Annotated in this window: 56 protein-coding genes and 1 tRNA gene (1 of these 57 running past the window's edge); 27 read left to right on the plus strand and 30 right to left on the minus strand. The window is 59.6% G+C overall.

Annotation, left to right across the window (positions count from 1 at the left end):
- A protein-coding gene (locus tag HDF10_RS07255) for a formate--tetrahydrofolate ligase (protein ID WP_183812009.1) crosses the window boundary here: on the plus strand, positions 1-1,142 show its 3' portion. The gene continues 475 nt to the left of window position 1, outside the view; only the last 1,142 of its 1,617 coding nucleotides appear in the window; its start codon lies beyond the left edge, outside the window; it ends in the stop codon at positions 1,140-1,142.
- A gap of 179 nt (positions 1,143-1,321) precedes the next feature.
- On the opposite strand, the gene HDF10_RS07260 is transcribed toward HDF10_RS07255, so the two are convergent.
- Positions 1,322-1,900 (minus strand): cupin domain-containing protein, encoded by a 579-nt coding sequence (locus tag HDF10_RS07260; protein WP_183812011.1) that lies wholly within the window; start codon positions 1,898-1,900, stop codon positions 1,322-1,324.
- A 43-nt stretch (positions 1,901-1,943) separates the two neighbouring features.
- Entirely contained in the window at positions 1,944-2,900 is a 957-nt protein-coding gene (locus HDF10_RS07265; RefSeq protein ID WP_183812013.1) for an EamA family transporter, read from the minus strand.
- Positions 2,901-2,974: 74 nt separating this feature from the next.
- On the opposite strand from HDF10_RS07265, the gene HDF10_RS07270 reads away from it, so the two are divergent.
- The gene (locus HDF10_RS07270) at positions 2,975-3,685 is read left to right on the plus strand and encodes a hypothetical protein (RefSeq protein WP_183812015.1); all 711 of its coding nucleotides are present in this window, start codon (positions 2,975-2,977) and stop codon (positions 3,683-3,685) included.
- Positions 3,686-3,727: 42 nt separating this feature from the next.
- Here HDF10_RS07270 and HDF10_RS07275 read toward each other — a convergent pair whose 3' ends face one another.
- From HDF10_RS07275 to HDF10_RS07285, 3 genes are all read right to left on the minus strand, one after another.
- Positions 3,728-6,388: an ABC transporter permease gene (locus HDF10_RS07275; RefSeq protein ID WP_183812019.1), complete on the minus strand. Its 2,661-nt coding sequence runs from the start codon at positions 6,386-6,388 to the stop codon at positions 3,728-3,730.
- The gene (locus HDF10_RS07280; RefSeq protein WP_179636585.1) at positions 6,385-6,726 is read right to left on the minus strand and encodes a PadR family transcriptional regulator; all 342 of its coding nucleotides are present in this window, start codon (positions 6,724-6,726) and stop codon (positions 6,385-6,387) included. Before HDF10_RS07280 ends, HDF10_RS07275 begins: the two co-directional genes overlap by 4 nt.
- Before the next feature lie 255 nt (positions 6,727-6,981).
- A complete protein-coding gene (locus HDF10_RS07285) occupies positions 6,982-7,224 on the minus strand; it encodes a hypothetical protein (protein ID WP_183812020.1) in 243 nt (80 codons plus the stop codon).
- A gap of 84 nt (positions 7,225-7,308) precedes the next feature.
- Between HDF10_RS07285 and HDF10_RS07290 the strand changes: the two genes are divergently transcribed.
- Positions 7,309-8,718: an acetyl ornithine aminotransferase family protein gene (locus HDF10_RS07290; RefSeq protein WP_183812022.1), complete on the plus strand. Its 1,410-nt coding sequence runs from the start codon at positions 7,309-7,311 to the stop codon at positions 8,716-8,718.
- 261 nt (positions 8,719-8,979) lie between these two features.
- Here HDF10_RS07290 and HDF10_RS07295 read toward each other — a convergent pair whose 3' ends face one another.
- The 3 genes from HDF10_RS07295 to HDF10_RS07305 form a co-directional block, all read right to left on the minus strand.
- Complete coding sequence (locus HDF10_RS07295; protein ID WP_183812024.1) at positions 8,980-9,804, minus strand: SDR family NAD(P)-dependent oxidoreductase; 825 nt, start codon at positions 9,802-9,804, stop codon at positions 8,980-8,982.
- A 123-nt stretch (positions 9,805-9,927) separates the two neighbouring features.
- Positions 9,928-11,556, minus strand: coding sequence for a tetratricopeptide repeat protein (locus HDF10_RS07300; RefSeq protein WP_183812026.1), 1,629 nt, complete (start codon positions 11,554-11,556; stop codon positions 9,928-9,930).
- Positions 11,557-11,662: 106 nt separating this feature from the next.
- Positions 11,663-12,250 carry a TetR/AcrR family transcriptional regulator gene (locus HDF10_RS07305; protein WP_183812029.1) on the minus strand — a complete coding sequence of 196 codons (588 nt, stop codon included), beginning with the start codon at positions 12,248-12,250 and terminating at the stop codon, positions 11,663-11,665.
- A gap of 213 nt (positions 12,251-12,463) precedes the next feature.
- On the opposite strand from HDF10_RS07305, the gene HDF10_RS07310 reads away from it, so the two are divergent.
- The 3 genes from HDF10_RS07310 (at position 12,464) to HDF10_RS07320 (ending at position 15,776) form a co-directional block, all read left to right on the plus strand.
- On the plus strand, positions 12,464-13,042 hold the full coding sequence (locus HDF10_RS07310; protein ID WP_183812031.1) for a TetR/AcrR family transcriptional regulator: 579 nt from the start codon (positions 12,464-12,466) through the stop codon (positions 13,040-13,042).
- Between the two features lie 349 nt (positions 13,043-13,391).
- Positions 13,392-14,327, plus strand: coding sequence for an alpha/beta fold hydrolase (locus HDF10_RS07315; protein WP_183812034.1), 936 nt, complete (start codon positions 13,392-13,394; stop codon positions 14,325-14,327).
- Positions 14,328-14,714: 387 nt separating this feature from the next.
- Positions 14,715-15,776 (plus strand): hypothetical protein, encoded by a 1,062-nt coding sequence (locus HDF10_RS07320; RefSeq protein ID WP_260177713.1) that lies wholly within the window; start codon positions 14,715-14,717, stop codon positions 15,774-15,776.
- A gap of 42 nt (positions 15,777-15,818) precedes the next feature.
- Here HDF10_RS07320 and HDF10_RS07325 read toward each other — a convergent pair whose 3' ends face one another.
- From HDF10_RS07325 to HDF10_RS07340, 4 genes are all read right to left on the minus strand, one after another.
- A complete protein-coding gene (locus HDF10_RS07325; protein ID WP_183812036.1) occupies positions 15,819-16,904 on the minus strand; it encodes a GGDEF domain-containing protein in 1,086 nt (361 codons plus the stop codon).
- Positions 16,905-17,059: 155 nt separating this feature from the next.
- Positions 17,060-18,142 carry a GTP 3',8-cyclase MoaA gene (gene moaA / locus HDF10_RS07330; protein ID WP_183812614.1) on the minus strand — a complete coding sequence of 361 codons (1,083 nt, stop codon included), beginning with the start codon at positions 18,140-18,142 and terminating at the stop codon, positions 17,060-17,062.
- Between the two features lie 387 nt (positions 18,143-18,529).
- Complete coding sequence (locus HDF10_RS07335) at positions 18,530-18,838, minus strand: hypothetical protein (RefSeq protein ID WP_260177714.1); 309 nt, start codon at positions 18,836-18,838, stop codon at positions 18,530-18,532.
- A gap of 146 nt (positions 18,839-18,984) precedes the next feature.
- Complete coding sequence (locus tag HDF10_RS07340) at positions 18,985-19,257, minus strand: hypothetical protein (RefSeq protein WP_158945784.1); 273 nt, start codon at positions 19,255-19,257, stop codon at positions 18,985-18,987.
- Positions 19,258-19,399: 142 nt separating this feature from the next.
- Between HDF10_RS07340 and HDF10_RS07345 the strand changes: the two genes are divergently transcribed.
- The 6 genes from HDF10_RS07345 to HDF10_RS07370 all read left to right on the plus strand — a co-directional run bounded on the left by HDF10_RS07345 (position 19,400) and on the right by HDF10_RS07370 (position 24,549).
- Positions 19,400-19,582, plus strand: a complete 183-nt coding sequence (locus HDF10_RS07345) for a hypothetical protein (RefSeq protein ID WP_183812038.1) — start codon at positions 19,400-19,402, stop codon at positions 19,580-19,582.
- Positions 19,579-20,319 carry an SIMPL domain-containing protein gene (locus HDF10_RS07350; protein WP_183812040.1) on the plus strand — a complete coding sequence of 247 codons (741 nt, stop codon included), beginning with the start codon at positions 19,579-19,581 and terminating at the stop codon, positions 20,317-20,319. Before HDF10_RS07345 ends, HDF10_RS07350 begins: the two co-directional genes overlap by 4 nt.
- Positions 20,320-20,371: 52 nt before the next feature.
- Positions 20,372-21,184, plus strand: coding sequence for an acyltransferase (locus tag HDF10_RS07355; protein ID WP_183812043.1), 813 nt, complete (start codon positions 20,372-20,374; stop codon positions 21,182-21,184).
- A 138-nt stretch (positions 21,185-21,322) separates the two neighbouring features.
- A complete protein-coding gene (locus HDF10_RS07360; protein WP_183812045.1) occupies positions 21,323-22,024 on the plus strand; it encodes a site-2 protease family protein in 702 nt (233 codons plus the stop codon).
- Positions 22,025-22,366: 342 nt separating this feature from the next.
- A complete protein-coding gene (gene trpS / locus HDF10_RS07365) occupies positions 22,367-23,488 on the plus strand; it encodes a tryptophan--tRNA ligase (RefSeq protein WP_183812047.1) in 1,122 nt (373 codons plus the stop codon).
- A 5-nt stretch (positions 23,489-23,493) separates the two neighbouring features.
- Positions 23,494-24,549: a segregation and condensation protein A gene (locus tag HDF10_RS07370; protein WP_183812050.1), complete on the plus strand. Its 1,056-nt coding sequence runs from the start codon at positions 23,494-23,496 to the stop codon at positions 24,547-24,549.
- Between the two features lie 180 nt (positions 24,550-24,729).
- Here the strand turns inward: HDF10_RS07370 and HDF10_RS07375 are convergent, their stop codons facing one another.
- Positions 24,730-25,350: a PEP-CTERM sorting domain-containing protein gene (locus HDF10_RS07375; RefSeq protein WP_183812053.1), complete on the minus strand. Its 621-nt coding sequence runs from the start codon at positions 25,348-25,350 to the stop codon at positions 24,730-24,732.
- Positions 25,351-25,748: 398 nt separating this feature from the next.
- Between HDF10_RS07375 and HDF10_RS07380 the strand changes: the two genes are divergently transcribed.
- The 4 genes from HDF10_RS07380 (at position 25,749) to HDF10_RS07395 (ending at position 29,760) form a co-directional block, all read left to right on the plus strand.
- The gene (locus HDF10_RS07380; RefSeq protein WP_183812055.1) at positions 25,749-27,353 is read left to right on the plus strand and encodes an inorganic phosphate transporter; all 1,605 of its coding nucleotides are present in this window, start codon (positions 25,749-25,751) and stop codon (positions 27,351-27,353) included.
- Positions 27,354-27,543: 190 nt separating this feature from the next.
- Entirely contained in the window at positions 27,544-28,902 is a 1,359-nt protein-coding gene (gene scpB, locus HDF10_RS07385) for an SMC-Scp complex subunit ScpB (protein ID WP_183812057.1), read from the plus strand.
- A 6-nt stretch (positions 28,903-28,908) separates the two neighbouring features.
- Positions 28,909-29,091, plus strand: a complete 183-nt coding sequence (locus tag HDF10_RS07390; protein ID WP_183812058.1) for a hypothetical protein — start codon at positions 28,909-28,911, stop codon at positions 29,089-29,091.
- A gap of 75 nt (positions 29,092-29,166) precedes the next feature.
- Complete coding sequence (locus HDF10_RS07395) at positions 29,167-29,760, plus strand: hypothetical protein (protein WP_183812059.1); 594 nt, start codon at positions 29,167-29,169, stop codon at positions 29,758-29,760.
- Between the two features lie 10 nt (positions 29,761-29,770).
- On the opposite strand, the gene HDF10_RS07400 is transcribed toward HDF10_RS07395, so the two are convergent.
- On the minus strand, positions 29,771-30,382 hold the full coding sequence (locus HDF10_RS07400) for a PEP-CTERM sorting domain-containing protein (protein ID WP_183812060.1): 612 nt from the start codon (positions 30,380-30,382) through the stop codon (positions 29,771-29,773).
- A gap of 387 nt (positions 30,383-30,769) precedes the next feature.
- On the opposite strand from HDF10_RS07400, the gene HDF10_RS07405 reads away from it, so the two are divergent.
- The 3 genes from HDF10_RS07405 to msrA all read left to right on the plus strand — a co-directional run bounded on the left by HDF10_RS07405 (position 30,770) and on the right by msrA (position 33,716).
- The gene (locus HDF10_RS07405) at positions 30,770-31,903 is read left to right on the plus strand and encodes an acyltransferase family protein (RefSeq protein ID WP_311732708.1); all 1,134 of its coding nucleotides are present in this window, start codon (positions 30,770-30,772) and stop codon (positions 31,901-31,903) included.
- Between the two features lie 163 nt (positions 31,904-32,066).
- Positions 32,067-33,017 carry a pseudouridine synthase gene (locus HDF10_RS07410; RefSeq protein ID WP_183812062.1) on the plus strand — a complete coding sequence of 317 codons (951 nt, stop codon included), beginning with the start codon at positions 32,067-32,069 and terminating at the stop codon, positions 33,015-33,017.
- A 222-nt stretch (positions 33,018-33,239) separates the two neighbouring features.
- Positions 33,240-33,716, plus strand: a complete 477-nt coding sequence (gene msrA, locus HDF10_RS07415; protein ID WP_183812063.1) for a peptide-methionine (S)-S-oxide reductase MsrA — start codon at positions 33,240-33,242, stop codon at positions 33,714-33,716.
- Between the two features lie 85 nt (positions 33,717-33,801).
- Here msrA and HDF10_RS07420 read toward each other — a convergent pair whose 3' ends face one another.
- The 3 genes from HDF10_RS07420 to HDF10_RS07430 form a co-directional block, all read right to left on the minus strand.
- On the minus strand, positions 33,802-36,315 hold the full coding sequence (locus HDF10_RS07420) for an ABC transporter permease (protein ID WP_183812065.1): 2,514 nt from the start codon (positions 36,313-36,315) through the stop codon (positions 33,802-33,804).
- Positions 36,316-36,642: 327 nt separating this feature from the next.
- On the minus strand, positions 36,643-36,897 hold the full coding sequence (locus HDF10_RS07425; protein ID WP_183812067.1) for an energy transducer TonB: 255 nt from the start codon (positions 36,895-36,897) through the stop codon (positions 36,643-36,645).
- A gap of 14 nt (positions 36,898-36,911) precedes the next feature.
- Complete coding sequence (locus HDF10_RS07430; protein ID WP_183812069.1) at positions 36,912-37,817, minus strand: WD40/YVTN/BNR-like repeat-containing protein; 906 nt, start codon at positions 37,815-37,817, stop codon at positions 36,912-36,914.
- A 606-nt stretch (positions 37,818-38,423) separates the two neighbouring features.
- Here HDF10_RS07430 and HDF10_RS07435 point away from each other — a divergent pair.
- The 3 genes from HDF10_RS07435 to HDF10_RS07445 all read left to right on the plus strand — a co-directional run bounded on the left by HDF10_RS07435 (position 38,424) and on the right by HDF10_RS07445 (position 42,565).
- Positions 38,424-39,956, plus strand: coding sequence for a DEAD/DEAH box helicase (locus HDF10_RS07435; RefSeq protein ID WP_183812071.1), 1,533 nt, complete (start codon positions 38,424-38,426; stop codon positions 39,954-39,956).
- Positions 39,957-40,295: 339 nt separating this feature from the next.
- Positions 40,296-41,933, plus strand: coding sequence for an ABC-F family ATP-binding cassette domain-containing protein (locus HDF10_RS07440; RefSeq protein ID WP_183812073.1), 1,638 nt, complete (start codon positions 40,296-40,298; stop codon positions 41,931-41,933).
- Positions 41,934-42,163: 230 nt separating this feature from the next.
- Positions 42,164-42,565: a DUF2237 family protein gene (locus HDF10_RS07445; protein ID WP_183812075.1), complete on the plus strand. Its 402-nt coding sequence runs from the start codon at positions 42,164-42,166 to the stop codon at positions 42,563-42,565.
- 223 nt (positions 42,566-42,788) lie between these two features.
- On the opposite strand, the gene HDF10_RS07450 is transcribed toward HDF10_RS07445, so the two are convergent.
- Positions 42,789-42,865 (minus strand) — tRNA-Arg (locus HDF10_RS07450).
- 123 nt (positions 42,866-42,988) lie between these two features.
- On the opposite strand from HDF10_RS07450, the gene HDF10_RS07455 reads away from it, so the two are divergent.
- On the plus strand, positions 42,989-43,561 hold the full coding sequence (locus HDF10_RS07455; RefSeq protein ID WP_183812077.1) for a DUF2911 domain-containing protein: 573 nt from the start codon (positions 42,989-42,991) through the stop codon (positions 43,559-43,561).
- A 79-nt stretch (positions 43,562-43,640) separates the two neighbouring features.
- Here HDF10_RS07455 and HDF10_RS07460 read toward each other — a convergent pair whose 3' ends face one another.
- The 10 genes from HDF10_RS07460 to HDF10_RS07505 all read right to left on the minus strand — a co-directional run bounded on the left by HDF10_RS07460 (position 43,641) and on the right by HDF10_RS07505 (position 52,861).
- On the minus strand, positions 43,641-43,922 hold the full coding sequence (locus tag HDF10_RS07460) for a hypothetical protein (protein WP_183812079.1): 282 nt from the start codon (positions 43,920-43,922) through the stop codon (positions 43,641-43,643).
- Position 43,923: 1 nt separating this feature from the next.
- Positions 43,924-45,471: an aminomethyl-transferring glycine dehydrogenase subunit GcvPB gene (gcvPB, locus tag HDF10_RS07465; RefSeq protein WP_183812081.1), complete on the minus strand. Its 1,548-nt coding sequence runs from the start codon at positions 45,469-45,471 to the stop codon at positions 43,924-43,926.
- Between the two features lie 357 nt (positions 45,472-45,828).
- Positions 45,829-46,173, minus strand: coding sequence for a hypothetical protein (locus HDF10_RS07470; RefSeq protein ID WP_183812083.1), 345 nt, complete (start codon positions 46,171-46,173; stop codon positions 45,829-45,831).
- Positions 46,174-46,175: 2 nt separating this feature from the next.
- Positions 46,176-47,519 carry an aminomethyl-transferring glycine dehydrogenase subunit GcvPA gene (gcvPA, locus tag HDF10_RS07475; protein ID WP_183812085.1) on the minus strand — a complete coding sequence of 448 codons (1,344 nt, stop codon included), beginning with the start codon at positions 47,517-47,519 and terminating at the stop codon, positions 46,176-46,178.
- A gap of 5 nt (positions 47,520-47,524) precedes the next feature.
- A complete protein-coding gene (gene gcvH, locus HDF10_RS07480; RefSeq protein WP_183812087.1) occupies positions 47,525-47,914 on the minus strand; it encodes a glycine cleavage system protein GcvH in 390 nt (129 codons plus the stop codon).
- A 49-nt stretch (positions 47,915-47,963) separates the two neighbouring features.
- A complete protein-coding gene (gcvT, locus tag HDF10_RS07485; protein ID WP_183812089.1) occupies positions 47,964-49,100 on the minus strand; it encodes a glycine cleavage system aminomethyltransferase GcvT in 1,137 nt (378 codons plus the stop codon).
- 102 nt (positions 49,101-49,202) lie between these two features.
- Positions 49,203-49,766 (minus strand): hypothetical protein, encoded by a 564-nt coding sequence (locus HDF10_RS07490; protein ID WP_183812091.1) that lies wholly within the window; start codon positions 49,764-49,766, stop codon positions 49,203-49,205.
- A gap of 98 nt (positions 49,767-49,864) precedes the next feature.
- Entirely contained in the window at positions 49,865-50,398 is a 534-nt protein-coding gene (locus HDF10_RS07495) for a hypothetical protein (RefSeq protein ID WP_183812093.1), read from the minus strand.
- 128 nt (positions 50,399-50,526) lie between these two features.
- The gene (locus HDF10_RS07500; protein ID WP_260177715.1) at positions 50,527-52,140 is read right to left on the minus strand and encodes an acyl-CoA mutase large subunit family protein; all 1,614 of its coding nucleotides are present in this window, start codon (positions 52,138-52,140) and stop codon (positions 50,527-50,529) included.
- Between the two features lie 178 nt (positions 52,141-52,318).
- A complete protein-coding gene (locus HDF10_RS07505; RefSeq protein WP_183812096.1) occupies positions 52,319-52,861 on the minus strand; it encodes a hypothetical protein in 543 nt (180 codons plus the stop codon).
- Between the two features lie 115 nt (positions 52,862-52,976).
- Here HDF10_RS07505 and HDF10_RS07510 point away from each other — a divergent pair, with 115 nt between their 5' ends.
- Both HDF10_RS07510 and HDF10_RS07515 read left to right on the plus strand, forming a co-directional pair.
- Positions 52,977-53,129, plus strand: coding sequence for a hypothetical protein (locus tag HDF10_RS07510; RefSeq protein WP_183812656.1), 153 nt, complete (start codon positions 52,977-52,979; stop codon positions 53,127-53,129).
- A 171-nt stretch (positions 53,130-53,300) separates the two neighbouring features.
- Positions 53,301-53,621: a hypothetical protein gene (locus HDF10_RS07515; protein ID WP_406705900.1), complete on the plus strand. Its 321-nt coding sequence runs from the start codon at positions 53,301-53,303 to the stop codon at positions 53,619-53,621.
- 119 nt (positions 53,622-53,740) lie between these two features.
- Here HDF10_RS07515 and HDF10_RS07520 read toward each other — a convergent pair whose 3' ends face one another.
- Positions 53,741-54,106 (minus strand): VOC family protein, encoded by a 366-nt coding sequence (locus tag HDF10_RS07520; RefSeq protein WP_221271538.1) that lies wholly within the window; start codon positions 54,104-54,106, stop codon positions 53,741-53,743.
- Positions 54,107-54,855: 749 nt separating this feature from the next.
- On the opposite strand from HDF10_RS07520, the gene rplU reads away from it, so the two are divergent.
- Both rplU and rpmA read left to right on the plus strand, forming a co-directional pair.
- Positions 54,856-55,182, plus strand: coding sequence for a 50S ribosomal protein L21 (gene rplU, locus HDF10_RS07525; RefSeq protein ID WP_183767904.1), 327 nt, complete (start codon positions 54,856-54,858; stop codon positions 55,180-55,182).
- 82 nt (positions 55,183-55,264) lie between these two features.
- Positions 55,265-55,540, plus strand: coding sequence for a 50S ribosomal protein L27 (gene rpmA / locus HDF10_RS07530; protein ID WP_179580270.1), 276 nt, complete (start codon positions 55,265-55,267; stop codon positions 55,538-55,540).
- A 224-nt stretch (positions 55,541-55,764) separates the two neighbouring features.
- On the opposite strand, the gene HDF10_RS07535 is transcribed toward rpmA, so the two are convergent.
- Positions 55,765-56,685 carry an MBL fold metallo-hydrolase gene (locus HDF10_RS07535; protein ID WP_183812098.1) on the minus strand — a complete coding sequence of 307 codons (921 nt, stop codon included), beginning with the start codon at positions 56,683-56,685 and terminating at the stop codon, positions 55,765-55,767.
- Positions 56,686-56,708: the final 23 nt, after the last annotated feature.

Below are 56,708 nucleotides of genomic sequence, written 5' to 3' on the forward strand. Positions count from 1 at the left end.
TCGACATGAACGACCGCGCCCTACGTCACATCATCGTGCAGGCAGGCGGAAAACGCGACGGAGCCAACCGTCACACCGGCTTCCTCATCACCGCCGCCAGCGAGATCATGGCCATCATGGCGCTCGCCGCCAGCCGCGAAGATCTGCGGCTTCGGCTGGAAAGAATCGTCGTCGGCTCAACCCGCAGCGGCAAGCCCGTCCTCGCAAAAGATTTAAACGCCACCGGCGCAATGATGGCGCTGCTCAGCGAAGCCATCCTTCCCAACCTCGTCCAGACCACGGAGGGCACGCCCGCGCTGGTTCATTGTGGACCCTTCGGAAACATCGCCCACGGTACCAGCTCCGTCCTCTCGCACCAGATGGGCCTTCGCCTCGCCGACTACGTCATCAACGAAACCGGCTTCGCCTCAGACCTCGGCTTCGAAAAGTACATGGACATCGTCATGCCTTCTTCCGGCATCAAGCCCTCCGCCGCGGTCCTCGTCACCACGGTGCAGTCGGTTCGCACTCAGGGCGCAGGCGACCTTGAGGCCGGATTTGAAAATCTGAAGAAGCACATCGCCATCGTCCGCGGCTTCAACCTCCCCGCCATCGTAGCCATCAACCGCTTCCCCAACGACACCGACGAAGATCTCAAGTTCCTCGAAAAGTACTGCGAAGCCCAGGGCGCAGCCTTCGCCCTCTCCGAGGCCTTCACAAAAGGAGGAGCCGGAGCCGCCGCGCTCGCCGAGAAGGTAGTCAGCGTCATCGCCGCCAACCCCAGCGTCACGCCCATCAGCACCTACGTCCCCAGTGCCTCGCCACTCGAAAAGATCACCGCCGTCGCGCAAAAAGTCTACGGTGCAGCCAACGTCGAGCTCTCGCCACAAGCCAAAGAGAAACTCGCCCGCTTCACAAAGTGGGGCTACGGCGCGCTCCCCGTCTGCATCGCCAAGACGCAGTACTCCCTCACCGACGACCCCAAACTGATGGGCGCACCCACCGGCTGGACCCTCCACATCACCGACGTCGTGCTCTCCGCAGGCGCAGGCTTTCTCGTCGTCATCTCCGGCAGCATGATGCTAATGCCGGGCCTGCCCAAGTCCTCCCGCGCGATGGACATCAACGTCGACGCAGCAGGCGAGATCATCGGCATGTCCTAGCCATATCGGTGACAATCCTAAGCAGTCTCTCGTGCCGACCAACGGGAGGAAGCCAAAGTTCGTCTTACCGAAAAGAGGTATACAAGTCACGAAGTGACCGCTCCACGCGCAGTGGGCCCGTCCGGCAGGACAACTCTTTCGATTTAATCCGCGCAGCGAGCTACACCGGCATCTCAAAGCTACTTCACCCAGTTCGGCCCGATAAACTCCCGCAGCGTCTCCGGGGTAGCCCACTCCGCCTTCCCGGCAAATCGCTTCACCCACTCAGCACCCTCGCCAATCCTCACGCGATCCGGCGTAAACTCCGGCGAAAGCGTATTCACCATCAGCGCGAAGCTAGCTCCCTCATGCAGCCGCAGCGCCTTCCAGCAGCCACCCGGCACCGCCACTACTGGCCGCTGCCCCGCCGCATAGTCGAACCCAAGCGTCACCTTCTCCACACGTCCCTCCGGATGAAAGATGAAGTAGTCCACCGGCCCACCCTCCACCAGGATGTGCGTATCGTCCGGCTCCAGCCAGTGGAGATAGTTGATCGGCCTCTCCCGCGTAAGCATGTAGTAGTTCTGGCTCTGCACCGCGAGCATGCGCCCACCAACCGTCACCTTCTGCGCAGAGACTCCGATGATCCCCAGATACCCCGACTCCTTCGGCAGCACCGACAGCTTCAGCGTACGAATCAACTCCCTCGCGCGCGCATCTGTCGCTGGAGTCGCCCCCTGCAACCCACCGATAGTGGCCACGCAAACCGCGGCAAGCAAAAAGCGCCTCATGCCCGCAGACTAGCAGACGACAGCAAGAGAACTAAGCCTTTTGTCCCGCCGCAATATCCTCATCCACCACAGTCGCAGCTCCGCTCTTCATCTTCGAGCTGGTCACCAGAAACACCGCCACCAGAATCGCCGCCATCCCCACATACTCCACCGCAACAAAGCGCTCCTTCAGCAGGATCACCCCAAGAATCACCGCGATCACCGGATTCACATAGGCATACGTCGCCACCTTCGACACCGCCACATGGTCCAGCAGGTAGACATACGCGCTGTAAGTAAGAATCGATCCGAACGCCGCCAGATAAAGCGTAGAAGCCCAGGCCTGCAGTCCCCATTGCGCCCCGTGGTATCCCTTCGTCACCACCAGCATCAACGCATTGAACACACCGCCGAACAGCATCTCCCAACCCGCCGCCGCGAATCCGCTAATCCGAAATGTCGACCGCCGCGAGATCACCGAAGCGCTTGTCCAGCACATCGCTCCGCCCAGCGTCACCCCCGCCGCGACGATCTGCCGCGAGTCACCACGCAGCCCCTCCCGCAACCCCGGCCACAGTAGAAACACAATCCCCACGAACCCGATGCAGACCCCAACCCACCCCTTCGCTCTCAACCCTTCGCCCCTGGGCAGCACAATCTCGATCAGCGCCGCATACAACGGAATCACCGCCACCAGCAGCGCCGCCAGCCCCGTCGGAAGATACTGCTCCGCCCAGATCACCGACGTATTCCCGCACCCCAGCATCAGCACACCAATCACAATTAGCCGCACCAACTCCTGCCGGTTCGGCCGCATCTTCTTCTTCAGCACAGCCGACGCCGCCAGCATCAGCACGCCCGCTATCAGAAACCGCACGCTCCCCAGCACAAACGGCGGCAGCACCTCCACCCCATACCGCATCGCCAGGTACGTCGATCCCCAGAAGAGATAAACGCATGCAAAACACAGCAGAATCCGCGTTCGATTTGGCGCTGAATTGACGGGCATTGCTCAATGGTATCGCGCCTTTGTCTCGCGCCCGACGCCTGCAGGCAAAGCCCTCCCGGTGCTACGATAAGGAGATGGTGCTTCGTCCTGCTGCCTTATTGCTCGTCCTTCTCGTCTGTGTCTCTGCGTTCGCTCAAACTCCCGACCAGTCCTCCGCCCAGTCCAATCCCAACCTGCCGCGGAGCTTCCACGATCAGGATCTGAACATCACCTACTTCTACCCCGGCCGCTTCGTGCCCGACCCCGCAAGCGTCGCCGAAAGAACCGCCCCAGAGTCCTCCAGCTCAACCACCACCGCGACGCCGAAGTGTGCCCGCTCCACCTTCTTCGCCAACTCGGTCTCCCCGGTCGACACCTCCTCCTTCGTCCTCTCCACCATCGACAACACCTGCCCCAACGTCCTCCGTGGCGCCACCACGCTCGGCCCCTTCATCCGCGAGCAGATCCTCCGCCAGCTCAAGCAGTACGGCGAGCCCACCGTCACCCAGGAGGCCACCCGCTACTCCATCGACGGCCATCCCGCAGCCATCGTCCTGGCCTCAGTCCCCATGCCAGCCACCGCCGGAAAGATCCCCCAGACCACCTACGCTGCCAAGGCCTGCTTCCTCGGCAACATCCCCGTCAAAGCGAAGAAGAAGTCCGATCCCGTCGACCCCACCCGTCACGTCCTCTGCTTCGACTACACCACCCTGCACAGCGACCTCTACCATCTCCTGTTCGCCTTCAGCCTGCAGTTCGACAACGACACCCCCCAGCCCCTGGTCCCCGGCAGCGTCATCCGCTAGCGCAACATTGTCCCGCAAGCAACACGAGCCGTCAGCCCCGCGTTACTCCTCGCGCAGCAGCAGCAAAGGATCTGTAGCCAGCGCACGCCGCGCCGGAATCCAGCCAGCGAGCAACCCCAGCAGAAGCATCGTCACCAACACACCACCCAGCACAATCGGATCCCACGGCGTAGCCTGAGACACGATAAAAGCAATCACCTTGCCCGCCGCAAGACCAAGCAACATCCCGACAGCCGAACCGAACGCCAGCAATCGGAAGGTCCGCCCCAACGCCGCCTGCAACAGCTCTCTCCGTTGCGCGCCCAGTGCGATGCGAATCCCAAACTCTCGCAGCCGCTTGCTCACCGAGAAAGACGCCATACCAAAGATCCCAACTACTGACAGCATCGCGCCCATCACTCCCAATACACCGAGTGAAATCGTCGCCATCCGCGGACCAAACAGAGCCGCATCCAGAGTTTGAAAGCGCGTCTGGATATAAACCGGCAGCCCTGCATCCAGATTCCGCAAAGTGCTCCTGATGGCCAGTGCAAGTTGCTCCGGATTCCGGCTCGAGCGCACCACAAGGTACGCTGAGTTGGAGGGCGATTGCAAAATAGGAAGAAACATCGCCGGCTGCGGATCTTCCGTGAGGCTTCCATACTTTCCATCCTCGGCAATCCCCACAACTTGTACGCGTGCTCCTTCCGGCAACTTGAAGTACGCGCCCATAGCCTTTGCTTCCGTGCCGAAGATCTTCCGCGCAAACTGTCGATTTACCACCGCGACACGTGGTTTGTCCTTGTTATCCTGCCAGCTAAATTCTCTTCCAGACACCAGCGCCGTACCTGCCGCTTGAAAGTATTCGGGCGAGATCTTGAACATGATCGAATTTGTTGCGGCATTCGCAGGCCTTAGATCCGTCGTACTGTCGGTGAAGACGTTCGAGTCCGGTTGCGTATCGCCCAAAGGCACCTGATCCCCCAGGCCCACGGTTTCAACGCCGGGAATCGCAGCCAACGCATCAATCATGCGCTTTTGCATGGGCGGAACCTTGTCGCCCAGATAGCCCGCCATATTTAGGTCCGTCTCAACCAGCATCGTGTTCTTCAATTCGAAGCCAAAATTGTTGTGCAGCGAATTGGCTAAACCGCGGACCGCGACAATCGAAGAAGTGACAAGCACGGCGCAGATTGCAATCTGCACCACAAGTAACAAATCGCGGAAACTCATCCGCAAACCAAACCGTCCGCGCTTCGTCTCTACTGCGCCACCCTTCACCGCCTCATACGGATCGGTGCGAAGAACCTGCCCTACCGGCACCGCACCAAACAGTAGTCCACTGGCCAACGCCAGAAACAAAGCGACCGCATACACCTTTACATCCGGATTCACGGACATACGAAGCGGCCACCGGGAGATTGGCTGCCACACGCTCAACGCCCGCAACAACGCCACGCTGCCTGCAAGGCCAACCGCCCCACCCACCAGCGAAATCAAGATAGCTTCGGCAAAGAGCCCACGCAGAATCCGTTTGCGGCTCGACCCAAGCGCCAGCCGCAGAGCGATCTCCCGCGATCGATCCGAAGCGCGTGCCGCAAACAGGCTGCCCAGGTTGGCGCACGCTGCCAGCAGAATCAATCCCGCCAATAGCATCAGTGCGGTCATAAACGTCCGCACAGGGCGGCCAATATAGTCGCCATAAAGCCCCGGCCGCGCCAGTTTGAACCTCATCTTGGGATCGTCTTTCGGGTACGCCTTCTCAAGAGAAGCTCCAACCGAGTTCAGATCCGCAATCGCCTGCGCCGGAGTCACTCCTGCCTTCAGGTGTCCCAACGTCATAAACACCCAACGATTGCCTCGATTGTTCAGATCGGTCTCATCGAACTGCGCATGATTCACAATCGGCACAAAAAAATCCGGATTGAAGAATATCAGCGTGCCGTGAAACTCCGGCGGCCCAACCCCAACAATCGTGTAGGGAAATTTGTTCAGCCGGACGACACGACCGACGACGCTCGGATCACCCTGAAAGTGGCTGCGCCAGTAGTCGTACGTCAGCACAATGTATGGTGCGCTGTTCGGGCCGTGTTCATCGGAGCCATGAAAGAACCGCCCCAGGTAAGGCTCCAACTTCAGAGCATCGAAGTAATTTCCGCTGGTCTCTTCGATCCAGGCGCGCGAGGGATCGCTGCCCGTATCCAGCGCCGCCTGCATGACGTTGTAAGCCGCCACACTCTCAAAGCTGTGGTTGCGGTCCCGCAGGTCGAGATAGTCCGGATATGACTCGGACATATCGCCGGGCAGGCGCCACAGCCCGTAAAGGCTCTCCGACTGGGGCACATTCAACGGCCGCAGGATGAACGCATTCAAAACACCAAACACAACCGCATTCGCCCCAATCGCAAACGTCAGTGTCAAAATGGCAACAATCGCGAAGCCAGGTTTCTTGGCCATCCGGCGCAGCGCGAAACGAATATCCTGAAGCAGCCCCTCGCCAAACTGGCCGCCCAGTGCATCGCGGCTCTCTTCTTTCAATCGCTGATAACCACCAAACTCGATACACGCACGCCTCTCTGCCTCTGCGCGTGGAAGACCACCACGCTCGAGATCATCGGCGCGATGTTGAATATGCGAGCGAAGCTCCTCCTCAATCTCACGATCAATCTCAGCACGATGAAACAGCGTCGAAACAAAGGAGCGTAGAGAGTCGATGAGTCTCATATTTCCTCCGGTTGCGGTGCAAGTGCGCTGGCGATCGCGGTAGCCAGGCGGTTCCAGCTGTCCGTCTCTTCCTGCAGGCGCTTAAGGCCCACTGCAGTCAGCTCGTAAAACTTGGCCCGGCGATTATTTTCCGAGGTGCCCCAGTCAGCCTTCAGCAGACCCTGACGCAGCAGACGAAACAACCCGGGATACAGCGCGCCCTGCTCAATCAGCAGCGCTCCGCCGGAGATCTGCTCAATGCGCAGAAGCACGCCATACCCATGCAAAGGCCCAAGCGAGACCGCGCGAAGAATCAGAAGATCGAGTGTGCCGGGAAGGAGTTGGGCCTGGGTGGTCAAGTGTCCCCCTAAGATGATTAGGAGGCTAGACCTACTTCCCTAAGCTGTCAAGGAGAGTTTTTGTCCTGCCGGACGGGCCTCCTGCGCGGAGTGCGGTCACTTCGTGACGCGTATACCCCTTCGGTTGGCGCTCCCGTTGGTCGCGAACGAAGATGATTCCGACCAACGGGAGGACCACGCGAAGCTTTAAAAAGGCGTGTGAACGCTCGCTCCACGCGCAGTGGGCCCGTCCGGCAGGACATAGGTTTTCGAGTGTTACCACGATAAGGTATACTCACCGCCAAAGGCAGATTCCCCATGAAATCGCTGTTCGACACAGCCCGGACCAATCGCAGCGCAGCCTTCCAGTGCCGCTCCAGGCGCCACCAGATGCCGCGCCGCCATCTCCGCGTTCTGCCCAGCCTCACGCGACCTAGTCTCTTCGCCGGCGACTAAGCGCACCACCCTCCAGCCGGCGAAGTCCTCGCCACCAGCGCAAACCGTTCTCTCTGCAACCACAGAGCGCCGCCGTCCCTCATCCGGAACGGACACGAGCACGAACGGAAAGACCAAACGCCCCGTTGCCCCCAAGGAGAGATTCGCATGACCACCCTGACCGAAAAGACCCTCGAAGACCTGAAGCCCGCCGCCGGAGAAGCCATCCGCTCCAAGCACTACGCCGAGTTCGGCCCCAAGATCAAAACCACCCTCCCCGGCCCCCACGCCAAAAAGATCGTCGCCGACGACGACCGCCTCATCTCCCCCAGCTACACCCGCAGCTACCCCATGGTCGCCAAATCCGGCCGCGGCATCCGCGTCACCGACGTCGACGGCAACGAGTTCCTCGACTTCGCCGCCGGAATCGCCGTCAACTCCACCGGCCACTGTCATCCCGAAGTCGTCAAAGCCATTCAAGATCAGGCCGCCGAACTCATCCACATGTCCGGCACCGACTTCTACTACCAGAACATGACCACCTTCGCCGAGCGCCTGTCCGCCATCGCACCCATGCCCGGCCCGCACAAGTTCTACTACGGCAACTCCGGCGCCGAAGCCGTCGAGTGCGCCATGAAGCTCGCCCGCTACCACACCGGCCGCCAGAACATCATCAGCTTCTTCGGCGCCTTCCATGGCCGCACCATGGGAGCGCTCTCGCTCACCGGCTCCAAGCCCCAGCAGAAGCGCCGCTTCGCCCCCTTCGTCCCCGGCGTCCACCACGTCCGCTACCCCTACGCCTATCGCGGCTGTAGCGGCGGCCCGCAGGAAGAAGAAGCCTTCGCCCTCGGCTGCGCCCGCTACATCGAAGAAAAACTCTTCAAAACCATCCTCCCGCCCGAAGAGGTCGCTGCCATCATCCTCGAGCCCATCCAGGGCGAGGGCGGCTACGTCGTGGCCCCCACCAACTTCCTTCAGGAGATTCGCCGCATCTGTGACCGCCACGGCATCCTCCTCATCGCCGACGAGGTCCAGTCCGGCGCCGCGCGCACCGGCAAGTGGTGGGCCATCGAGCACTCCGGCGTCCAGCCCGACATCGTCTGCATCGCCAAAGGCATCGCGTCCGGCATGCCTCTAGGCATCTGCATGGCAAAAGCCGACGTCATGGACTGGGTCCCCGGCTCGCACGCCAGCACCTTCGGCGGCAACCCCATCTGCATCGCCGCCGCCCTCGCCACCATGGACATCCTCGAGCGCGAAGGCCTCAAAAACGCCGCCACCATAGGCGAAAAGATGCTCGACCGTCTCCGCCCCTGGGTAGCGAAACACCCCACCGTAGGCGACGTCCGCGGTCGCGGCCTCATGATCGGCGTCGAACTCGTCAAAGACAAGCAGTCCCGCACCCCGGTAGGCCCCATGCGCGACAAGGTCGTCGATCTGGCCTTCGAGCGCGGCCTCCTCATCCTCGGCTGCGGCGAAACCACCATCCGCCTCTGCCCCCCGCTCATCGTCAACGAGCAGGAGGCCAACGTAGCCCTCGACATCCTCGAGGAGTGCATCACCCTCGCGGCAAAATAAGGTCCTGCCGGACGGGCTCCCTACGCTTGACCACCCCACAAACGAAGACCTGTTTGCGGGGGCCCCGGTTCGGGCGGTCACTTCGTGACGTGTCTACCGGTCTTGGCGAACCAGACTGCATAGCTCCTCCCGTTGGTCGGCACAATCTTCTCCCCCGACCAACGGGAGGACCCGCATCCCCAAACCCTCCCAGACAAGGTACACAAGTCACGAAGTGACCGCTCCGCGCGCAGCGGGCCCGTCCGGCAGGACAGCGTACCCTTACGAGCGCACTCCATACCGCTTCGCCGCATGCTTGTGCGAAAGGTTCGGCCCCAGCGCCACGCGCGCTGCATTGAACCGCTCCCAATCCGCAACCTCAGGCAGCGCCGGAATCGTGACCAACTCCCCGCTGTCGAACCCAGCCAGCGAAGCATCCACCATCTCCTCCGAGCTCATCACAATCTCCGACGGCAGATTCTCATGCCCGCCAATCCCCGCACGGTCCCAGAACTCCGACGCCGTAGCCCCAGGCAGCACAGCCTGCACCTGAACACCCTTGCCGCCCACCTCTTTATGCAGCGACTGCGTAAGATTCAGCACATACGCCTTTGTCCCGCTGTACACGCCGTTCAGCAGCTCCGGAGCCACCGCAACAACCGAAGAGATGTTGATGATCGCGCCCTTTCCTCTCGCCAGAAACCCCGGCACCACAGCATAGGTCAGCCGCGTCAACGCCGTCACATTCAACTCAATCATGTTCTCGAGCTCATCAATCTTCGAGTCCACCAGCGAAGTCGTTCCGCCAAAGCCCGCATTGTTCACCAGCATCGTAATCGACGCATCCGACCGCAGCTGCTCCTCCACCCTGCGCAGATCCGCTTTGTTCGTAAGATCCGCAGCAACCGCATCAACCGAACGGCCAGTCGCCGAACTCAGCGAAGCCGCCAGCTCCTTCAGCTTTTCGCCGTTGCGAGCCACCAGGATCAGGTCATAGCCGCGGTGCGCCAGCCGATCCGCATACACTGCACCGATTCCTGTCGATGCGCCAGTAATAAGAGCAGTGCCAAGAGCATTGCCTGTAAAAGAAGTAGCCGAGGTCGTCATAAGAGTCTCCATACTGCGAAGGTGTGAATCAGAAAACTAATTCGCTTCGTTAGAGTAGACCGGTTGGTTACTAGATTCAAAAAAACTCTTTCCCAAGAGGAAGTTCTCTAAGGCGTAACTCTGCTAATCCTGCCCGGCCACACCTCGTGCTTCGACCAGCTCCCGACGTCCAGGCCGGTCGGCCCGCTCGGCAACCTTGACCAACTCATGGAAGTACCTCTTAGCCTTCTCTTGATCGCCGGCCCTCTTCGCCGCCTCAGCTGCCCCATAGAGCGACCAGAAGCGATTCGGCTCCCTCTTGAGCGTCGCTTCAAACTCCACCAGCGCTTCAGCGGGGTGCTTCGACTCCAGCAGCAAATCTCCCAGCAGCTCGCGAGCTGGAGCGAGCGGCCCCGGCGTAACCACACTCTTTTCGGTCGCATCCTCCATCTCGGCAGCTCTGCGCATCCCAGCCAATGCGTCCTCGAAGTGCCCCTGCGAAGACTCGAGCCATGCGACCACTTCCAGCCGTTGAATCTCCACCTGGTTCGCCCAGAAGCCCTCTTTCATCGTGTTCAGCCGGTCGCGGCACTGCGCCAGAGAGTCGATTGCAGCTCGTGCAGCCGCAGCGTCCTTCAAATGCGCAGCCCCCAGGCCCCGGGCAAAGTAGGTCATGGCCTCCGTGTAGGGAAACGGGCTCGCCAGCGGCTGGAGCTTTGCAGCGTCTGCCCAGTCTCGCCGCTCCAGATCGTATCGTGCCGGTATCGCCGCCCTCGCAAAGTAGGCCGCCGACGGGCTGGCCGCCCCACCGATCTGCATCTTCGGATCGAAGCGCAAAAAAATCTGTTCAGCAGATTCCGCTGCACCCTTCGCAGCGTTGTCCTGGGCCGTCTGCAGGTAGGCGTACTCCAGATAATCGCTGGCATGCAACTGGTCCGCCGGCTGTCCTGCCTCTCGTGCAGACGCCGCAGAAGAAACATTCGCGTCAATCGAAGCCTGCCAGTCTCCCACCCGCGTAAACGTATGCGAGGGCATGTGCAGCGCGTGAGGAGTCGATGGCGCAATCTCACTGTAATGCTGCGCCGCCCCAGCCGCCCGTGCAGCCAGGGGCGGAACGTCATACGTGTGGATGATGTAGTGCGCCAGCCCAGGATGGTCGGGATACTGAACGTATAGGCGATCCAAAATCGCGCCAGCCTTCAGTTGCCGGGCGTAAGTTTTATCGGTCGGATCAGCGGCAGCAGACACAGCCAGCGCATAGAAGATGGCCGCCTCCGTGTCCTCAGGGTAAGCCGCGCTCACCGCAGCCATCGCGCTCTCATAGGCCAGCTTCCGAGAGCGCTGATCGACGGTCGCGGTATCGGTATAGAGATGCGCAACAGCCTCAAGATAAACATGCTCACGCTCACTCTTCGGAGGCGATTCTCGTCCCTGCTCCACGGCCTTCAGGCCTGCATCGAGTTGTGCCTGCGACTTGAGACCCGAAGCGAACGGATTGCCCCAGTCGCTCAATGCGATACCCCAGTAAGCCATCGAGCACGACGGATCGCTCCCAAGAATCGCATGGAAAGCCTCAATCGCACTCGCAAACTGAAACGAGTGCATCAGCGCCACCGCCCGATTGAACTGTGGCTGCACTGCGCTGCTGCACGATGTGCTGAAGCTCACCGTCCCCAACTTCTCCGACGAGGCGTGATGGTCGGCCTGAGCAAAGCCCACCGTCGACAGCAGCGCAAGCGCCACAACAGACGAGGTGAAGCGAGTTCGCATCATAGCCACTCTCGGCGGAACGATCTTCCGGGGAAAGATCTTCCGAGGAACGATCAACTCGATCATAGCCCAGTCCTTGCCGCTCAAGGACTCAAGCGTGCCCGTCAGCCTACTTCTTCAGCAACACATCAAACGCAAAGTGAAGAAAGTTTTCGAGCGGCCTGTCACTCTTCTCCGCCTTCATCCGTATCAGCGCCCCCTCATAGCTGTTCAGCAGAAACGCCGCCAGGGCATCCGGCTGCATAGACTTCGCCAGATCCCCCCGCTGAATCGCCTCCCGCAGCACATCCGCGATGCTCTTCTGCCACGCCGCAAAGACCCCCCGCAGCTCCGACCGCATCCTGGGGCTGTGATCCGCCACCTCCAGGCTCAGGCTCCCCACCAAACATCCGCTGATCTCGCCGCGCTGCCCATAGATCGAGATCAACTCCTCGAAGTATCGCCGCAGCCGCTTCAAAGGAGCACCCTTGCGATCCCCAAGAACCCGCGCCGACCGCTCCGCCTCGCCCTTCGCGTAAAGCTGAAACACCTCCACCGCAAACTCTTCCTTGCTCGGGAAGTAGTGATAGAACGAGCCCTTCGGCACCTTCGCCACATCAAGCACCTCCTTCACCCCGGTCGCGGTATACCCAGTCGAACGAAGCCGTTCGAGCCCCACCGCAAGCAGATGATCGCGAGTTGAGGGAGCAGTGCTCATAACTGATTGATAATAGACTGGTCGTCTATAAGAGTCAACTCTCAGGGATCATCTCTCTTCGGTAATCCTGCGATAGCTTGTCGGAAGCAAAATGCCGACCAACGGGAGGCCCATCCCCGTTAACCCACTCAGACCTTCTCGCGTAGGGAGCCCGTCCGGCAGGACAGAGTTTACTGAGTCCCCCGCTGCGCACATCCCATCTAACCTGTAACCATGGCGCGCACCAAAGAATTCGACCCGGACGCAGCCCTCGAGATCGCTGTCGAAGTCTTCTGGCGCCTTGGCTACGAGCACACCTCGCTAGACACGCTCATGCGAGAGATGGGAATCTCCAGGCAGAGCCTCTACGACACCTTCGGAGACAAGCGCTCAATCTACTTCAAGGCCATGAGCCGCTATCGCGACAAGACGAACGGCGACCTCAAGGATCTCCTCACCCACGAAAAGCCGGTCAGGAAAGCCTGCGATAGCCTCTTCCAATCCATCATCCGTGAGAGCAGGGCACAGCACGAACGCGGATGTCTGCTCATGAACGCCAATCTAAGCCGCTCCGTCGACGACGTGGAGATTAAAGCCTTCCTGCGCGACAACCAGAAGGATGTCGAGCGAATCTTCACGACGGCATTTGTCGAAGCAAAAAAGCGCGGCGAGCTTGCCCCGGAGAAGGACCCGGTTGCCTTGTCGAAGTTTTTCGTGGCTACCATCCAGGGAATGCGAGCGCTGGCCCGGCTCAACCATGACCGCAAGGAACTGGCACATGTAGCAGCCGTTGCGCTTGCCGCCCTCGACTAAGAAATTTGTCCTGCCGGAAGGGCCCGCTGCGCGCGGGGCGATCACTTCGTGATAGGTATACCCCTTCGGTTGGCGCTCCCGTTGGTCGCGACGGAAGAGAATCTCCGACCATCGGGAGGACCATGCGAAGCTTTAAAGAGGCGTGTGAAGGCCCGTCCGGCAGGACAGTTTCTGGGCAACTTCTAAAACCGCCCTCCAAGACATTCCGCAAAAAAAGATCAAAACCGCGAATCCTTTTAGAGCGTCGGCGCATATTAGACTGTGTAGTCTATTATCGCCTGTCGAGCTACCTCTCGTGTCCGCTCCTTCTGTCGGATCGGGAGTCGCTGCCTCCGGGTAAGGAGTTTTCATGATTTGCCGTCTTCTCGCCGCAACCCTCTTCGTCGCTGGAACGATCTCCAGCCTTGCTCAACCGTCCGTCCCCTCGAGCTTCCAGTCCAAAACCATTCACAGCCCCGCTGGCGCGGAGATCTTTGTGCGCTATGGCGGACACGGACCCGTCGTCGTGCTCCTGCACGGATACGCCGAGAACAGCGACTCCTGGGCTCCACTGGCCAGGGACCTCACGAAGGATCACACCGTGGTGGTTCCCGACCTTCGCGGTATCGGGCGCTCCTCAAAGCCCGCGACTGGCTACGACAAGAAGACACAAGCCCAGGACATTCGCGCCGTCGTCACTGGGTTAGGCTACGACCGCACCTTCGTCGTCGCCCACGACATCGGCAACATGGTCGCCTACGCCTACGCTGCAACCTATCCCGACAAAGTCGAGCGTCTGGTCGTCATGGACGCCCCAATTCCCGGCATCGACCCGTGGAGCGAGATCCTACAAAACCCCGGCGTCTGGCACTTCAACTTCCACGGACCCGATGCGGAGCGCCTGGTGCAGGGCCGCGAACGCATCTACTTCGACCGCATATGGAACGACTTCACCGGCGATCCAGCCAAGCCCGACGAGGCTACCCGAGAGTTCTTCGCGGCCACCTACGCACAGCCCGGAGGCATGAGAGCCGGTTTCGCGCAATTCGCCGCCTTTCCCCAGGATGCCAAAGACAACAAAGTCTTCGAGCAGACAAAGCTGACCATGCCGGTGCTCGCCGTGGGTGGAGAAAAGTCCTTCGGCTCCCTGCAAGCCGTCATCATGCGCCACGTAGCCACCAACGTCACGGAGGCGGTCATCATAGGATCAGGACACTGGTTGATGGAGGAGCGACCCGTCGAGACGGATGCGTTGATCCGTGCCTTCCTCGACGCATCGCCCGCAGAGCATCAGACAGCAGAGTAGCGTTCCCCGCGAAAGCCAAATCAGGCCGGAAACCTGTCAAGCCCCTGAACCCTCAAAACCCGCTCCAGACGGGCAGATTCGCGTGGCGTATTCCCCCCGACCCAACCGCTATAATGGAAGTAAGACCACAGCAAGGAACTCAGAGAAACCCCGGGGAAACACCTTCGGGGTTTTCTTTTGCACATAAACCGGAAAACCGAAAATAACCCTTTTATTTTAAATATTTTACGAGTAAGTCCTTTTGATGGAATGGTTTGCAGACACACCCCTTCCGCAAACCAAACAAAAGAAAAGACTTCGCTGCAAAATACCCCACCCCCCCCAGGGGGGAGGGGGTGGCTCCACTCCGGAAAATCCTACACTGCGTCTAAACTGTGGAATCACCCGATGGAACATCCACGCCGCACCACAAAACTCGCCACAATTCTCCTCGCTGCCACCATCAGCGCGCCACAATTTCTCCACGCTCTGCAACACACCACCGTCCTCCAGCCCGACGACGCGACCCCGCACCGCACCCGCCTCATCCTCCAGGACGGCAGCTACCAGGTCATCATGAGCTACCGCATCGTCGGCAACGTAGTCCACTACATCAGCGCCGAGCGCGGCGGTGCCGAAGAGGAGATCCCCCTCTCCCTCGTAGACCTCGACGCCACCAAACGCTGGGACCGCCAGCACTCCCAACCCACCGCCAGCCCCGACAACCCCCAGCCCCCCGCCATCGCCCCCGAACTCCTCAAAGAAGAAGCCGACCGCGCCTCCCTCACCCCCGAGGTCGCCAAGGACCTCCGCCTCCCCGAACAGGACAGCACCCTCGCCCTCGACACCTACCGCGGCACCCCCGAACTGGTCCCCCTCGCCCAGACCGACAGCGACCTCAATCGAAACACCGGCCACAACCTCCTCAAAGCCGCCGTCAACCCCCTCTCCGCCTCCCACCAGATCGTCGAGCTCAAAGGCGAGTCCTCGCCCATCCAACTCCACGTCAAAGACCCCGTCCTCTACCTCCGCATCGGCGACGAGAGCGTAGGCTCGACCGCCGGCACGCCCCTCACCGTCGACACCCACGGAGCCACCACCCGAGCCGGGAACGACCCCAGCGGCGGCTCCGCTACGAGCCGTTACGTCATCGTCCGCGCCGACGTCCGCCGGGGGGCACGGGTCATCGCCAGCTTCCGCATCGGCCTACTCGGCGGGGTCCAGCGCCAGGAAGACGTCGTCGAAACCACCACCGAGCTACTGCCCGGCGGTCACTGGCTAAAGATAAGTCCCAGGGAGCCCCTGGACTTCGGCGAGTTCGCCCTCATGGAAGTTCTCTCCGACAAGGCCGTCAACCTCGGCGTCTGGGACTTCGGCGTCCACCCCATCTCCCCTGAAAACCGCGACGTCCTGAAGCCCGAACCCCGCCGGGGAGTCACACTCGAACACCACAGCCCCAGTCAAAACTAGAAGTGTCAGTCATTTAGAAGAGATACTTAGGAGAGAAATCGTCTAGTTACGAGGAATGGAGTCGCGCTCCAGAAACATTCCCGAGACCTCCCGACGCGAACCGCCGACCGGTCTGGCTGTCTCAGCGCGTCCGATCATACCCTTGCCCGCCACCGCAACGTTATCCCGCGTCTTCTTAGCCTCATACATCATCGTATCCGCCGCGCGCAGAATCGTCTGAACCGTATTCCCGTCCTCGGGATAGCTCGCCAGCCCAAAGCTTCCCGAGAGGCTGAGCGAAAGCCCGGCTCCCTCCAGGAAGCGTGACGACCTCAGATCTTCGCATAGGGCCATCGTGGTCCCGCTTGCCGCTGCCTTCCCCATCCCCGGCAGCAGCGCGACAAACTCATCCCCCCCATAGCGAAACGCCGCGTTGTTCGGCCCCAGGCTCCGCCTCATCAACCCGCCAATCTCCGCCAGCAGCCGGCTCCCAATCAGATGGCCATGGGTGTCATTCACCGACTTGAAGTGATCCAGATCGACGAACATCAAACTAAATACCTGCCCCCGAGCCACCTCTTCGTCCAGCATGGTGTACAGGTGCCGAGCATTAAAAAGTCCCGTTACGTCATCCGTGATGGTCAACTCCTGAATCAGTGTCATCGACCGGGCGTTCTGAATTGCGATCGCCGCGTAATCGCACAGAATTCGCAGAAAGGAGATCGAATGCTCAGACAGCAGGTCGAGCTTGCTGTTCAGCAATTGAATCACGCCCAGTGTCTTATCCCCGGATCGCACCGGCACGCAGGCAATCGACTGGATCTTCAGATCAGGATGCTTATTCGCAAACGCGGACCAGTGCGGATCAAGAGCCACGTCCGGCACCACCAGAGGATTCCCCGTTGCCGCCACCCAACCGGCAACTCCTTCCCCCATCGGTACCCGCAGCCCCTTTAGGCTCTCAGCGTTCTCTCCTACCGCAATCGCGTAGTACAGTTCGCCTGACTTATCGTCCACCATCAGCAGCGACCAGCGTTCGGGTCCGAAGAACTGGGCCATCTTGTTCATGATGGCCCCCAGGATCTCCTCCAGTTCGAGGCTCGAAGTCAGCGCGCGCGCAACGTCGTGGAACACTCGAAGGTGATCCATTTGACGACTTTCGATCACTTCAAACTGCCGTCTGTCCTTCAATCGCTGTCCTCATGAATATGTGCATTTTTTTGCACATATCACATATCAGCCTCTCATAGCTCCCGCAATAATTCAACAAGTCCTCGACAGAGACGACACAACGAATGCGCTGCTCATCCGCCGATATGAACCATACTGCGCGATGGCTTTTCAAAACCCGGCTCGCCGATGTGATGACGTGCTTCCTTCCGCATTACGATCTTGCGAATGTACGCAGCCAACTCCTCATCCGTTCCGCCACGCACCATCTCGCCATACAGGTCGTGGTCGCTCTGCGAAAACAGACAAGTCCGTATCTTCCCATCCGAGGTCAGTCTCACGCGGCTGCAATGCCCGCAGAAGGGGCGCGACACCGGCGCAATTATGCCTATCTCCCCCCGGCCATCCTCAAAGGTGAACCGCTTCGCCGTTTCGCTAGCCGCATGCGGAGCCAACTCCACCAGTGGACGGAACGCATTCAACCGCTTCATAATCTCGTCCATCGAGACGACAGACTCCCTCTTCCAGCTTCGGTCTTCCTCCAGAGGCATCCACTCGATGAACCGAACGATCACTCCCTCACGCCGCGAGAACTCCGCGAACTGCTCGATCTGTCCATCGTTGAACCCGCGCAGCAGCACGCAATTCACCTTCACCGGGCCCAGCCCCACCGATTGAGCCTTTCGCACTCCCGCCAGCACCTTTTCGTAGCTCCGCGGAACGCGTGTGATCGCGCTGAAGGTCTCCGGATCCACCGCATCCATGCTGACCGTGACACGATTCAGCCCCGCATCCTTCAGCGGCTGGGCCAGTCCCTCCAGCAGATGCCCGTTCGTGGTCAGGGCGATATCCAAAGGATTGCCGAGATCACCGGTCACGCTTCCATCCGGCAGAAATGCCGTCCGCATCCCGGCCAGCTCGCGAACCATCTCCACCAGGCTCGACCGCAGCAGAGGTTCTCCTCCGGTCAGCCTTATCTTCTCCACTCCTAGTGAGACGAAGACCCGCACCATCCGCAGGTAGTCTTCAATTGAGAGTTCGGTGAACTGCGCTCCTTCGTTCCCAGTCCGGCAATAGACGCACTTGTAGTTGCAGCGGTCAGTCACCGAGACACGCAGATCAGTGATGGACCTGCCTAACTTGTCTCGCAGCCGTCCCGGAGACTGAAACGCCTGCTTTTCCAACTCCAGAATCGCGGTATTTCCATCGCCAATCATCAAGAGACGTACCCGGATGCCAACTACCTGGTTCCTATACAAACTTTAGATGCAATGGCTCAAGTTGCGAAGCAACATGGGCCGAAAATCTCTGCAAAATCAGTGGATCAGACGATTACGCTAAACCGCTCGCAATCGTGTAGCCGTTTCTAAATTTCATGCTTTGTTGCGATACGTGTGTGCCTTCCCGGAGTGCGGCTGCTGCCGCAGCACCGTCTCAACAACCGGGATACTCTAAGTAGAAAACGCCGTTGCAGCCAATATCAGCGTCTCCCAAACTCTAACGCGAAGAATATCAGCATCGCAGCGATTGGCAACAGCATTTCTAAAACGCCCAACTCTTAAGTCATATAAAGAAACATTAAGAGTTGGCGCGTCCGGTTAGTTTCAGTAGCTCAGAAACTCGTTGCTGCCGCGCTTCAATCGAACCCCAACGATGGCGAAGACCAGCGCCGCGGTAAAGGTGATCGCGTTCCAGTAAACGACCGGATGCGCCCAACCTGGCGACAAAGTCAGATCCTGTCCGCTCCACAACGTCAGCAGGGTAGCCACGATCAGGCCCTGAAAGCTGAGCACCAGGAAGAGTTGGCCGCGACGACGGCGTTTATCCAGTCGTTCCACCTCATCCGGCGTCAAGTTGCGTTCTTCGATTGGAAGCAGTGCATTCGCCATCGCGTTCTTGGTCTCCCTGGTCATTCCTGTTCAAATTACGGCCCGAGCCAGGCAAAGGCCAGCATCGGTATAAGTTTGTATTAAATCACAGCCTGCCCGGATCGACCGAGCCGACGTAAAAAGTCTTTGCCGGTAGCCCAAATCAGCACTTACGCAACGCCCGAGATCGGCTAAATAAATGCAACCGACTGTATCCCCACCACGTCGAACCGCTTGCGGCACCGGATGTTCTTGCACCCCATCGGATCATCGCGGCGAACCATATAACTCTGCGCTTTGGCAAAACGCGCCCGGTCGCGATCATCGGCACCCCTCGGAAGCTGCGCCTTCTTCCTTCGCACCACCCATTCAATCTGGTATTCCCCCTGTTGCCCGCAGTGGGGACAAGTCATCACATGAGTTCGCTGCTCCGCCCGCTCATCAAAAAAGTCCCGCTCTTCCATCCAGCACCTCATCCGATCCTCGACCCCAACCTGAGGTCGAATCTCTTCTGCAATCCTGCCTTAGATGCCCCCTCACAAGCAAGAGTCATGCATAATCACGAGGGGCTCCCGAGCCCGGAACCAACTCGAGGAAGGAAGACGGATGAGGAAGCCCAAAAAGCAAGTCTTCTCCAAGATCAAGGCCGTCAAGGCCAACGCCCGCGAGCGCGTCGGCACTCCACCCCCAGAGCGCGTCCTTCCCGACCCCAAACAAAAGCTGGCCGCCAGTCCCAAACACAAACCCACCCTGGCCGACCTGCTCAACTCCACAGGAGAAGATCAATGACCATCCTCCGCCTTGCCTCCTTCGCCCTCTCCGCCGCCCTCCTGGCCACAACGGCCGCAACTGTCTCCGCCCAGACCATTCAGGTCAACAAGGAAAATCGCACTATCGCCATCACCGCCACCGACAAGGTCCTCGTTCTCGCCGATGTCGCGACCCTCCACATCGGCTTCATCGCCTACGGCCCGGACAGCGACTCTGCCTACGCCGCCGGGTCCCGCACCTCGAACGCCATCGTCAAAGCCCTCACCGCCGCAGGCGTCCCCAACGACTCCATCGAGAGCGAAAATCAAAACGTCTCTCCGGTGCAGGAGTATCAGATCGACAAGCTCACGCCAGCCGAGAAGGCCCAGCGCAAGTTCCAGGTCACGCAGAGCTGGACCGTCCGGACCAACGCAAACGACGCAGCCAAAGTCCTCGATCTCGCCGTCAAAGCCGGGGCCAACCAATCCGGACAGATCGACTGGAGCCTCAAGGACGAAAATGCGCCCCAGTCCGAAGCCGCAGCCAAAGCGCTCCAGCGAGCGCGTGTTGTCGCCGCCGACATGGCCAAAGGCCTCAACGCCAGCCTCGGAGCTCTCCTCTACGCCAGCAACGAAACCCAGGCCGAACCGCCTCGTCCGCTCATGCAGAAGATGAAAGGAGCGATGATTGTCGATGCCGCCGCCGCTCCTTTCGCCATCAACCCACGCCAGATAGAAAAAACCGCCACCGTCTATGCCGTCTTCGCCATAGAATAGGCGAACCAAAGATTCGCCAGTCCTCCACCGGACGAAAGACAGCGAGGGAACCATGCCAATCCATACCTACCGCGAACTCAAACCCACTCCCGAAGCTGAGGCCCTGTACCGTCGCTGGCTCGCCAAGCTCAACGACGAGTTCACCCGCCAGCAATCGCCTGACCGCCGCTCCGAGGTCGTTCGCGACGAGCTCTACCAGATCTACTTCGGCCGCCCCCACGGCGGACACATCAAGGCGGTTCTCAATAGCGAACTCGCCATGTACTGTCTCTCCGAGAGCTTCGATCCGCGCAACATCACCCTCGAACCCGAGTACTACGGCGACATCGACGCCGAGCAATACGCCATCCGCAAGCCGCTCATCTGGTTCTGGCAGATGTTCGACCGCTCCCCCCTCGGCCTGAACCACTGGCTGGGCTTCCGCTTCCGCTGCATGCTGGGCCGCCATATCTTCCGCCATCTCGGCAAGCACGTCAAAATCTTCCACAACGTCGAGTTCACCTACGGCTACAACCTCACCATCGAAGACTCCTGCACCATCCACAAGAACGTCCTGCTCGACGACCGCGGCGCGATCATCCTGCACGAGGGCACCAGCGTCTCCGACTACGCCAACGTCTACTCGCACACCCACGACATCAACAATCAATCGAACATCACCAACAAGACGACCGAGCTCGGCCCCCGCGCCCGCGTCACCTATCACGCCACCGTCCTCGCCGGAGCCAACATCGGCGAAGACGGCATGCTCGGAGCCATGGCCCTGGCCACCAAACCCGTCCCCCAGGAGACCGTCTCAGTCGGCATCCCAGCCAAAGCAAAGATCCGCAAGCAGGCCACCGTCCTCGCCGCAGAGACGCTCTAGTCGCAGCGGCAACCTGCAGATTCATAACTACGAAGCACTTGCCGTCCTCTCTCGCAGTCTTTTTGCGAGAGAGGACGGCTTGAACGCGACAGCATCTTTACGGTCTCCTCACGCGAACTTCAGTAAACTTGAGCCTGTATGAATCAGGAAGTTGTCCTCATCGTCTTTCAGGTCGTCGTTCTCGTCCTGGCGTTCAGCATCCACGAGTCGGCCCACGCCTGGACTGCCTGGCGTCTCGGCGACCCCACCGCCAAGATGCTCGGACGCGTCACGCTCAACCCCCTCAAGCACCTCGACCCCTTCGGCTCTGTCCTCATGCCGCTGCTGGCTCTGGTCTATCACTGGCCGCTCATCGGCTGGGCCAAGCCGACGCCGGTGACCGCGCGCAACTTCAAGAACTACAGGCGCGACGACATCCTCGTCACGCTCGCTGGTCCACTCAGTAATCTGCTCTCGGCTACCGTCGCGCTCATCCTTCTTGTGCTCATCAAACACGTTGTTCCCGGCGGAGTCGTCGCGATCGGCACTGCAATGGCGCTGGCTTCGCACATACCCGGCATCGCCACCGACAATCTGCCGGCGCTCTTTCCCATCGCGCTCTTTCTCTACTTTGTCATCCTGATCAACCTGCTGCTCTTTGTCTTCAACCTCATCCCGATCCCGCCGCTCGATGGCAGCCACGTTCTACGGCACTTCCTGCCTTACAGGGCACTTCAGGTCTATGACCGCTTCGGCATGTTCGGCATGATCCTGCTATTTCTGGTGGGTGGGAGCTTCATCTTCAGCGTCTTCTTCACTCCGCTGCTGAACACCTTCAACCACATTCTGTTCACCTTGTAGAGCAGAGTTAGCAAAAAAAAATTGGAGATGGTGGCCGGAGGGTTTTCCATTGATTTTCGGGAGTTTTTGAGGGGTGTTTTGGAAAAAGTGGGTGTTTGGGCGTGGTTTTTTGCTGGTGTGATCGTGGTGGAGTGCGTGGTAAACGTGGTGCTTTGACTGTCGTTTTTCCGACGCTGAAAAATACGCCACGAATCTCAACTATTTTTTCGTTGCCTGCGTTTATTTTTCCTCTGCCTGCGTTTTGCCGAATCTGCCCTGCTTTTTGCCGGATGGGTTGCCCCTGACAAGAGGACGCTGCCGCCATTGTCGGCCCGAATCATTTACCCTTAGCTCTTGACCGCAATGACTGAAAAAAACAACGACTCCCTGACATCTTCCCAGACATCGTCACGTCCACGCGTCCTTAGCGGCATGCGGCCCACCGGCCGTCTCCACCTCGGCAACTACATGGGCGCGCTCTACAACTGGGTCCAGCTCCAGCGCCAGTACGACTGCTACTTCTTCATCGCCGACCTTCACGCTCTCACCACCGACTACGCCGACCCCACCACGCTCCGTCAGAGCATCCGCGACGTGGCCCTGGACTTTCTGTCCGCCGGTCTTGACCCGGAGCAGAGCACCATCTTCATCCAGTCCCATGTTCCCCAGCACGCCGAGCTCTTCACGCTCTTCAGCATGTTCACGCCGCTGCCGTGGCTGGAGCGCGTCCCCACCTACAAGGATCAGCAGGAGCAGCTCCGTGAGAAGGACCTGAACACCTACGGCTTCCTCGGTTATCCTCTGCTCCAGGCCGCTGACATCCTCCTCTACCAGCCCGACTTCGTCCCCGTCGGACAGGATCAGGTCGCGCACGTCGAGCTGACCCGCGAGGTTGCCCGCCGCTTCAACGCGCTTTACTGCTCGCAGCCAACTCCCGCTATCGAGAAGGCTCGCGAAGACCACTCCGACAAGGAGATTCTCGCCGCAGAGATCGCTGCCAATAACGTCGTAAACGGCATCCTGCCCGAACCAAAGGTTTTGCTCACGCCCTCGCCCAAGCTCCCCGGCCTCGATGGCCGCAAGATGTCGAAGAGCTATGGCAACACCATCATGCTCTCCGAGCCCGAGGCCGACCTCCGCGCCAAGCTGAAGACCATGGTCACCGACCCGGCGCGCATCCGCCGCACCGACCCCGGCAATCCCGACATCTGTCCCGTCTTCGATCTGCACAAAGTCTTCTCGACCGAGGAGACACAGCAGAAGGTCCGCGAAGGCTGCACGACAGCAGGCATCGGCTGCATCGAGTGCAAAGGCTGGGTCGCCGATGCGATCGTCCGCGAGATCGCCCCGATCCAGGAGCGTCGACGCGCCCTCGAAGCCGACCCCGGCCAGGTCGACGCCATCTTATGGGACGGCTCCGCCCGCGCCCGCCAACGCGCCATCCAGACCCTGCAGCATGTCCGGCAGGCTATCGGCCTCGAGTAACCGCCATGCCCGACGAGATCCTACCCCCCGAATCAAACCCCGACGCGGTCAGTGACGAGGCCAACCCCGAAGAGAGGGCAGTGCCCGCTCTGGAGGGCGAAGCCGCCGCCGCTTCGTCAGCCGAAGTCTCGTCCGAGGAGATAGCCCCTGCCGCCTTCGAGACTGCAGAGCCCTTCGCCCTCCAGCATCCGCCCGTGCCGCCCCCGGCGCCCGATCCCAAGCGCGTCGCCAGGGAGAAAGACAAGGAAAAAGAGGAGGCCTCGCAGTCGCCCTTCTCCGTCACCGTCGGCCAGGTCTACGACGGTCCGCTCGATCTCCTCCTCGACCTAATTCGCAAGCAGAACATCGACATCTACGACATTCCCATCGCGCGCATCACCAGCCAGTTCCTCGAGTACACCCATCACCTCAAGCAGGTCGACGTCGACTCCGCAGGCGAGTTCATCTACATGGCCTCGCTGCTGATTCACATCAAGTCGAAGACGCTGCTCCCCCGCGATCCCTCGGACGTGCTCAGCGGAGATCCGGAGGACCCGCGCCGCGAACTGGTCGAGCGTCTCCTTGAGCATGAGCGCTTCAAAGCCGCGGCCCAGATGCTCCTACAGAAGCAGCAGATCGAAGAGGCCACCTGGACGAACTCCGGCCTCAGGAACTTCCGTCGCGACATTGGAGAGGCTGGCGCTCCCACGCTCGACGAAGACCGCGAGATCGACGCCGACACGGTCGATCTGGTCCGCGTCTTTCAGGACATCCTCCTCCGTCTACGCGAGCGCCCCATCCTCAACGTCGATGAGGAGTCGGTCACGGTTGCGCAGATGATCGACTACGTCAAACGCCGTCTGTTGATGGAAGACAAGCCGATCAGCCTGAAGCGCCTTCTCCACAACACCCACACTGAGCGTGCTTTGATTTGCATGTTCCTGGCGATGTTAGAGCTGGTGCGTTTGCAGGCAGTGCTGCTCCATCAGCCGGATGCGCAAGGCGACATTCTCATCAAGAAGACGGAGAACTTCGACCAGGTCTTCACCGATCAGGCTCAGGCCCGCGACGACTGGCGGTAAAAACAGTCCTGCCGGACGGGCCTCCTGCGCGGAGGGCGGTCACTTCGTGACGTGTATACCGGCTTCGCCCGGTCCTCCCGTTGGTCGGCACGAATTTCAGCTCGCGACCAACGGGAGCGCCAACCGAAGGGGTATACGTGTCAGGAAGTGACCGCCGCCCGCGCAGGGCGCATTTCACGCCTAGCGATTCGCCCGGCGGCGAACAGCAGCGGTGAACCACAGCAGACCTGTCCCTACCAGCAACAGGCTTCCGGGTTCGGGAATCGGCGAAACCGCAGGACCTGGGGGATCAACCGCTTCGAAGATCTCCTCACCCGTCCCATCGGTCCAGGCGAGGGTCCCCACAGAGTTGAGAAATATCTGGTCGGCCGAACCATTACGGAGAAACTGGAGGTTGTCGCCCGACCCAATGTAGATACCGTTTTTGTCGCCATTCGGGTTGTATACCGAACCCAGTCCAACCACGCCCTGATTGCATACCTGCTTCAGCGCGTTGTAGCCCGCCGGGGTCGAGCTGCACGGAGTTCCGTCGTCATAGACAAGATCAGGAGCGGACGAGGTGGGGGTCCCTGCCACGCCATCGACATAGGTCACGTAACAGGTAAAGCTGGCTACTCCGCAGCCGTAGGTCTGGGAGATCACGACATTCCCGGCGGCGTCCAGACCATCGAGGGTTCGGCCATTGGCAGTGCCCAGATCAAAGATATTGTACGTATTCGCGGCTGCCGGTTTGGGACAGACAAAAAGAGTGGCGGCGAGGAGAGCGACCGAGGCACTAAGCCAGTGTGCAGGACGTTTCATGGTGAAGACCCTCGAAAAGCTAAATTATAGTGTCAATCTTTAGATGCTGCGACGAACGATAGTTGTAGCTCCACGCTCTGCTAAAAGCAGGTCTACTGCCGTTTGGAGGGAATAGTGCAGATCGCAAGGATTACGTTACACCCTCGGCTGTGATGGCCTGCCGTCCGGGGAGCTATGATCTGCCGTCCGGGGGTGTGACGCTCGCCAAGCCGGCCCCGCGCTGCAAACTATTGCAAATAATCGGTAATCCGCTGATCCCCCACCCGCGTGACTTTACGGGTCCCACTGGTTTTGCGTGGTCAAAAGAACTTATGTTTCACGTCTCTGTAACACTCCATTCGCATAGCGGGCCTATCGTCACCACACGCACTCATCTTGAATCCTAGGCGAATCTATCTATGGCTACTCCTGTAATCCCCCCCACTGGCTCATTACTAGACCAGAAGATGGGAAAGTCGTCCCCCGGCAAGATCGGCGGCATTATCTTCGGCATCCTGCTGCTGGGCGGTCTGGGCTACATCGCCAACCGTCTCTACACCGATCTTCTCCCCGTCCATGAGAGCTCAGTCTTCCCCTTTATCCTGCTGGGTCTGGCGCTGTTCATCGCGCTCGGGTTCGAGTTCGTCAACGGCTTCCACGACACTGCCAACGCGGTCGCGACCGTCATCTATACCCACGCGCTTGAGCCCCACGTCGCAGTGGTCTGGTCCGGCCTCTGGAACTTCATCGGCGTGCTCACCAGCTCCGGCGCCGTGGCCTTCGCGATCATCTCTCTGCTGCCCGTCGAGCTGATCCTTAAGGTGAGCAAAGGTTCGGGTTTTGCGATGGTCTTCGCTCTGCTCATCGCGGCGATCCTCTGGAACCTTGCCACCTGGTGGAAGGGTCTCCCGGCGTCGAGCTCTCACACCATGATCGGCTCGATCATCGGGGTCGGTGTTGCAAACCAGCTGATGCACGGCACAAGTGGCGTCAGCGGCGTTGACTGGGAACAGGTCACCAAGGTCTTCAAGGCGCTGCTCATCTCCCCGCTGGTCGGCTTCGGCTGCGCGGCTCTGGTCTTCCTGCTGCTGAAGGCGCTTTTGAAGGATCCGCGCCTCTACGAGGCACCAAAGGGAACAGAGCCCCCGCCGTTCTACATCCGCGCGCTGCTGGTGCTCACCTGCACCGGCGTCAGCTTCGCCCACGGCTCCAACGACGGCCAGAAGGGCATGGGCCTCATCATGCTCATCCTGGTAGGAACGGTTCCGACGGCCTATGCGCTGAACCACACCGTAGGCGCGAGCCAGGTCCAGACCTTTACCGCGGTCTCGCAGCAGGTGATCGGAGCGATCGGCAACTATGTTGATCCGAACACCACGGTGGCCGATAGCGGTCCCGAACTCGAGGCCTTCGTCAGCAGCCACAAATTCAGCCCGCACACCATGCTTGCCCTACAGGAGATGGTCGGCGATATCCGCAACGAGGCCACCCAGTACAAGTCTCTCGGCGCGGTGCCGTCAAACATGCAGGCCAACGTTCGCAACCAGATGTATCTCACCAGCGAGACGCTGCGCCTGATGCCGAAGTACGGCCCCAAGGTGAGCGACGGCGACCAGAAGATCTTCAAGAACTACAAGGGCCTGCTGGACAACTCGACCAAGTTCATTCCGCCGTGGGTGAAGGTCGCGGTCGCTTTGGCGCTCGGTCTCGGAACCATGATCGGCTGGAAGCGCATCGTGGTTACCGTCGGCGAAAAGATCGGCAAGACTCACCTGACCTACGCGCAGGGTCTCTCCGCCGAACTCGTCGCCATGCTCACCATTCTTGCCGCCGACCAGTACGGCCTGCCGGTAAGCACAACGCACGTGCTCTCCTCAGGTGTCGCCGGTACCATGGCTGCGAACAAGAGCGGCCTCCAGATGTCCACCCTGCGCGACATCGCCCTGGCCTGGGTCTTCACGCTCCCGGTCGCGGCGCTGCTCTCGGGCTGCCTCTTCTGGGTCTTCAATACGCTTACGAAATAACTCATCACAAGCGCAGCACAGAGAGGTCCGCGAAGCAGCGGGCCTTCTCTTTTGCTGGCCGCTCGAACCCGCTCGCAGCTGCCTCGATACGCCTCCAACTCCGGCCACGCGGTCTTTTACAACGACTTATCCGCGTCGCAGGGAGGAGGAGCCTTCGCGTTGGTATGCTTAGAAGTACACCAACGAGACTATGAGCCTTAAAGCAAAGATCGAAGCCGTCATCTACGCCTCAGAAGAACCAGTAACACTGGCCCAGCTCGCCGGCCTCCTCGGCCATGAAGCCCAGGCCGAGCTGGACCACCTCGACTCCGCTCAGCACTCCCTGGCGCTCGACGACGCAGCCGGCTCCTCGCTGGAGCAGCGCTCCCTGGACGAAGACGATCTCAACGATGAGGTTCTCACCGGCCCCGCCTCAAACCAGGCCGAGCCTCACGCTCAAGCAGAGTCTCACGCCGAAGCGCAGCCGCAGGACGACGAGCTCAATGCACGTCACGCAGAAGAGCTCCACCGCCATCTGCACGAGGCTGCCCTGCAGGAAGCAGCCCATGCCCGCGCCCTTCGCGAGCACGCCGCAGCCGATGCCGCCGCCATGAGCACGGCTGACGACCTCGAGGCCGACGACGCAGCCGACCCCAAAGCCGACCTCGAAGCTCCTGCCAGGTCCGGGGACCTCGCCGAGTCAGCCGCAGAGCACGAGGCCTCGCACGTATCTGAAGCATCCGCCGCAACCGAGCCGGGAAGCGACTCCCCTGCCGAACCCGCGCCTGCGGATAAGGACGAGAGGAAGCTTGCCCGCGAAGCCCGGGAGAAGGAGCGCCGCCTCCGCGAATACTTCCGAACCATCCTCGAGCAGCTCATCGCCGACTACGCCACCTCCGAGCGCGGCCTCGAGATCCGCGAGGTCGCCGGCGGCTACCGCCTCGCCACCAAGCCCGAGTACCACGACGCCGTCCGCGGCTTCGTTAAGAGCCTCAAGCCACCCCTGAAGCTCTCCCTCCAGGCCCTTGAAACCCTCGCCGTCGTCGCCTACAAGCAGCCCGTCACCGCCCCCGAGGTCTCCGAGATCCGCGGCGTCGACTCCGGCGGCGTCCTCGGCTCCCTGATGACCCGCAAGCTCGTCGCCACCGCCGGCCGCAAGCAGGTCATTGGTCGCCCCATCCTCTACAAGACCACGCGCGACTTCCTCCTCCGCTTCGGTCTCAAAGACATCAACGAGCTTCCCAGCATCGAAGAGTTTGAGAAGATGGCCGGCGAGTTGGCCGAGCAGGAGGAGATCCCCATGGAGCACCACGCACCCGAGTCCGCAGGCGACCTCGAACGGGAGAAGAATCAGACCGAACCCCAGGCCGACGGCGACAGCAGCGGAAGCAATGACAGCATCGACAGCGAAACCATCGGCGAGACAATCGCCGACGAAGCCGTCGTCGACGGACGACTCTCCGGTCTGCCGCCGAACTATGACACCGATCAGGTCGTCGACGGCGAAGACTCTCCCGCCCTCGACGCCGAGATTCAAAGCGAGCAGCGCCACGACTCCGAGGAGGGCTGATGACCTATGACCCCTGCCAATCTGGACCCCGAACCCGATCCGCGCGACTCACCCGACAGCCCGGAAGATAACGAACCGGACACCCTGGCCACACCCGAGGGTGACGCCGAAGACCTGCCCGACGCTCCCCTCAAGCCAGCCCCCGCCGGTATGCAGCGCATCCGGTCCATCGACACCAGCAATCGCTAACCAGCGAAGAAAACAGCCGAGCCCTACATCGCCGGACACGAAGCCTCTGGTACGCTGTTGCTGTTGATCGCCCTGATGACCACGATACCCGCGCAACCGAATCCCGACCTCTACTCGCACGTCAAAGTTGTCATCTCGATCATCGTCGGCCTCGGGATCACAACTCTGCTCAAAGGCTTCGCGCAGTTTGTCCAGCATCCCAAGCGCGCCAAAGCCTCTCTCCTGCATCTCGGCTGGGCCGCATCGCTTCTGCTCTGGATCATTCATTTCTGGTGGTGGGAGTTTCGTCTTGCCATGGTGCAGCAGTGGACCTTCGCGATCTACTTCTTCGTTATCCTTTACGCGATCCTCTTCTACTTTCTCAGCACCCTGCTCTTTCCGTCGGACCTGAACGACTACACCGGCTACGAAGACTACTTCCTCTCACGACGCGAATGGTTCTTCGGCTTTCTCGCCGTCACCTTCCTGGCCGACATCATCGACACCAGCCTCAAGGGCACAGCATATCTCCACTCCTTCGGCCTCGAGTACCCCATTCGAATCGCCGTCTACCTCGTCCTCTGCGTCATCGCGATGATCACAAAAAATCGCCGCACGCAGCTCACGCTACTTGCCTTGTCGATCCTCTATCAGATCTCGTACATCATCCGTCTCTACGCCACAGAGTAGCCGACAACACTCAAGCCCGCAGCCGTCGACGCGCCACTGCCAGCAGTCCTGCAACCCCTGAGCCCAGCAGAACAAGGCTGGCTGGCTCAGGAACCACGGCCTCGTTGATCGTGATGCTGTTGATGTCCAGCGCGACGTCCTCTCCCACCACGTCAGGAAAGACGACCGCATCGATATTGGACCAGTTCAGGATCAGCTGTCCGGTTATGGGATCTGTAGCTCCTGCAGTGTTCCCCTCGTCCACCAGGACGCCTTTTCTGTATCCATAAAACTCAACGCTGGGATCGAGTTCGATCTCCATGCTGTTCAGCGTAAACGCAGCGCCGGACGTGGAATAAAACTCAGGAGTAGTGAACGAGTAGGGAAGTGGGTAGGGATAGGGTGCTGGCTCAAAGGGATAGTCGCCGCCATAGATGTATTCGGTTCCAGGAATGATCATGCCGTTCTGGTCCGTCAGGCCATAGACGTAAAACTCATAAAAATTCAGTGGACCAGCGGAATCGATCACGTCCGCTTGCAACGGGTTTGCCAGCCCGGCGAAGGTGATCGTCTCTGGGGAACCGATTTGGCTGGCGAGCAACAGCACGGACAGAACAGCGAGGATGCGAAAAGCTCTCGTCATGTCTTCTCCTTTTCAGACGCGAACCAGACGCCAGGACAAAGTGTCGCAAAGTAAGAACGAGTGCCCGGATATTTTTTGAAGTCTCAGACTTTGCAATCGCAACTTCGAAATCTCAACCTTGAAATAGTGAGACGCGACCAATCAAACTTGCGACCAATTGTAAGCCAGGAAAAATCGAAAGAACACACGCTAACTCGCACTGCGCCAACTACATCGTTTCTGTGCCACCGAAACCCGACGGGCTGGATCTACGCCACCGAGGAAAAGCCCGTCCACGCAGCTCATGACGTGCCGAGTAGTGCGTCAGCTATAGTTTTATAGAGTCAATCAACTTACCAGGACCCTCCCCTGTCTACTTCGTTCAAGGCCCAGCCCTCTCGCCAGCACATCAACAGTCTCGATGGCCTGCGAGGGTGCGCCTTCCTCATGGTCTTTTGCTTTCACTACGGCATGACCGCTCACACGGCGGCGCACTGGGTCGACTACTTCATGCTGGTCACCACGGGCCTATGGTCAGGCGTCGACCTCTTCTTTGTCCTCTCCGGCTTCCTGATCACCGGCATCCTCCTCGACACCCGCGACAGCCAGAACTACTTCCGCAACTTCTATGCGCGCCGTGCCCTGCGAATCTTTCCTCTCTTCTACGGCGTTCTCTTCCTGTTGCTTGCGTTGACGCCGTTCCTGCATCTGCAGTGGAGGCTGGGGCATCTGGCGTTGTTCTTCTATGCGAGCAACATCGCCGGTCACATAGATCCTTCTCTGAACGATCTGCGGCCCGCCGTCGATCTGGTGCATCTCTGGTCGCTGGCCGTCGAAGAGCAGTTCTATCTCATCTGGCCCATGGTCGTGCTCTGGGTGCGGGACCGCCGCAGCCTGATTCGCGTCTGCGTGGGCACGATCTCGTTCTCCCTCCTGCTGCGATGCTTTCTGCTGTGGCGATTTCCTGGCGCGGTCTATGAGTGGTGCTACGGCGAGCTGCCCACCCACTGCGATGGCCTGCTGGGTGGGGCCATCGTGGCAGCGCTTATCCGGAGCGTAGATCTCACGACGCTCATCCGGCGATCCCGCATTCTCTTTCTCGTATCGTTGCTTGGAATCGCATCCCTCGCCATTCACTACGACGGGTTCGGATATCACAGCCCGGTGTTGACCATCCTGGTCTACCCTCTGCTCGCTGTTTTGTTCTCCTGCATTCTTCTTCGAACCTTGCAGCCCGGGACATTCTTCTCCCGCCTGGGCAGCCTCGGAGTTCTTCGTTTCTTCGGAAAGTACAGCTACGGAATGTATATCTATCACCTGCTTTTCTTTCCTCTGGTCGGCACTTTGCTTCCGCCCTTGCAGCGGCTGCTCCATTCAAGGACATGGGGCGGCATCGTCTACGTTCTCGTTGTGCTTGGTTTGACCACAATCGTATCGGTTCTCAGCTATCAGCTTTACGAGCGTCATTGGCTCCGGCTGAAGTCACGCTTCAGTTACATCAGACCAGCGACCAGATCCGCCGACTTGGCGACCCACTCCTGATCGACGCATGTCTCTCGCACACTTGAATCTTCGCCCAATCCAAAAACAAGCGATAATACAAAACAGGGAGAATACAAACAAGGATTGACAGTCTCTGTCGATCGCATCCTCCGCACCACCCCGACCGCGATGAGCAGCCCCGCAGTCAGAAAGCCGGAAACACATGACGAAGTCCCCCTCCGCCCCAAAGCCCGACGCCAACGAAGAACCCAAAGGCGACCGCCTCCAGAAGATCCTCGCGCAGGCCGGAATCGCCAGCCGTCGCAAAGCCGAGGAGATCATCCTCGAAGGCCGCGTGCAGGTCAACGGCGTCATCGTCAACACCCTCGGCACCCGCCACGACGCACTCAAAGATCACATCCGCGTAGACGGCAAGCTCCTGCACGGCCCCGAGCAGCAGCGCTACTACATGCTCAACAAGCCGCGCGGCTACGTCACAACCCTCGAAGACCCTGAGAAGCGCCCCACCGTTATGCAGCTGATGACCCAGAAGCACGGCCCTCACGGAGACCAGGTGCGCCTCTATCCCGTAGGCCGCCTCGACTATCTCAGCGAAGGCCTCATCCTGATGACTAACGACGGCAACCTCGCCAATGCGCTCTCGAAGGCCGCAGCCGGTGTGGAAAAAACCTACCTCGTCAAAATCAGCGGAACCCCGCCTGCCTCAGGCCTCGACCAGATCCGTCGCGGCATTATGATCGACCGCGGCCGTCTGGACGAGGTCCGCAGCGGCCGCCGCGACCGCATCATCACCTCGCCCGCCAAAGTCGAACTCGTTCGCGGCGGCGACAACCCCTGGTACGAGCTCACCCTCATTGAAGGCCGCAATCGTCAGATCAGAAAGATGTTCGAAGAGATCGGCCACCACGTCGAAAAGATCCGGCGCATCGGTTATGGTGCACTTCGCCTCGACGTTCCGCCAGGCGAGTACCGCGAGCTCACGCTCGGCGAAGTGATGGCACTCGACCGCGCGGCGAAGGGCAAGAAGGTCGTACCAAAAAAGAAGACGCCGGAGTTTGCACAGCTAAAATCTCCCGCGAAGAAAAAGTTTACAAAGGCGCGTCGACAACCCACCGGTACCAAATCCGCAAGCCGTCCGCGCCGTCCAAATTAGTCTGTCGTCCACACGACGTTCACCACTTCGTAACCACATTCAGAGAACGTTTGTCTAACGAAGTACCTGGTTAGTACCCCTGTTTTTCTAACACCTTTGATCGCTTGACACACCTCTCTCGACACGCTCAGAATACTCGCGCTATTAACCTTTCGGGTGATGACAATCGCAACCCGGAAGCATCCAATAAGGGCAGCACGGATGTAGTCAAGGAGCAGCAGAGTGGCAAAGGAAAAAGCAACATTTGGAGCAGGATGTTTTTGGGGAGTTGAAGCCCGATTTGGCGAGATCACAGGTGTTATCGATACAGCCGTAGGATACGAAGGCGGCGATCTCGAACACCCAACCTATAAAGAAGTCTGTACCGACCGCACCGGCCATGCGGAGGTTGTCGGAGTCACCTTCGATCCATCCCGCGTCTCTTACGAAACACTGTTGGACGCCTTCTTCGCCCTCCACGACCCCACCCAGGTTAATCGCCAGGGTCCGGACTGGGGCACACAATATCGCAGCGTCATCTTCACCCACACCAACGAGCAGTTCGCCCAGGCCCGGGCCAAGATCGCCGAGCTCAGTGCCGCCGGCTCTTATCGCAAACCCATCGCAACCCAGGTCGTTCCTTCCACCACCTTCTGGAAGGCCGAAGAGTATCACCAGAGGTATCTCGAAAAGCGTGGCATGGTGAGCTGCCACATCTAACCTCATCCCAACTCAATCAAAAACGGCGGCAACGATTCCATGTATTCGTTGCCGCCGTTTTCTATCCCTGGCGAGCCAGAGAAACTTATTCCGCACGCAGCGCAGTCGTCGGATCGACCGAGGACGCACGTCGCGCAGGCACAATCGCCGCAATCACAGCGACTATGGCAATCAACAAAATCACACCGGCCAGCGTCAGCGGATCTGCAGATGAAACTCCAAAGAGCTGACTCCGCAGCAACCTGCCCAGCAGCACTGAGCAGGGAATCGCCAGCACAATCCCGATCCCCGCCAAACGCAACACATCGGCCAGCACCAGCCGCGATACGCCCAGACGCGTTGACCCCAGCGCGATGCGGATGCCTATCTCCCGTGTGCGCTGTGTCGTCGAGAACGCCAGCACGCCATACAGACCAACCCCCGCGAGCATCGTCGCCAGCAGGCCAAACGAGATCGCCAGCAGTTCGATCATGCGTTCATTCGACAACGTCGTGTCGATCTGTTCCTCCATCGTTCGCATCGAATCCACCGCAAGCCCTGGGTCGATCTGTTTCATCGCCTGCCGCACCATCGCGAAGCTCTGCTCCGGAGGCGTCGCAGTTCGGAGATACAGATAGAGCTGGTCCGCAGTCTTTGCCTGCTTCATGGGAGAAAACAGCGTCGGACCGGCGGCATCCCGCAAGTTCCCGTGCTTCGCGTCTCGCGTCACACCGACGATGGTCATATATTCTCCCGGCTTGCCGTCGCCCCCCACGATGCGCCTTCCCACTGCTGCAGCGGGAGTGGCGAAGTAGTGCTTTGCGAAGCTCTCATTCACGATCCCTACCAGCGGATGCGCCGCATCATCGTCCTCGCCGAAGCTGCGTCCGGCAAGCACCGGCTCCTGCATCGCATGAAAGAAGTTCGCACTGACATAAGGAATCTCAATCGGGAAGTCCTCATCCGGCGGCGCAGTGTAGCCCTCTACCGTCACGTTTCCGCTATGCCCCGTATCGGCTAGCTCTGCATCATTGGTAGCGCCCACAGCCTGCACTCCGGGAAGCGCCGCCATCGTCTCCAGAATCTGTTGGTGCAGCGCAGGAATCTTCTCCTTCGCATAGCCGGACAGCAGAGGATTGACGTGAAACGTAATCAGGTGCGATGTGTTGATCCCCGTGTCGACGTGACGCAGGTTCTGCATCGTGCGCACAAACAGTCCGGAGCCCACCATCAGCAGAACGCTGAGGCCAACCTGCAGAGAGACGACCAGACTCCTAAAGTTCAGCGTGCCACCGGACGCCGTCGTCGTCTGCTGCTTCAGCGAGTTCACGATATCCGGTCTCAGCAACTGCACTGCAGGCGCGAGACTGAACAGAACGCTCACCGCAACGGCGATCGCGAAGTTGAAGGCAAGCAACCGTGCATCCAGCGTCGTCGAAAACGCCGAAGGGCCATCCGTACTCAGCCGCTCGACCAGCACACGAAGGCACAGAGGCGCGATCAACAACCCAGCCACCCCGCCAGCGATGCCAATCAGCAAGCCTTCCAGTAAGAGTTGCTGCACAACACGCCGCGCATTCGCACCCAGGGCATAGCGCAGCGAGAACTCCCGCACTCGCGCCGCGGAGCGCACCAGCAGCAGACTCGCCACATTCACCGCGGCGATCAGGAGCACAAGAAACGCCATCCCCATCACCGCGTACAGCGGCTTTTCGAGCGAGTCCCGGTTATACGACAGCCCCCGCGAACCAGGCGCAACCAGCAGCTGGCTACGCGTCAGGTACTCGTCAACGAAGCGCTGGGGTTGCGACCCAAGCGCCTTCAACTCCTCCGCGCGCAGCGCATGCCATAGCGGCGCGATCGCCATCTGCGCATGTTGCGGCGTCTCTCCCGGCTTCAAACGCCCGACGATATTCATCCATCGGTCGGTATGGTCCTGCAGTCTCTTCCCCTTGCCCGGAGCCACCACATCCAGCATCGACATCGGAACGAAGAGGTCCGGCACCTGCCCCCACACCGCACTCTGAAATTCCGGCGCCGCCACCCCTGCAATGACAAACGGCGCACCGTTAATCGAAATCGTCTCCCCTGCAACATTCGCATCCGATCCCATATGGGTCTGCCAGTAGGCATAGCTCAGCACTACGACCGGATTGGCTCCCGGCACCGTATCGTCGCTCGCCGTCAGCAGTCGCCCCTGCGCGGCCTTCACCCCGAGCACGCTGAAGTAGTTCCCGCTAACAACCTCCCCATCCACCAGCTCTGAGACCTTGTTCCGCGTTGTCCCTACTTCGACCGGAGCGGTCGCAATCAGCCCGTCGAAGACCGCCGTACCCTTGTCGCGCAGATCCCAGTACATCGGGTACGAAAACGATTGCTCCACCCCGCCGCCATGATTGCTCGAATGACCCTCCCACGCCTTCCCGGTACCGCGTAAAACCACCAGTTGCTCCGGCGAGCGTACCGGCAGCGACCGCAACAGCGCCTGGTCCAGCAGCGAGAAGATTGCCGTATTCGCGCCAACGCCCAGCGCGAGCGTCAGCACCGCGGTCACCATAAACCCCGGCGACCGGCGGATCTGGCGAAGCGAAAAGCGAAGGTCTTGCAAGAGTGAGGTCATCTTTGCCTTTTTCCCCGAGAGCGGGTGACACGCTGCCTGTGGTGAGATTGCAGCTAAGCAGTTAGTCGTAATGGAATGCAGTTAAACTGCCAATCCCGCACACACTCAACCCATTACAAATAAAAGAGCGTCTGATTCCGCCGCGCTCCAACGCTGTTCATCCCCGGAACCGCCTGTTCATTTGCGGACGCGATCCATGGAAGCAAAAGGGACTCTAGTACCTTGGCGGCCCAGTTGAAACCCGGGGTAATCAGGTTGCCTATAACGCCGTTTTCGAAAAGCTCGAAGCTGCCTACCTCCTATCTGCACTGATTGGCATAGGCAGGGCTATTTCGGATGAATTACGTTCACCGCGATGTCAGACTCGGTCTTGATGCGGATCGGTTGGCCCTCCTTCGTTGGAGGTTCAAAGAGCCAAGTCATCATTTGGTCGTGGATTTTCTGCGTAAGCGCATCGCTTGGGGATTTTTCGACATTTGCCATCTCGACCGTTCCGTCGGTGCCAACCTGAAGAACGACGTGGACAGTGATTCGGCCCTGTACCTTGTCGTCGATAAAGACCGGTTCCAGCGAACATGCCACGCAGCGCAATCCACCTATCGGGAGTTTCGTTCCCAGACGAGGCATTGTTTGTTCGTGGGGCAGAGGAACGCCGGGGATGCCTCAACGTCGGATGCCTTGCCTATTGAAGCGCAGGCTACGTTCTGGTTTAGCGTGCAGATGTTTTCGCCAACAACGGCCCACTTCGCCGTCAGCGCACCGTTGGGAATCGCCGAGTAAGTCGTCGGTTGATGGAAAAAATTGACGAGCAATGTGCCCGACGCCAGACAGCCCTGAGAGTTGCAGATAACGCAATACTCCCAATGGCAGGGATGAATCTCAGTGGTTGTATGCGTCCAATGCATACCATCCTCGGAGTAGGTCGCCATCGGGACGCCATTTCCACCACCGGGTTTGTCTTTTCCTATAACCTCATGGCCTGTGGCCCAATATTTGCCGTCAACGCGCAGAAGATCTTTAATTCCAGTGCTTGGCGGATCGTAGAAACTCCAAGTCTTCCCGCCGTCGATTGTCGCAAGGAATCCGGCCTCAGCATACGGCCCTTCCGAGAGAAGGGCGGTCATCTTATCGGGTGTGAGAGCCACGAGAAAGGGAGTGAATGGAAAGCGCTGTAACGTATCGGCAGGTTGCGCAATCTGGTGTGGTGAATCGCTCCCGTCGAGATAAAAAAGAGACGGCGCAGTGCGCAACAACCCGTGGGTTGGATCAGCGAACGAAGCGAGCAGGATGGTGTCGGTACCGAAGTGCCGTGTCTCCCAAGAATCACCTCCGTCGTTGGTGAAGAGTACCGTCCCTCCTGTTCCGTAGGCGTATCCAAACTTTGCAGAAAAGAACTCGATGCCGAAGAGCATTGCACCGGCACCCGATGCGTGGTGATGGAGAGTCCAGTTCTTCCCGTCAGATGAGGATGCGATGGATTCGTTGGGGCCGCAGACCCACAACGCGTTCTTGTTCGAGACAATTGCAAGAGGGCGAAAGCCCGGGTTGCTTGTCTGCCATTCTGTTGCTTGGGACTGGGACGCCAGACAAGTCGAGAGACAAAGCGTAAGCACGGCTCTACGGATGTGCATGGCTGGCAATTCTATACGAGGAGAGACAAGAGTCCATTCCGACAATGACAACAAGTTTCTCCGCGGGCGCCCGCAAAGTCTTCTTTAGGCAACTTCAGTCATTCACTTCAAAACTGATCCATGGCCGCCTAGCGCAGCTTCAATCGTCAATCGAACTCCCACTGTGGTACTATTATTTTGTACTCTGACTAAAAGGAGTAAGGGCATCGCAGGCAAAGACTCTTCATGGACTTCGGAGTTTGGCCAGAGACTGCGATTCGCCTCTTCCCACCGCATACCTTCCCGAACGTTGGAAGCCGCGCTGGTTGCTCTGGCTGGAAGGCTCGTCAACGGACGAGTCTCGCCGTGCAGCAGCAGCGCTTCGATTCCCGACAGCAATGCTGACTAATTGAAATCCATGATGCCACGCTGGCATCCCTGCACCCCTATGCCGTTCTACAACGCCCCCTCTATCCGGGCCACCAGACAGGAAAAACTTTGAACTCCGCAACTCTAGACGCAACAGAACAGAACGACCAGATCGTTTCAAACCAGCAGCACTCCGCTCCCGAAGCCAACACCGCCGTCGCGAATCCCGCAGGCCTCCCTCTCGTTGAGGACATTCGTTTCACCGACTTCAACATCTCGGACTCGCTCAAGACCCGCCTCACCAACGCCGGCTTCACCATGCCAACGCCCGTCCAGGCCAAGGCCATCCCGCCCGCGCTCGAAGGCAGCGACATCCTCGCCACCGCCTCCACCGGCACCGGCAAGACCCTCAGCTTCCTCATCCCGATGATCCAGCGCATGGATGCGAACTCCGTCCCCAGCACCAAGGGCAAGCGCGGTCCCATCCGCTCCCTCATCCTGCTGCCGACGCGCGAGCTCGCCATGCAGGTCCTCGAGGCCTACTGGAAGCTCGTCCCCGGATCGAAGAGCGATGCAGTGCTCGTCTGCGGCGGCCTCTCCGAGAACAACCAGCTCGATCAGCTCGACCGCGGCCCCCGTCTCGTCGTCGCCACCCCCGGCCGCCTCGAAGACTTCCTCCGCCGCCGCGAGATCAACATCAACTCCGTCGAGATGCTCGTCCTTGACGAAGTCGATCGCATGCTCGACATGGGCTTCCTTCCCGCCATCCGCCGCATCGTTGGCGCGCTGCCGAAGACCCGCCAGACCATGTGCTACTCCGCGACCCTCGACGCGAACATCCGCGAGATCGTCCGCGACTACGTCAACAAGCCCGTCCGCATCGAGATCGGCCAGACTTCCAAGCCGTCCGACCGCGTAGAGCTTCGCGTCTACACCGTCATGCAGGACCAGAAGCTCGGCCTGCTCGACCAGATGCTGAAGCAGGAAGAGGGAACCTTCCTCGTCTTCTCGCGCACCAAGCACGGCGCCGATCGCATCTCGAAGAAGCTTGAGAAGCTAGGCCACGATGCCGACGTTATCCACGGCGACCGCAGCCAGTCCCAGCGCACCGCCGCTCTCAAGGGCTTTGCCACCGGCCGTCACCGCGTCCTGGTCGCCACCGACGTTGCCGCCCGCGGCATCGACGTGCAGGACATCGCGCACGTCGTCAACTACGACCTGCCCAATGCTTCGGACGACTTCGTTCACCGCATCGGCCGCACTGGTCGCGCCGGCAAGAAGGGTGTTGCCACCACGTTTGTCATGCCGCAGGAGCGTCACGACGCCCGCAAGCTCGAGCGCGAACTAAAGATAAAGTTTGAGTGGCGCGAAGCCGATAAGAACCTTGAGAAGGAGGTCCGCAACGCACCCCTCGACACAACAGCTCAGGGACAGGACCTCATGCAGCTTGAAACCCGCTCCTGGAAGGGCAACGATCCCGTCACGCCGATGGCGACGCCCAATGCCAACTACGGCGGCAACAAGAGTGGCTTCCGCAGTCGCAACGGTGGTGGAGGCTTCTCTGGTGGACGCAACTCCGGTGGCCGTGGCCCCGGTGGCCGCCCAAGCAGCAACAGCCGCCCCGGCAGCAGCCGCTCCGGCCCAGCTCGCCGCGGTCAGTAACTCCCGGCACTCAGACACAAAGACGCTCCGCTCTGCCAGCCAACCAGCCGCAGAGTGGAGCGTTCGTCTTTCCTTCGGGCAAAGATTATGTCCTGCCGGACGGGCCCGCTACGCGCGGGGCGGTCACTTCGTGACGTGTACCGGTCCCGGCAGGATAAAATCCGACGGTTCTCCCGTTGGTCGAAATCAATCTCTCCCCCGACCAACGGGAGGACCATTATAGAAGTCACGAAGTGACCGCTGCCCGCGCAGGGCGCCCGTCCGGCAGGACAGATTCTGAATATTCACGCCCAAAACTCGAAAATTGCTGTACACCCCAGCTAAAATGAAAGTAATACCATGATCTCAGTATCCAACGTCACTATGCGCTATGGCTCGAAGCTCCTCTTCGAGGATGTTTCAGTCACCTTCACCACCGGCCGACGCTACGGCCTCACCGGGCCCAACGGCGCCGGCAAATCCACCTTCATGAAGTGCCTCACCGGTGAGATCGACCCGCAAAAGGGCACAGTCGTACGCCCAAAGAAGTTGGGTGTACTGAAACAAGATCAGTATGAATTCGACGCCTACCGCGTGGTCGACACCGTCATCATGGGCAACAAGGGCCTCTGGGCCGCTCTTGAAGAGCGCGAGATCATCTACGCCAAGCCCGAGATGACCGACGAAGACGGCTCCCGCCTCGGCGAACTCGAAGGCATCGTCGGCGACGAAGACGGCTACGAAGCCGAGTCCAACGCCGCCGTCCTCCTCCAGGGTCTCGACATCCCCGATGAGCTTCACGAGCGCAAGATGTCCGAGCTTCAGGGCGGCCAGAAGGTTCGCGTCCTCCTCGCGCAGGCGCTTTTCGGCAACCCCCAGGCCCTGCTCCTCGACGAACCCACCAACTACCTCGACCTCGAGTCCATTCACTGGCTCCAGGACTTCCTCACCCGCTACAACGGCACCGTCATCACCATCTCGCACGACCGGCACTTTCTCAACAACGTCTGCACCCACATCGCCGACATCGACTACGAGACCATCATCACCTACAACGGCGGCTACGACGACATGGTCCTCCAGAAGACCAGCATCCGCACCCGCATCGAGAGCCAGAACGAGCAGCGCGAAAAGAAGATCGCCCAGCTCAACGACTTCATCGCTCGCTTCTCCGCCGGCACCCGCTCCAGTCAGGTGAACTCGCGCAAAAAAGAAGTAGAACGCCTGGCAACCAGCGAACTGGCCCGCTCCAACATCGCGCGCCCCTTCATCAGCTTCAAGATGGAGCGCCCCTCCGGCAAAAACGTCCTCGAGTTCGAGCAGGTCAACAAGTCCTACGAACAGAAGGACGGCAAGACCGAGCACGTCATCAACAACTTCACCGCCTCGGTAACACGCGGCGACAAGGTCATCCTCATGGGCCGCAACGGCCAGGGCAAAACCACCCTCCTCAAGGCCCTGCTAACCAACGGCCCCGGCATCGAAGAAACCGACGTCTCCATCGACTCCGGTACCGTCAAATGGGGACATGAGGTCTCCGTCGGCTACTTCGCGCAGGACCACAAAGGCTCCATCCAGCTTGGCATGACCGCCAGCGACTGGCTGCACCAGTTCGATCCCCAGGCCACCAAGGAAGACATCCGCGGCATCCTCGGCCAGATGCTCTTCAAGGGCGAAGAGGGCCTCAAGAAGACCGACGCTCTCTCCGGTGGCGAAGCCGCCCGTCTGCTCTTCTGCAAGATCATGCTGCAGAAGCCCAACGTCCTGGTCCTCGACGAGCCCACCAACCACCTTGACCTCGAAGCCATCAACGCGCTCAACCAGGCGATCCAGAAGTACGAAGGCACGGTCTTCCTCGTCACCCACGACCAGGATCTCATCGAAGAGGCTGGTACCCGCATCTGGCACTTCGAAGGCGGCCCCACCGACTTCCACATCACCGACCACAAGGGGCCGTACGAGGAGTACCAGCAACAACTCGCCATCGCCGCAAAATAACTTGTCCTGCCGGACGGGCCCGCTACGCGCGGGACGGTCACTTCGTGACGCGTATACCGGTCCCGGCAGGATCAACCTCGAAGGTTCTCCCGTTGGTCGAAATCAACTTTCCCCCGACCAACGGGAGGACCATCCGAAGGGGTATACGCCCCACGAAGTGGGCGCCCTCCGCGCAGGAGGCCCGTCCGGCAGGACATATCTTCCCCAAAAAGTGGGATACTAGGAGCAGCATGCCCACCGTAGAACCCATCAAAAACCGCGGCAAAAACGTCCTCGGCCAACCCCTCGACATCTGCGGATGCGAGCCCATGACCGGCTTCTACCGCACCGGCTGTTGCGAGACCGGCCCCGACGACCATGGCGTCCACACCATCTGCTGCGTCGTCGACGCGCCCTTCCTCGAAGCCTCCAAGGCCCTCGGCAACGACCTCAGCACACCCATGCCGCAGTTCGGCTTCGCCGGCCTCAAACCCGGCGACCGCTGGTGTGTCTGCGCCGCCCGCTGGCTCCAGGTCCAGCAAGCCGGAGCAGCCTGCCCCATCATCCTCGAAGCCACCCACGAGAACACGCTCAAGATCGTCCCCTTCGAACTCCTCATCCAATACGCTGTCATCCCCAGCCAACTCCACTAGGGTTTAGCCAGCACAAAAAGTTGGAAATCGTGGCGTATTTTTCCGCCTCCGAGAAGACGCGGTTAAAACACCACATCAGCCACACATTCCACCACGTTTACGCCACCCAAAAACCACACCGAAACATCTGTTTTCCCCCAAACCCTCCCAAAACAGCCGCAAAACGATAAAACCACCGGGAGAACCGGCGGCCAATAATTTTTATCGAAATTGGGAAGAAAAATGGTGCGCCCGAGAAGATTCGAACTTCTGACCTACAGCTTCGGAGGCTGCCGCTCTATCCAGCTGAGCTACGGGCGCATACCTCTAGCCTAGCACGATCGCCCCCGGTTGACAGCCCGCGGCCCTCCGGTGGAGCATCATCTCCAGCACCGAAAAGCCTTCCCAACCGCAGCCCAGCGCCCCACGAAAGAGAGACCAAGCATGCACCTCCGCTCCCTCGCCCTAGCCGCCTGTTGCACTCTCCTCACCACTGCAACCACGCTCCAGATCAACGCTCAGAGCGGAGGCGTACAGACGGACAGCGCCCAGCCCTCCTCCAAGCCGGTCGCCAGCCCGCCGGCCACAGCCGAGGTCAGCCTCAACGGCAAGCAACTCACCATCAAGTACAACTCCCCCCGTCTCAAAGGCCGCACCATCGGCACCACCATCGTCCCCTACGGCCAGGTCTGGCGTACTGGAGCTAACCCCGCCACCACTTTCATCACCGCGACAAACCTGAAGATCGGCACCCTCGACGTTCCCGCCGGCACCTACACTCTCTACACCCTGCCCAGCGCCAGTCAGTGGCTGCTTATCGTCAATAAGCAGACCGGTCAGTGGGGCACCGACTACTCCCAAGCAAAGGACCTGGGCCGCACCCCAATGACCAGCAAAACTCTCCCAGCGTCGCAGGAGAACATGTCCATCTCCTTCGACCACACCAAGGGAGCCACCACCGAACTCCACGTCAAATGGGCCACCACCGATGAATACGTAACCGTCAAAGCAGAATAAGTCGGCCCAGTAAGTCAACCGATAAGCCAGCCCAGCGAATCAAAGCCGATCGGAGAAGTTGAAGCCCGAAGAAGAACCCCTACTTCGCCGCTTCCTTCTCCAGTTCGAGCCGATCCAGCCTTAGCCGCTCCATCACCGAAGCCACCAGCTCCTTCGCTCCATTCAGATTCATCAACACTGCCTGCAGATCCAGCGCCGGAACCGCAGGATTCCGCGCGCTCGCGCAGTAAACCCCATGCTGCCCAATCAGGATCAGCGCATCGGTCAGCACATCCAGCGTCACCGCCAGCCGCCCGCGCGCCTCGCCCATCATGAACTCATACTTCTCGAGCTCGTCCTGACGATCATAGAAGACAGACACGCTACCACTCCTTCGCGGCCGTATCGACCAGCACCGGCTCCGCAGCCACGGGAGCCTTCCAGCGCAGAATCGGCTTCCTCGCCGCCGTCGTCTCATCCAGCCGCTGCAGCCGCGTCGTATGCGGCGCCGTCTGCACCAGCTCAGGATTCTCCTCGGCCTCCCGCGCAATCTGCTTCAACGCATCGATCAGCAGATCAAGCTCCTCGCGGCTCTCGCTCTCGGTCGGCTCAATCATCATCGCGCCGTTGACCACCAGCGGGAACGAAACCGTATACGCATGGAAGCCGTAGTCGATCAGGCGCTTGCCCATATCACCCGTCTTCACGCCGTTCTTCGCCTGAATCTTGTCCGAGAACACCACCTCATGCAGCGACCGCGTCTTATACGGCAGCTCGAACGTGCCCTCAAGCTTTGCGCGAATGTAGTTCGCATTCAACACCGCATCTTCGGTCGTCTGCCGCAGCCCATCCGGCCCATTCGCCAGAATGTACGCGAGCGCCCGCACGAACATCCCGAAGTTGCCATAGAACATCCGCACACGCCCCACACTCTGCGGACGGTTGTACTCCAACCCAAGAGTTCCATCCGCCCTCGTCACCACAATCGGCGTAGGCAGAAACGGCTCCAGAATCTTCTTGCAGGCCACCGGCCCCGACCCCGGACCACCGCCACCATGCGGCGTAGAAAACGTCTTGTGCAGATTCAAGTGCATCACATCGACGCCAAAGTCTCCCGGCCGCGTCTTGCCCACCAGCGCATTCATATTCGCGCCGTCCATGTAGAGCAGCGCGCCCTTCGCATGCAGAATGTCCGCAATCTTATGAATGTCGCTCTCGAACACACCAATCGTCGAAGGATTCGTCAGCATCAGCGCAGCAGTGTCTTCATCGACCATCCGCTCCAACTCAGCCACGTCCACCATGCCCTGCGCATTCGACTTCAGGTTCGCAACCTCATACCCGCACACCGCCGCCGTCGCCGGGTTCGTCCCATGCGCCGAGTCCGGAATCAGAATCTTCTTCCGCGGATTCCCCTTCGACTCGTGATACGCCCGCACCAGCAGAATGCCCGTAAACTCCCCATGCGCGCCCGCCGCAGGCTGCAGCGTAATCGCATCCATGCCGGTAATCTCAATCAGCGCATCGGACAGCGTCTGCATAATCCCCAGACAGCCCTGCGACAACGACTCCGGCTGATAAGGATGCGCCTCCGCAATCCCTTCGAGCCGCGCCACCGCCTCATTCACGCGGGGGTTGTACTTCATCGTGCAGCTTCCCAGCGGATACATCCCCAGATCGATCGCATAGTTCCACGTCGAAAGCCGCGTGAAGTGCCGAATGATCTCGATCTCGCTCAGCTCCGGCATCACGCCCAGGTCGGTGCGCACGGCGTCGCCAAGCAGCGCCACCGAATCCACCGCCGGCACATCCAGCTCCGCCAGCCGATAAGCCTTCTTCCCCGGCGAAGACTTCTCAAACATCAAGTCTTCATTCTGATTCGTGTGCGTCGTAGCCTTCTTAGGCGTCCCTACAAACTTTTCATTTGCCATTGTGCGTCTGCTTTCTAAGTGTGCGTCTGATGCTTGTGTTCCGGTAGCTTGCGAATTTCCGTCCAGTACTCTTCTCGAACGTCGTCATCGATCTCAGCAGTAATGTTTGTTGCGTAGAGTGAATCTTCGCCGTTACGTTTGGGCCCTGAAATCCAGAAGTGCTCACCTGTCTCGATATCGAAATAATTCGACTTGAACCCACCGCCCTTGAGGCTTTGCAGCGAACGGCCTTGGTAGTACAGCGTTGCACCTGTCTTTGAAAAGGTGACTCTCCCAATCCGTGCTGGGCCAGCTTAACGATCTCGCCGCCCTTGTTTTCGATGTACATGATTCTCGGTTTGAAGGAGTGTGCCATAGTTAAAACTCCTGCGCATCCGCTGCGCCTCCGGTCTCCGAGTAGCTCCCCGACTCCGGCCCATCCAAATCTTCTTCCCGCAAAGAAAGCCCAAACACCGTGCCATTCTCAAACTCAATCGTCAGCGCATCGCCCTCTTCAAGCGTAGCCTGCACGACCTTGTCATTAATCTGCGCGCACAAAGCGTTCCGATACTCTGGCTCGCCATAAGCCACCGAAAACTCCGGAAACAACACATGCGGCCACGCATGAAACGTCAGCAGAGGAGTCTCAAACCGAAGCTGCAGAAAATCCTCAACAAACTCAACCGCCTTCAGCTCCTCGCCAACAATCGCCGACACATCCATCGCTAAGCCTTCTTGCCCGCAAGCGCCGCCGCGACAGCATCCATCTGTTTCCGCGTCGTCAACTCCGTCGCGCACCACAGGCTCGCATTCGGCCCAAGCTCCGGATACCACTTCGCCAGCGGCAGTCCACCGATGATCTTCTCCCCCAGCAGCGCAGCGTTCGTCGCCTCGGCACTCTTCGGCAGCTCCAGCACAAACTCATGAAACCGCGGCGCACCATCAAATAAAACCTTCGCGCCGGCAGAAGAGCCAAGCACGCTCTCGAGATATCTTGCCTTCGCAAGGTTCTGCTCAGCCAAATCCTTCATCCCCTGCTTGCCGTACACGCTCAGGAAGATCGTCGTCATCATCGCAACCAGCGCCTGATTCGTGCAGATGTTCGAAGTCGCCTTCTCCCGCCGAATATGCTGCTCGCGCGTCGACAGCGTCAGCACAAACCCGCGCTTGCCATCCTTATCCTTCGTCTCGCCGATCAGCCTTCCGGGCATCTGCCGCAGAAACTTCTCCTTGCACGCAATCACGCCGCAGTACGGCCCACCATATCCAACCGCCACGCCATACGACTGCGCCTCCAGCGAAACAATATCCGCCTCAGCCGGTGGCCTTACAATCCCCAGCGATACCGCCTCCGCGATCGAAACGATCAGCAGCGCGCCTTTCGCATGAGCAATCTCCGCAATCGCGGCAACATCCTCAATCGTCCCAAAAAAATTCGGCGACTGAATCAGCACACAAGCCGTATCCTTCGTGATCGCCGCATCGAGCGCCGCCAGATCCACCCGCCCATTCGACGAATAGCCAACCTCAACCGTAGGAATCTCCTGATGCTGCGCATACGTCGCAATCACCTCGCGATACTCCGGATGCACCGTCCGCGCAATCACCGCGCCATCACGGCCCGTCACCCGCACCGCCATCATGATCGCCTCAGCCGCGCCGGTCGAACCGTCATACATCGACGCGTTCGCAATCTCCATCCCCGTCAGCTCGCAGATCATCGTCTGGAACTCAAACATCGCCTGCAGCGTTCCCTGCGAGATCTCCGGCTGATACGGCGTATAGCTCGTCAGAAACTCACCACGCTGCACCAGCGAATCAATAATCACCGGCCGATAGTGCCGATAAACTCCCGCGCCCAGAAAGCTCGAATAACCGACCGCATTATTCTCCGCAAACTCGCGAAAGCGATCCAGAATCTCCGACTCCCCATGCTGCCGTGGAATCTTCAGATCACGCTTCAGTTGAAACTCCGCTGGAATCGTAGAAAACAGATCGTCGATCGACGTCACGCCAATCTCGGCAAGCATCTCCTCGCGATCCACGGGGGACTTCGGTAAATAGCGCATCGTTTTTAGTGTCCGGTCTCTTCTGCAGTAAATTTCTCGTAGTCCGCCGCGGTCAAAAGTCCATCGACCTGCTTTGCATCCGCAAGCTCAACCTTCAGAAGCCAGGTCGTATTCGCATCCGTGTTGATCTTCTCCGGAGCGTCCTTCAACTCTTCATTGATCGCCGTCACCTTGCCCGACACCGGCGCAAAAAGATCCGACACCGCCTTCACCGACTCCACCGAACCGAAGCTCTTTGCCGCCTCAACGGTATCGCCCACCTTCGGCAGGTCGACAAACACAATGTCGCCCAGCGAGTTCTGCGCGTAGTCCGTAATGCCGACGGTTCCAATGTTGCCATCGACCTTGATCCACTCGTGTTCCTTCGTGTAGCGATAGTCCGCAGGGTAAGCCATTCATCGTTCTCCAGAGAAAGTGTGTGTCACTCAATTGTAGATGCTTGGGCTAAGCAGTTTTCTTTGCCCGTTTATAGAAGGGAAGCGGAACAACCTTGGCCTTCACCATCTGGCCGCGAATCTCTACGGCAACAACGGTATCAACCACGGCGTACTCCACAGGCACATAAGCCATCGCAATATTCTTCTTCAAAAACGGCGACGGCGAACCGCTGGTAATCTCGCCAAGCCGCTTTCCTTCAACCGAAAACACGGTGTATCCATCCCGCCCAATCCCGCGCTCCATCATCTCCAGCCCCACCAGCTTGCGCCCCGGCCCACCCGCGGCCTCTATCGCCACCAACGCGGCACGCCCAACAAACTCCGGCTTCTCGAGCTTCGCATAACGCCCCAGCCCAGCCTCCAGCACGTTGATCGTGTCCGAGATCTCATGTCCATACAGCGCCATTCCGGCCTCAAGCCGCAGCGTATTTCGCGCCCCCAGCCCACACGCCAGAATCCCGAACTCTGCGCCCGCCTCCAGCACCTCGCCCCACACCCGCGCACTCGTCGGCTCGTCCGACGGAATATAAATCTCAAACCCATCCTCGCCCGTATACCCAGTCCGAGCGATCATCACGTTGTGCAGTCCGCACACCTGCCCCCACGTAAACCAGTAGTTCTTGATCGTACTCAGATCCGTCGAAGTCAGCTTCTGCAACGTCTGCGCCGCTCTCGGCCCCTGGATCGCAAGCTGCGTGTAGTAGTCGCTGAAGTCGTTCACATGCACGCCTGGCATATGCCCAATCGTCTGCCGCACCCACTGCACGTCCTTCTCGCGCGTGCCTGCATTGATCACAATCAGATAGTCATTGTCCGAAAGCTTGTGCACGATCACGTCATCCACAAACGTGCCATTCGGATACAGCATCGCCGAGTAGTGCGCCTGCCCCACCGCCAGCTTCGAAGCATCGTTCATGCAGAGATGCTGCACCGCTGCCAGCGACCCCGGTCCACGCAGCTGAATATCGCCCATATGCGACACGTCAAACACGCCCACTGCTGTCCGCACCGCCATATGCTCCGCAATCAACCCGCAGCAATCCACCGGCATATCCCATCCGCCGAAGTCGACCATCTTGGACTTAGCCGCCCGATGCACCGCGTTCAGTGCCGTCTTGCGAAGTGGTGTCATTGTCTCTGCCATAACGATGCTTCCTCTAATCTTCCCCGTGAATCCCGCCCCTAAAACGATAGCATCGACAAGCCCCATCCAACCACCCGTGCCGCGTCGCTCCAAAGAACAAAATCAGGGAGCCATGCGCGTCTTCAAAGACTCAACCTGTTGCTTCAAAGCGGCATAGGCCTTGTCCGTAGGCTGCCCCTGCGTCTGCCACACCACGTTCCCCTGATTATCAACGACCAGCAGATAAGCATCGTCCGCTTCACCGTAGTGCGTTATTGCCTTCCATCCGGCCTCATTGTTCGTAACCGGCACAACCCGAGGCTGCGCCCGCTCCGGCGTTGACGACTTGATAGACCGCAGCACAACTCCCCGCACAAATCCAGGCACGCCGGCCACAATCGGCAACTCGTAGTACGCCACCACAGTTGAAGTGCGATAGTCCGCAGCAATCTTTGTTGCCCAACCCGTCACCTCCTCACGGGAGCCGCGACTGAATCCGATCACGAGAATCCCAACCGACTTGCCCTGCAACGCCGCAGGCAGATTCACCGCCAGATTCGCAAACGAGGTGCCATGAACCTCCGGAATACGTTCTCCCGCAGCCCGATTGACGATCGCTAATCCGGTCACTACCAGCAACGCCAAGGACAGACTGCGGCTGACAGAAAGCTTAGATTTCCAAGCCATCTACATAGTCTAGTGGTTGCAGCCGCTCACCCTATTCGCCGCCGGCAAATCGATACGATCCGGTGAAACTTCATCCACCAGCATTATCGTGCAGCTTCTCAATGCATCCCGCTCGGCGGCGACTTCGTAAGTCTCCCCGCATCCAGCACAAGTTCAGCCAACGCCTGGTCGAAGTTATGATCATGTGTCTTCTGCACCAGCGCAGCGTCAATCGACTCAGTCAACGCCCATAAGATATAGCGTGTCGCGCGGTCGTAGATCACCAGCCGGAACATCGGCAGCGGATCGGAGGCTCCATTCTGCTTGTTCGCGTTTTGGGGTCCATTGGGAGCCGTCAATTGCAGCTCGAAGACCAGGTCCGCCTCGCCCGGCGTGCTCACCAGTTGATACCGTCCCCAGCTCGACATATCCGCATAAAACTGGTTGTAAGCTCGATCCGGATCGCCGCTGAACGGGTGAGGGAACAGCCCGCTATCCGCCCCCGCATTCGAGATAAAGACCTTCTTCGCACTCACCAGCAAAGCCGGCACCGGAGCAGCACCCGGAGTGACGGGCCCCTGGCCTGAAGCGAAAGCCCCCGACGGAAAACCAGACAGAACCAAAGCAGCACAAACCAACCGAATTCGGATCATCGTAGTGTCCTCTTCTGCAAACGGAGAATGCCGCGTCGCGAAGCACCGTCCGTCCACGCAATCCATCAGACGCATGACCAGTTACAAATGTTTCGCGTAGCCAAAGCACCATCGCACAACAAACGAAACTAAACCGTCACCGACTCCCGATACTCGCCAAACACCCTCCGCATCGCATCCGCAATCTCGCCCACGGTCGCATAGCTCTCCACCGCGTTGAGTATCTGCGGCATCAGATTGCTCCCACCCCGCGCCGTATCCTCCACCCGCCGCAGCGCCCCCGCATGCACCCCTGCATCCCGCCGCAGACGCATCGCCCTAACCCGCTCTACCTGCCGCCCCTCCAGTGCCTCATCGATCCGCTGTATCGGCACCGCAACCTCCTGCTCACTCGCGAACTCATTCACCCCAACCACTACAGCCCCCTTCGCATCCACTGCCCGCTGATACCCATAAGCCGCATTTTGTATCTCCCGCTGCACATACCCTTGGTCGATCGCCCGCAGCATCCCGTACTTACCGCCCAGATCAAACCGCGCGATCGTCGCCAGATACTCCTCCGCCCGCCGCTCAATCTCATTGGTCAGCGACTCCACATAAAACGACCCCGCCAGCGGATCCACCGTCTGCGCCACTCCACTCTCATGCGCCAATATCTGCTGCGTCCGCAGAGCAATCCTCGCAGCATTCTCCGTCGGCAGAGACAGCGCCTCATCGAACCCATTCGTATGCAGACTCTGCGTCCCCCCCAGCACCGCCGCCAGCGCCTGCAGCGTCGTGCGAGCGATATTGTTCTCTGGCTGCTGCGCCGTCAGCGTCGAACCCGCCGTCTGCGTATGAAACCGCAGCATCCAGCTCCGTTCCTTCTTCGCGCCAAAGTGCTCCCGCATAATCCGCGCCCACATCCTGCGCGCCGCACGAAACTTCGCCACCTCCTCCAGCAGATTGTTATGCGAGTTGAAGAAGAAACTCAGCCGCGGAGCAAACGCATCGACATCCAACCCCGCGTCAATCGCGGCCTGCACATACGTCATGCCATCGGCCAGCGTAAACGCCACCTCCTGCACCGCCGTGCACCCAGCCTCTCGCATGTGGTACCCAGAGATCGAGATCGTATTCCACTCAGGCACCTCGTCCGCCGCCCACGCAAAGATGTCCGTCACCAGCCGCATCGCATGCGTCACGGGATAGATATACGTCCCGCGTGCAATGTACTCCTTCAAAATATCGTTCTGAATCGTCCCGTTCAGCCCCTTGACCTTCGCCCCCGTCCGCTTCGCCACCGCAACATACAGAGCCAGCAGAATCGAAGCCGTCGCATTGATCGTCATCGACGTCGAGATCGTATCCAGCGCAATCTCATCGAACAGCCGCTGCATATCTTCGATCGAATCAATCGCAACCCCAACCTTCCCCACCTCCCCCAGCGCCAGCGGCGAATCCGAGTCATACCCAATCTGCGTCGGCAGATCGAACGCCACGCTCAAGCCCTTCGTCCCATGCGCCAGCAGAAACTTGTACCGTTTATTCGACTCCTCCGCATCCCCCATCCCCGCATACTGCCGCATCGTCCACAGCCGCCCGCGATACATCGTCGGCTGAATCCCCCGCGTAAACGGATACTCCCCCGGCTCGCCCACCGCATAAGCCGCGTCGACGCCCGCAAGGTCCTCCGCCCGATACACCAGCTCCACCGGAATCCCGGAGCTAGTCTCAGGCTGCCCCAAGTCAGCCCGCTTCAAGTTGTTTTTCCCGTCGTCAGACATGCCGAACAAGTGTACCCGTCCGCAAGCCCCACCCGCTGAAGCCAAGGCGTCAAAGAAACTGTGATGCCCGGGTGCCCCATCCTTCGCGCTCTTTGCGAAGGGTGGGAAGCGACACTGTTCGCATCACTTCATCACCCCAACACCGAAGATGCTTTTAGCTCCGCTTGCCCCTGCGGTTCGCCTTCACAAAGCTGCTCACGCAGAAGTACCCAAACACCACCGCCATCGCCACCGCCAGCAGCAGATGCCCATGCGCCTCATGGTTCCCCGCCGTCTCATGCAGCTCCCCGCGCATCTTCCACGCATTGCTCGCCGCAAACGCCGCGAAGATCCCAAAGAAGACCCCCGTAAACTCGAGCCAGAGCTGACTCGAAGCTTTCACAAACGGCCCCCACACCGCCTCGCCAAACCGCCTCCCGCCGCGCTTCAACCCCTGTCCCGTCTGCGCCACCTGAGCCGTCGTCCGCGCCGTCTTCTCCCCCAGCCGCGCACCCGACGCCTCAGCCTTACTCCGGGCAGCATTCGCAGTCGCAGCCGGAGCTCCAGCAGCCTTCTCCGCGCCAGACGGGTTCGGCGCCGTGGCCGCATCCACCGCCGACACCAGCGTCTTAGCCGCCAGCCGAGCCCCAATCCCAAGCGTGCGACCGAACCGAACCGAATCCATACCCAGAGTGTAGTCGTTCCCGTGCCTCCACAAAAGCAGTTCCGCCCCTAAGCAGTTCAGCCTAACGCCAAAATTTCATCTGCATCCAACCCTCCAGGGCACATCGCTTTCCCGAACTTCGGAATCAGAACCACAAGAGGCAAACACGATGAAGAGCACACTCTGGATGATCGGCGGATTCTGTGCCGCCGCTGCCGGCTTTCTGGTCCTGGGATGCCGCCGCACCGCCGCCGTCGAGCTCCTCGCTCACCGGTTAGAAGACGCCTGGGCCGACCATCACACTGTTGTTGAAACCACTTAGAGTCACCCTCCAGATCCCTGAAGAAATGCCGTTGCGGCGGCCACCGCCATGGGCGTATTCTTTAAATCAGAAGCTAGTGACGCCGACATACCCGCAATGCCGTTCCCGCCGGTCACCTTCGCTGGGAATACCCGATGCGTGGAGTAGTTCGAACGATAGGGCAGCCCGGAGGTGGCATTGAATCAGAAGGTCAAAAACCTGATACAGAAACTTGGCGAAGCAATCCACGAGTCCGTCTCGGAGTCGGAGGATATAGCAGGCGTCGTCAAAAACATCCGCGAACAGGGTTTTGATGTCCTCCTCATGCTTGAGGCCACCATCGGTCTCAACGAGGTTGAGGCAGAAGCCGACGAGGCAACCGAAGGCGCCGAGGAAGGCACCGAGGGGCCATTCACCTCAAACGACGTATCCTTCCTGAAGTCCTTGCGCATCAGCCTCACCGAAGACGAAGCAACCGACGCCACCGATTCAACCGACACCACCGAAGCCTGAGCGCCGGAACTGTACCGAAGGCTGAAACACAGAAGTCTCAACACAGGGCAGCCTCGCGCGACGAGGTTCAAAATGCCGTCGTGTCCCAATCTGCCGGCCCAGCCACTAGTCACGCGACGTTAGTCGTGGTGGAAGTAGAAGAGATTCCCGTCCAGATCCATTACGGTGAATTGTCGCAATCCCCACGGCTTTTTTCCCAGAGGATCGACGATGTTCGCACCTAGCGACGTCAGCTCCTGGTACGACGCATCGATATCTTCCGCGAACACCCAGTGAACCGCAGGTTCAAACGGCGGCTTCCTCCTCCGAAAAAATATCGGTCCCATATCACCGCGTGACACGGCCCCAATCCCTTTGTCCGGTTCAAGCCATCCAATCTCAAAGCCGAGTGCATCTCTGTAATGCTGTTGTGCGCGTTCCACATCAGCAACCGGCAACTCCGGCACAGGCTTCCCCATCGAGGTCATCTTTTCTTTGACACCCATAGAGTCTGTTGCGCCCATAGGGCCCCCTTTGCTCTTCTTTTATGCAACAAGGCCGCCGACGCGTCAAATCCTACGCCTTCTTCTTCTCAGCCAATGAAAAGCCACGTCATCCTGAGCGAAGTTGCTCACGGCACTTTGTGAGCAACGCAGTCGAAGGATCCCCGCATTTGCTGTTGCATTTTGTCTGTTGCCCGCCAAAAACCCATGTCAACCCCCAACCACCACAAAACCCGCTCCAGCCGCCGCTTTTCGCGTGGCGTATTACCCCCATCCAACCCGATACAATTAAAGAAGAAACCAAAAACCGACCCAGGCAGCGGAGACCGCGCAACTGCAACAAAACAAGTATTTTGCGCACAAGCCATCTAAAATCAATACTTTGCAGGCGCTAGCCCGCTGTAAGCGGTTGCAAACGTTAGACTTGCTCCCAAATTACCCTCAGGGGTGGTGGGAGGGGTAAGCCAACAGCGAGAACCAGCATCAAGGAAAAAGAAGGACCCATCGTTGACCCCCCTCCCGGAACGCGATACACTCATTAAGTTTGGCGCTGCAATCCGTGTGTCTTCATCTCAAGATGATCTCAAGGGTTGCAGGGACGACAGGCTTAGGCCCGGCGGTCACTCGAAACCCGAGACTGCGATGGCTTGACCGGTTGGCTTACTGTAGTGCTCCTGTATGCGCCCATGCAGCACAATCTATCTCTTTGAAGAAAGCGGTCAGCATCACGCGACTCGCTTGAGGTTCTAGTCATGTACGCAGTCATCCGCACCGGCGGCAAACAGTATCTGGTCTCCCCTGGCGAGAAGTTGAAGATTGAAACCACCGCCCACGAGAATGGCAACATCGAGTTCTCTGACGTCCTCGCCATCAGCGGCGAAGCAGGCAAGTTTGAGTCCGACCTCACCGGCGCCAAGGTTCTCGCCTCCGTCGTCGGCGAAGGCCGCGGCGAAAAGATCCTCGTCTTCAAGCTCAAGCGCAAGAAGCAGTACAAGAAGATGCAGGGCCACCGCCAGAACTTCGTCGAGGTCAAGATCAACGAGATCCTCGTCAACGGCAAGAGCTTCAAGGAAGCATAAAGCTCTTCAGCAAGAGTTTGTTTCAGCTTTTAGTTTTTACTAAGCGCCACGGCCCAGAGGGCAGCGCGAAAGAGGCAATCGAATGGCACATAAAAAAGGTTTAGGCTCTTCCAAAAACGGCCGCGACTCAAACGCCCAGCGGCTCGGAGTCAAGGTATTCGGTGGTCAGACGATCCTCGGCGGCGGCATCATCGTCCGTCAGCGTGGAACCCCGCTCAAGCCCGGCGCCAACGTCGGTCGCGGCAAAGATGACACCCTCTTCGCCAAGGTAGACGGCATCGTCCGCTTCCAGGACAAGGGCCAGCACGGTCGCTTCGTCAACGTCGACCCAGCCGAGCTTACCTCCGTTCCCGTCTAGTCGCCACAAGTCACCATCGACTGGCCACAAGTCACCACGGAGTCACCACAATCTGTACCAGATAACCCTGCCCATGCGCAGGGTTTTCTATTTCAGAAGCTGTCCTTACGGACGGGCCCACTTCGCGCGGAGCGGTCACTTCGTGACTTGAATACCCCTTCGGTTGGCGCTCCCGTTGGTCGCGAGGAAGATGATTCCGACCAACGGGAGGACCACGCGAAGCTTTAAAAAGGCGTGCGAACGCCCGCCACCAGCACCGGCTTGCCCTTCTCATTCAGCCCGATCCGCCCCATCGGCGTCTCATGGTCGTGCGTAAACAGCACCAGCCACTTCTCCGGAATCGCCCGCGAGTAGAACCTCTTTCGCTGCGCAATCGTCTCCACCGGATCCAGGTCATACCCCATCACCCACGTCGGATCCAGATGCCAGCTGGTCGGAATTAAATCCGAGATATAGCAGGCATGTTGTCCCTTCGACTCCACGTGAACCGCCATCAACTGCGCCGTATGACCAGGAAAGACCTCCACGCTCACGCCCGGACAGATCTCCGCATTCGCCCTGATTCCTGCATCATCCAGCAGCGTCATCTGACCCGACTCCACCAGCGGATCATAGTTCGGCGACAGATAGCTCACGCGATCCCGATCCAACTGCAGGTGGCCATGTTCCATCTCGCCGCGATGAGCAAAGTACCGCGCATTCGGGAACGTCGGAGTCACCGAGCCATCCGGATGCAGCGTCGTATTCCACCCACAGTGATCGAAGTGAAGGTGAGTATTCACCACCACATCCACCTCTGCAACCCGCACGCCAGCCGCGGCCAGAGACTGCGGCAGAAGCTCCTGATTACACTGGATCTCCCGCATCTTCGCCGACTGCTTATTGCCGACTCCGGTCTCGATCACCACCGTATGCTTGCCGGTCCGCACCACCACCGTATTCAGCCCCAGCAGAATACGGTTCTGCTCATCCGCCGCGGCGCGCTTCTCCCACAACGGCTTCGGCACCACGCCGAACATGGCACCGCCATCGAGCTTGTAACTTCCATCCGTACATACGATGAGCTCGAACTCCCCAACCTCAGCCCGCGCCCGAACCAGCCCCGCAGCCGCATCATGCAGCCCGCTCCCGTCACCAACGCCCATAAGTCCCTCACTCACATCCTACT

This window comes from Tunturiibacter empetritectus (assembly GCF_014201375.1).
Lineage (GTDB): Bacteria > Acidobacteriota > Terriglobia > Terriglobales > Acidobacteriaceae > Edaphobacter > Edaphobacter lichenicola_D.

What these genes read in the sequence shown, in the direction of transcription:
- HDF10_RS07355 (WP_183812043.1), top strand. Translation starts at nt 20,372, where the DNA reads ATGCCAATCCATACCTACCGCGAACTCAAACCCACTCCCGAAGCTGAG.
- HDF10_RS07420 (WP_183812065.1), bottom strand. Translation starts at nt 36,315, where the DNA reads ATGACCTCACTCTTGCAAGACCTTCGCTTTTCGCTTCGCCAGATCCGC.
- HDF10_RS07305 (WP_183812029.1), bottom strand. Translation starts at nt 12,250, where the DNA reads ATGAGCACTGCTCCCTCAACTCGCGATCATCTGCTTGCGGTGGGGCTC.
- HDF10_RS07290 (WP_183812022.1), top strand. Translation starts at nt 7,309, where the DNA reads ATGACCACCCTGACCGAAAAGACCCTCGAAGACCTGAAGCCCGCCGCC.
- HDF10_RS07395 (WP_183812059.1), top strand. Translation starts at nt 29,167, where the DNA reads ATGACCACGATACCCGCGCAACCGAATCCCGACCTCTACTCGCACGTC.
- HDF10_RS07520 (WP_221271538.1), bottom strand. Translation starts at nt 54,106, where the DNA reads ATGGGTGTCAAAGAAAAGATGACCTCGATGGGGAAGCCTGTGCCGGAG.
- HDF10_RS07375 (WP_183812053.1), bottom strand. Translation starts at nt 25,350, where the DNA reads ATGAAACGTCCTGCACACTGGCTTAGTGCCTCGGTCGCTCTCCTCGCC.
- HDF10_RS07495 (WP_183812093.1), bottom strand. Translation starts at nt 50,398, where the DNA reads ATGATCCGAATTCGGTTGGTTTGTGCTGCTTTGGTTCTGTCTGGTTTT.
- HDF10_RS07320 (WP_260177713.1), top strand. Translation starts at nt 14,715, where the DNA reads ATGGAACATCCACGCCGCACCACAAAACTCGCCACAATTCTCCTCGCT.
- HDF10_RS07390 (WP_183812058.1), top strand. Translation starts at nt 28,909, where the DNA reads ATGACCCCTGCCAATCTGGACCCCGAACCCGATCCGCGCGACTCACCC.
- rpmA (WP_179580270.1), top strand. Translation starts at nt 55,265, where the DNA reads ATGGCACATAAAAAAGGTTTAGGCTCTTCCAAAAACGGCCGCGACTCA.
- HDF10_RS07310 (WP_183812031.1), top strand. Translation starts at nt 12,464, where the DNA reads ATGGCGCGCACCAAAGAATTCGACCCGGACGCAGCCCTCGAGATCGCT.
- HDF10_RS07510 (WP_183812656.1), top strand. Translation starts at nt 52,977, where the DNA reads ATGAAGAGCACACTCTGGATGATCGGCGGATTCTGTGCCGCCGCTGCC.
- scpB (WP_183812057.1), top strand. Translation starts at nt 27,544, where the DNA reads ATGAGCCTTAAAGCAAAGATCGAAGCCGTCATCTACGCCTCAGAAGAA.
- gcvH (WP_183812087.1), bottom strand. Translation starts at nt 47,914, where the DNA reads ATGGCTTACCCTGCGGACTATCGCTACACGAAGGAACACGAGTGGATC.
- HDF10_RS07350 (WP_183812040.1), top strand. Translation starts at nt 19,579, where the DNA reads ATGACCATCCTCCGCCTTGCCTCCTTCGCCCTCTCCGCCGCCCTCCTG.
- gcvT (WP_183812089.1), bottom strand. Translation starts at nt 49,100, where the DNA reads ATGGCAGAGACAATGACACCACTTCGCAAGACGGCACTGAACGCGGTG.
- trpS (WP_183812047.1), top strand. Translation starts at nt 22,367, where the DNA reads ATGACTGAAAAAAACAACGACTCCCTGACATCTTCCCAGACATCGTCA.
- HDF10_RS07400 (WP_183812060.1), bottom strand. Translation starts at nt 30,382, where the DNA reads ATGACGAGAGCTTTTCGCATCCTCGCTGTTCTGTCCGTGCTGTTGCTC.
- HDF10_RS07410 (WP_183812062.1), top strand. Translation starts at nt 32,067, where the DNA reads ATGACGAAGTCCCCCTCCGCCCCAAAGCCCGACGCCAACGAAGAACCC.
- HDF10_RS07325 (WP_183812036.1), bottom strand. Translation starts at nt 16,904, where the DNA reads ATGGATCACCTTCGAGTGTTCCACGACGTTGCGCGCGCGCTGACTTCG.
- HDF10_RS07300 (WP_183812026.1), bottom strand. Translation starts at nt 11,556, where the DNA reads ATGATGCGAACTCGCTTCACCTCGTCTGTTGTGGCGCTTGCGCTGCTG.
- HDF10_RS07470 (WP_183812083.1), bottom strand. Translation starts at nt 46,173, where the DNA reads ATGGATGTGTCGGCGATTGTTGGCGAGGAGCTGAAGGCGGTTGAGTTT.
- HDF10_RS07360 (WP_183812045.1), top strand. Translation starts at nt 21,323, where the DNA reads ATGAATCAGGAAGTTGTCCTCATCGTCTTTCAGGTCGTCGTTCTCGTC.
- HDF10_RS07380 (WP_183812055.1), top strand. Translation starts at nt 25,749, where the DNA reads ATGGCTACTCCTGTAATCCCCCCCACTGGCTCATTACTAGACCAGAAG.
- HDF10_RS07345 (WP_183812038.1), top strand. Translation starts at nt 19,400, where the DNA reads ATGAGGAAGCCCAAAAAGCAAGTCTTCTCCAAGATCAAGGCCGTCAAG.
- HDF10_RS07270 (WP_183812015.1), top strand. Translation starts at nt 2,975, where the DNA reads ATGGTGCTTCGTCCTGCTGCCTTATTGCTCGTCCTTCTCGTCTGTGTC.
- HDF10_RS07535 (WP_183812098.1), bottom strand. Translation starts at nt 56,685, where the DNA reads ATGGGCGTTGGTGACGGGAGCGGGCTGCATGATGCGGCTGCGGGGCTG.
- HDF10_RS07440 (WP_183812073.1), top strand. Translation starts at nt 40,296, where the DNA reads ATGATCTCAGTATCCAACGTCACTATGCGCTATGGCTCGAAGCTCCTC.
- HDF10_RS07335 (WP_260177714.1), bottom strand. Translation starts at nt 18,838, where the DNA reads ATGACCAGGGAGACCAAGAACGCGATGGCGAATGCACTGCTTCCAATC.
- HDF10_RS07445 (WP_183812075.1), top strand. Translation starts at nt 42,164, where the DNA reads ATGCCCACCGTAGAACCCATCAAAAACCGCGGCAAAAACGTCCTCGGC.
- HDF10_RS07490 (WP_183812091.1), bottom strand. Translation starts at nt 49,766, where the DNA reads ATGGCTTGGAAATCTAAGCTTTCTGTCAGCCGCAGTCTGTCCTTGGCG.
- HDF10_RS07455 (WP_183812077.1), top strand. Translation starts at nt 42,989, where the DNA reads ATGCACCTCCGCTCCCTCGCCCTAGCCGCCTGTTGCACTCTCCTCACC.
- HDF10_RS07315 (WP_183812034.1), top strand. Translation starts at nt 13,392, where the DNA reads ATGATTTGCCGTCTTCTCGCCGCAACCCTCTTCGTCGCTGGAACGATC.
- HDF10_RS07265 (WP_183812013.1), bottom strand. Translation starts at nt 2,900, where the DNA reads ATGCCCGTCAATTCAGCGCCAAATCGAACGCGGATTCTGCTGTGTTTT.
- gcvPB (WP_183812081.1), bottom strand. Translation starts at nt 45,471, where the DNA reads ATGGCAAATGAAAAGTTTGTAGGGACGCCTAAGAAGGCTACGACGCAC.
- HDF10_RS07275 (WP_183812019.1), bottom strand. Translation starts at nt 6,388, where the DNA reads ATGAGACTCATCGACTCTCTACGCTCCTTTGTTTCGACGCTGTTTCAT.
- HDF10_RS07340 (WP_158945784.1), bottom strand. Translation starts at nt 19,257, where the DNA reads ATGGAAGAGCGGGACTTTTTTGATGAGCGGGCGGAGCAGCGAACTCAT.
- HDF10_RS07370 (WP_183812050.1), top strand. Translation starts at nt 23,494, where the DNA reads ATGCCCGACGAGATCCTACCCCCCGAATCAAACCCCGACGCGGTCAGT.
- gcvPA (WP_183812085.1), bottom strand. Translation starts at nt 47,519, where the DNA reads ATGCGCTATTTACCGAAGTCCCCCGTGGATCGCGAGGAGATGCTTGCC.
- HDF10_RS07295 (WP_183812024.1), bottom strand. Translation starts at nt 9,804, where the DNA reads ATGACGACCTCGGCTACTTCTTTTACAGGCAATGCTCTTGGCACTGCT.
- rplU (WP_183767904.1), top strand. Translation starts at nt 54,856, where the DNA reads ATGTACGCAGTCATCCGCACCGGCGGCAAACAGTATCTGGTCTCCCCT.
- moaA (WP_183812614.1), bottom strand. Translation starts at nt 18,142, where the DNA reads ATGATTGGCGATGGAAATACCGCGATTCTGGAGTTGGAAAAGCAGGCG.